Origin of the sequence: Janthinobacterium sp. TND4EL3 (assembly GCF_900156175.1) — a bacterium.
GTDB lineage: Bacteria > Pseudomonadota > Gammaproteobacteria > Burkholderiales > Burkholderiaceae_D > Janthinobacterium.
In genome coordinates this window covers 1-56,805 of the sequence record NZ_FTMV01000004.1, presented here as the reverse complement: position 1 = coordinate 56,805, position 56,805 = coordinate 1, and the positions used below count along the sequence as shown (strand labels likewise).

Annotated in this window: 56 protein-coding genes and 2 pseudogenes (1 of these 58 only partly in view); 32 read left to right on the top strand and 26 right to left on the bottom strand. The window is 60.0% G+C overall.

The window, feature by feature from the left end; translation table 11 throughout:
- On the top strand, positions 1-387 hold the final stretch of the coding sequence (locus tag BXA07_RS08400; RefSeq protein WP_076567261.1) for a GGDEF domain-containing protein. It extends 579 nt beyond the left edge of the window; only the last 387 of its 966 coding nucleotides appear in the window; the start codon falls outside the window, past its left edge; its stop codon occupies positions 385-387.
- A 30-nt stretch (positions 388-417) separates the two neighbouring features.
- Here BXA07_RS08400 and BXA07_RS08395 read toward each other — a convergent pair whose 3' ends face one another.
- A complete protein-coding gene (locus BXA07_RS08395) occupies positions 418-1,026 on the bottom strand; it encodes a DUF5610 domain-containing protein (RefSeq protein WP_244556224.1) in 609 nt (202 codons plus the stop codon).
- A gap of 143 nt (positions 1,027-1,169) precedes the next feature.
- Between BXA07_RS08395 and sbcB the strand changes: the two genes are divergently transcribed.
- Positions 1,170-2,618 carry an exodeoxyribonuclease I gene (gene sbcB, locus BXA07_RS08390; protein ID WP_076567258.1) on the top strand — a complete coding sequence of 483 codons (1,449 nt, stop codon included), beginning with the start codon at positions 1,170-1,172 and terminating at the stop codon, positions 2,616-2,618.
- A gap of 43 nt (positions 2,619-2,661) precedes the next feature.
- Here the strand turns inward: sbcB and pyrF are convergent, their stop codons facing one another.
- On the bottom strand, positions 2,662-3,486 hold the full coding sequence (pyrF, locus tag BXA07_RS08385) for an orotidine-5'-phosphate decarboxylase (RefSeq protein ID WP_076567257.1): 825 nt from the start codon (positions 3,484-3,486) through the stop codon (positions 2,662-2,664).
- Between the two features lie 157 nt (positions 3,487-3,643).
- On the opposite strand from pyrF, the gene BXA07_RS08380 reads away from it, so the two are divergent.
- From BXA07_RS08380 to BXA07_RS08360, 5 genes are all read left to right on the top strand, one after another.
- Positions 3,644-4,258, top strand: a complete 615-nt coding sequence (locus BXA07_RS08380) for a LemA family protein (protein WP_076567255.1) — start codon at positions 3,644-3,646, stop codon at positions 4,256-4,258.
- Between the two features lies 1 nt (position 4,259).
- Positions 4,260-5,090 (top strand): TPM domain-containing protein, encoded by an 831-nt coding sequence (locus BXA07_RS08375; protein WP_076567254.1) that lies wholly within the window; start codon positions 4,260-4,262, stop codon positions 5,088-5,090.
- The gene (locus BXA07_RS08370; protein ID WP_076567252.1) at positions 5,090-5,611 is read left to right on the top strand and encodes a TPM domain-containing protein; all 522 of its coding nucleotides are present in this window, start codon (positions 5,090-5,092) and stop codon (positions 5,609-5,611) included. The genes BXA07_RS08375 and BXA07_RS08370 overlap by 1 nt, the downstream gene beginning before the upstream one ends.
- A gap of 71 nt (positions 5,612-5,682) precedes the next feature.
- Complete coding sequence (locus BXA07_RS08365; protein WP_076567251.1) at positions 5,683-6,447, top strand: SDR family NAD(P)-dependent oxidoreductase; 765 nt, start codon at positions 5,683-5,685, stop codon at positions 6,445-6,447.
- A 544-nt stretch (positions 6,448-6,991) separates the two neighbouring features.
- Positions 6,992-7,417 carry a VanZ family protein gene (locus BXA07_RS08360; protein ID WP_076567249.1) on the top strand — a complete coding sequence of 142 codons (426 nt, stop codon included), beginning with the start codon at positions 6,992-6,994 and terminating at the stop codon, positions 7,415-7,417.
- A gap of 21 nt (positions 7,418-7,438) precedes the next feature.
- Here the strand turns inward: BXA07_RS08360 and BXA07_RS08355 are convergent, their stop codons facing one another.
- Positions 7,439-7,714, bottom strand: coding sequence for a hypothetical protein (locus BXA07_RS08355; RefSeq protein ID WP_076567247.1), 276 nt, complete (start codon positions 7,712-7,714; stop codon positions 7,439-7,441).
- A 221-nt stretch (positions 7,715-7,935) separates the two neighbouring features.
- Here BXA07_RS08355 and BXA07_RS08350 point away from each other — a divergent pair, with 221 nt between their 5' ends.
- On the top strand, positions 7,936-8,403 hold the full coding sequence (locus tag BXA07_RS08350) for a hypothetical protein (RefSeq protein ID WP_076567246.1): 468 nt from the start codon (positions 7,936-7,938) through the stop codon (positions 8,401-8,403).
- Between the two features lie 41 nt (positions 8,404-8,444).
- Here the strand turns inward: BXA07_RS08350 and BXA07_RS08345 are convergent, their stop codons facing one another.
- Positions 8,445-9,572, bottom strand: a complete 1,128-nt coding sequence (locus BXA07_RS08345; RefSeq protein ID WP_076567244.1) for a M24 family metallopeptidase — start codon at positions 9,570-9,572, stop codon at positions 8,445-8,447.
- 194 nt (positions 9,573-9,766) lie between these two features.
- On the bottom strand, positions 9,767-11,278 hold the full coding sequence (locus BXA07_RS08340) for a dipeptidase (protein WP_076567242.1): 1,512 nt from the start codon (positions 11,276-11,278) through the stop codon (positions 9,767-9,769).
- Between the two features lie 216 nt (positions 11,279-11,494).
- On the opposite strand from BXA07_RS08340, the gene BXA07_RS08335 reads away from it, so the two are divergent.
- Both BXA07_RS08335 and BXA07_RS08330 read left to right on the top strand, forming a co-directional pair.
- Complete coding sequence (locus BXA07_RS08335; RefSeq protein WP_076567240.1) at positions 11,495-12,493, top strand: LLM class flavin-dependent oxidoreductase; 999 nt, start codon at positions 11,495-11,497, stop codon at positions 12,491-12,493.
- 171 nt (positions 12,494-12,664) lie between these two features.
- Complete coding sequence (locus BXA07_RS08330; RefSeq protein WP_083708107.1) at positions 12,665-13,891, top strand: MFS transporter; 1,227 nt, start codon at positions 12,665-12,667, stop codon at positions 13,889-13,891.
- Positions 13,892-13,940: 49 nt separating this feature from the next.
- Here the strand turns inward: BXA07_RS08330 and BXA07_RS08325 are convergent, their stop codons facing one another.
- The 6 genes from BXA07_RS08325 to BXA07_RS08300 all read right to left on the bottom strand — a co-directional run bounded on the left by BXA07_RS08325 (position 13,941) and on the right by BXA07_RS08300 (position 21,263).
- Positions 13,941-15,563, bottom strand: coding sequence for a M28 family peptidase (locus tag BXA07_RS08325; protein WP_076567238.1), 1,623 nt, complete (start codon positions 15,561-15,563; stop codon positions 13,941-13,943).
- A 137-nt stretch (positions 15,564-15,700) separates the two neighbouring features.
- The gene (locus BXA07_RS08320; RefSeq protein ID WP_076567236.1) at positions 15,701-16,537 is read right to left on the bottom strand and encodes an HDOD domain-containing protein; all 837 of its coding nucleotides are present in this window, start codon (positions 16,535-16,537) and stop codon (positions 15,701-15,703) included.
- 113 nt (positions 16,538-16,650) lie between these two features.
- Positions 16,651-17,736, bottom strand: a complete 1,086-nt coding sequence (locus BXA07_RS08315; RefSeq protein WP_076567234.1) for a BMP family ABC transporter substrate-binding protein — start codon at positions 17,734-17,736, stop codon at positions 16,651-16,653.
- Between the two features lie 21 nt (positions 17,737-17,757).
- Positions 17,758-18,687, bottom strand: a complete 930-nt coding sequence (locus tag BXA07_RS08310; RefSeq protein WP_076567232.1) for an ABC transporter permease — start codon at positions 18,685-18,687, stop codon at positions 17,758-17,760.
- Entirely contained in the window at positions 18,680-19,756 is a 1,077-nt protein-coding gene (locus tag BXA07_RS08305) for an ABC transporter permease (protein WP_076567230.1), read from the bottom strand. Before BXA07_RS08305 ends, BXA07_RS08310 begins: the two co-directional genes overlap by 8 nt.
- A complete protein-coding gene (locus tag BXA07_RS08300) occupies positions 19,749-21,263 on the bottom strand; it encodes an ABC transporter ATP-binding protein (protein WP_076567228.1) in 1,515 nt (504 codons plus the stop codon). Before BXA07_RS08300 ends, BXA07_RS08305 begins: the two co-directional genes overlap by 8 nt.
- A 34-nt stretch (positions 21,264-21,297) precedes the next feature.
- Between BXA07_RS08300 and BXA07_RS30065 the strand changes: the two genes are divergently transcribed.
- From BXA07_RS30065 to gluQRS, 13 genes and pseudogenes are all read left to right on the top strand, one after another.
- Positions 21,298-21,480, top strand: coding sequence for a hypothetical protein (locus BXA07_RS30065; protein ID WP_139335497.1), 183 nt, complete (start codon positions 21,298-21,300; stop codon positions 21,478-21,480).
- Between the two features lie 237 nt (positions 21,481-21,717).
- Complete coding sequence (locus tag BXA07_RS08295; RefSeq protein WP_083708131.1) at positions 21,718-22,530, top strand: outer envelope protein; 813 nt, start codon at positions 21,718-21,720, stop codon at positions 22,528-22,530.
- 78 nt (positions 22,531-22,608) lie between these two features.
- Positions 22,609-23,598: pseudogene (gene tssF / locus BXA07_RS08290) on the top strand (type VI secretion system baseplate subunit TssF); the annotation flags it as partial.
- Between the two features lie 46 nt (positions 23,599-23,644).
- Complete coding sequence (locus BXA07_RS08285; protein ID WP_244556223.1) at positions 23,645-25,453, top strand: RHS repeat-associated core domain-containing protein; 1,809 nt, start codon at positions 23,645-23,647, stop codon at positions 25,451-25,453.
- On the top strand, positions 25,454-25,909 hold the full coding sequence (locus BXA07_RS30060) for a hypothetical protein (RefSeq protein ID WP_139335496.1): 456 nt from the start codon (positions 25,454-25,456) through the stop codon (positions 25,907-25,909).
- A gap of 477 nt (positions 25,910-26,386) precedes the next feature.
- On the top strand, positions 26,387-26,902 hold the full coding sequence (locus tag BXA07_RS08275; RefSeq protein WP_139335495.1) for a hypothetical protein: 516 nt from the start codon (positions 26,387-26,389) through the stop codon (positions 26,900-26,902).
- A gap of 77 nt (positions 26,903-26,979) precedes the next feature.
- On the top strand, positions 26,980-27,456 hold the full coding sequence (locus tag BXA07_RS30055; RefSeq protein ID WP_139335494.1) for a hypothetical protein: 477 nt from the start codon (positions 26,980-26,982) through the stop codon (positions 27,454-27,456).
- Positions 27,457-27,470: 14 nt separating this feature from the next.
- On the top strand, positions 27,471-27,791 hold the full coding sequence (locus tag BXA07_RS30050; protein WP_139335493.1) for a hypothetical protein: 321 nt from the start codon (positions 27,471-27,473) through the stop codon (positions 27,789-27,791).
- On the top strand, positions 27,775-28,197 hold the full coding sequence (locus BXA07_RS30045; protein ID WP_139335492.1) for a hypothetical protein: 423 nt from the start codon (positions 27,775-27,777) through the stop codon (positions 28,195-28,197). Before BXA07_RS30050 ends, BXA07_RS30045 begins: the two co-directional genes overlap by 17 nt.
- Before the next feature lie 305 nt (positions 28,198-28,502).
- Positions 28,503-28,913, top strand: coding sequence for a VOC family protein (locus tag BXA07_RS30035; RefSeq protein ID WP_139335490.1), 411 nt, complete (start codon positions 28,503-28,505; stop codon positions 28,911-28,913).
- A gap of 52 nt (positions 28,914-28,965) precedes the next feature.
- Positions 28,966-29,313 (top strand): hypothetical protein, encoded by a 348-nt coding sequence (locus tag BXA07_RS30030; RefSeq protein WP_139335489.1) that lies wholly within the window; start codon positions 28,966-28,968, stop codon positions 29,311-29,313.
- A 191-nt stretch (positions 29,314-29,504) separates the two neighbouring features.
- Positions 29,505-29,816 (top strand): hypothetical protein, encoded by a 312-nt coding sequence (locus tag BXA07_RS30025; RefSeq protein WP_139335488.1) that lies wholly within the window; start codon positions 29,505-29,507, stop codon positions 29,814-29,816.
- A 126-nt stretch (positions 29,817-29,942) separates the two neighbouring features.
- A complete protein-coding gene (gluQRS, locus tag BXA07_RS08270) occupies positions 29,943-30,872 on the top strand; it encodes a tRNA glutamyl-Q(34) synthetase GluQRS (RefSeq protein ID WP_076567221.1) in 930 nt (309 codons plus the stop codon).
- Between the two features lie 137 nt (positions 30,873-31,009).
- Here the strand turns inward: gluQRS and BXA07_RS08265 are convergent, their stop codons facing one another.
- Positions 31,010-33,241 (bottom strand): TonB-dependent receptor, encoded by a 2,232-nt coding sequence (locus BXA07_RS08265; protein ID WP_076567219.1) that lies wholly within the window; start codon positions 33,239-33,241, stop codon positions 31,010-31,012.
- Positions 33,242-33,757: 516 nt separating this feature from the next.
- Here BXA07_RS08265 and BXA07_RS08260 point away from each other — a divergent pair.
- Together BXA07_RS08260 and bla are read left to right on the top strand one after the other, a co-directional pair.
- A complete protein-coding gene (locus BXA07_RS08260; RefSeq protein ID WP_083708105.1) occupies positions 33,758-36,430 on the top strand; it encodes a hybrid sensor histidine kinase/response regulator in 2,673 nt (890 codons plus the stop codon).
- On the top strand, positions 36,423-37,316 hold the full coding sequence (gene bla, locus BXA07_RS08255) for a class A beta-lactamase (protein WP_076567216.1): 894 nt from the start codon (positions 36,423-36,425) through the stop codon (positions 37,314-37,316). Before BXA07_RS08260 ends, bla begins: the two co-directional genes overlap by 8 nt.
- Here the strand turns inward: bla and BXA07_RS08250 are convergent, their stop codons facing one another.
- The 10 genes from BXA07_RS08250 to BXA07_RS08205 all read right to left on the bottom strand — a co-directional run bounded on the left by BXA07_RS08250 (position 37,317) and on the right by BXA07_RS08205 (position 47,140).
- Complete coding sequence (locus BXA07_RS08250) at positions 37,317-37,751, bottom strand: DUF695 domain-containing protein (RefSeq protein WP_076567214.1); 435 nt, start codon at positions 37,749-37,751, stop codon at positions 37,317-37,319.
- Between the two features lie 44 nt (positions 37,752-37,795).
- A complete protein-coding gene (locus BXA07_RS08245) occupies positions 37,796-38,431 on the bottom strand; it encodes a hypothetical protein (protein ID WP_139335487.1) in 636 nt (211 codons plus the stop codon).
- Positions 38,432-38,574: 143 nt separating this feature from the next.
- Positions 38,575-39,435 carry a hypothetical protein gene (locus tag BXA07_RS08240; protein WP_139335486.1) on the bottom strand — a complete coding sequence of 287 codons (861 nt, stop codon included), beginning with the start codon at positions 39,433-39,435 and terminating at the stop codon, positions 38,575-38,577.
- Between the two features lie 75 nt (positions 39,436-39,510).
- Complete coding sequence (locus BXA07_RS08235; RefSeq protein ID WP_076567209.1) at positions 39,511-40,506, bottom strand: extracellular catalytic domain type 1 short-chain-length polyhydroxyalkanoate depolymerase; 996 nt, start codon at positions 40,504-40,506, stop codon at positions 39,511-39,513.
- A gap of 84 nt (positions 40,507-40,590) precedes the next feature.
- The gene (locus BXA07_RS08230; protein WP_139335485.1) at positions 40,591-42,804 is read right to left on the bottom strand and encodes a TonB-dependent receptor; all 2,214 of its coding nucleotides are present in this window, start codon (positions 42,802-42,804) and stop codon (positions 40,591-40,593) included.
- 147 nt (positions 42,805-42,951) lie between these two features.
- Positions 42,952-43,761, bottom strand: a complete 810-nt coding sequence (locus BXA07_RS08225) for an alpha/beta fold hydrolase (RefSeq protein ID WP_083708104.1) — start codon at positions 43,759-43,761, stop codon at positions 42,952-42,954.
- Between the two features lie 116 nt (positions 43,762-43,877).
- A complete protein-coding gene (locus BXA07_RS08220; RefSeq protein ID WP_076567206.1) occupies positions 43,878-44,516 on the bottom strand; it encodes a TetR/AcrR family transcriptional regulator in 639 nt (212 codons plus the stop codon).
- A 107-nt stretch (positions 44,517-44,623) separates the two neighbouring features.
- The gene (locus BXA07_RS08215; protein ID WP_076567204.1) at positions 44,624-45,580 is read right to left on the bottom strand and encodes a bifunctional helix-turn-helix transcriptional regulator/GNAT family N-acetyltransferase; all 957 of its coding nucleotides are present in this window, start codon (positions 45,578-45,580) and stop codon (positions 44,624-44,626) included.
- A gap of 222 nt (positions 45,581-45,802) precedes the next feature.
- The gene (locus BXA07_RS08210) at positions 45,803-46,573 is read right to left on the bottom strand and encodes an HNH endonuclease (protein WP_076567203.1); all 771 of its coding nucleotides are present in this window, start codon (positions 46,571-46,573) and stop codon (positions 45,803-45,805) included.
- 138 nt (positions 46,574-46,711) lie between these two features.
- A complete protein-coding gene (locus BXA07_RS08205; RefSeq protein ID WP_076567201.1) occupies positions 46,712-47,140 on the bottom strand; it encodes a hypothetical protein in 429 nt (142 codons plus the stop codon).
- A 128-nt stretch (positions 47,141-47,268) separates the two neighbouring features.
- On the opposite strand from BXA07_RS08205, the gene BXA07_RS08200 reads away from it, so the two are divergent.
- Both BXA07_RS08200 and BXA07_RS08195 read left to right on the top strand, forming a co-directional pair.
- Positions 47,269-47,763, top strand: coding sequence for a hypothetical protein (locus BXA07_RS08200; RefSeq protein ID WP_139335484.1), 495 nt, complete (start codon positions 47,269-47,271; stop codon positions 47,761-47,763).
- A 62-nt stretch (positions 47,764-47,825) separates the two neighbouring features.
- On the top strand, positions 47,826-48,344 hold the full coding sequence (locus BXA07_RS08195) for a hypothetical protein (RefSeq protein WP_076567198.1): 519 nt from the start codon (positions 47,826-47,828) through the stop codon (positions 48,342-48,344).
- Positions 48,345-48,347: 3 nt separating this feature from the next.
- On the opposite strand, the gene BXA07_RS08190 is transcribed toward BXA07_RS08195, so the two are convergent.
- Positions 48,348-49,064: an SDR family NAD(P)-dependent oxidoreductase gene (locus tag BXA07_RS08190; RefSeq protein WP_076567197.1), complete on the bottom strand. Its 717-nt coding sequence runs from the start codon at positions 49,062-49,064 to the stop codon at positions 48,348-48,350.
- A 152-nt stretch (positions 49,065-49,216) separates the two neighbouring features.
- Between BXA07_RS08190 and BXA07_RS08185 the strand changes: the two genes are divergently transcribed.
- Both BXA07_RS08185 and BXA07_RS08180 read left to right on the top strand, forming a co-directional pair.
- On the top strand, positions 49,217-50,521 hold the full coding sequence (locus BXA07_RS08185) for an MFS transporter (RefSeq protein ID WP_076567195.1): 1,305 nt from the start codon (positions 49,217-49,219) through the stop codon (positions 50,519-50,521).
- A gap of 337 nt (positions 50,522-50,858) precedes the next feature.
- Entirely contained in the window at positions 50,859-52,439 is a 1,581-nt protein-coding gene (locus BXA07_RS08180) for an isocitrate lyase (RefSeq protein WP_076567194.1), read from the top strand.
- Positions 52,440-52,588: 149 nt separating this feature from the next.
- Here the strand turns inward: BXA07_RS08180 and BXA07_RS08175 are convergent, their stop codons facing one another.
- From BXA07_RS08175 to BXA07_RS08165, 3 genes are all read right to left on the bottom strand, one after another.
- Positions 52,589-53,644 carry a hypothetical protein gene (locus tag BXA07_RS08175; RefSeq protein WP_139335483.1) on the bottom strand — a complete coding sequence of 352 codons (1,056 nt, stop codon included), beginning with the start codon at positions 53,642-53,644 and terminating at the stop codon, positions 52,589-52,591.
- A 254-nt stretch (positions 53,645-53,898) separates the two neighbouring features.
- The gene (locus BXA07_RS08170) at positions 53,899-54,333 is read right to left on the bottom strand and encodes an STY0301 family protein (RefSeq protein WP_139335482.1); all 435 of its coding nucleotides are present in this window, start codon (positions 54,331-54,333) and stop codon (positions 53,899-53,901) included.
- Positions 54,334-54,343: 10 nt separating this feature from the next.
- Positions 54,344-54,730 carry a BPSL0067 family protein gene (locus BXA07_RS08165; RefSeq protein WP_076567189.1) on the bottom strand — a complete coding sequence of 129 codons (387 nt, stop codon included), beginning with the start codon at positions 54,728-54,730 and terminating at the stop codon, positions 54,344-54,346.
- Positions 54,731-54,832: 102 nt separating this feature from the next.
- Here BXA07_RS08165 and BXA07_RS08160 point away from each other — a divergent pair, with 102 nt between their 5' ends.
- From BXA07_RS08160 to BXA07_RS08150, 3 genes and pseudogenes are all read left to right on the top strand, one after another.
- The gene (locus BXA07_RS08160; protein WP_244556222.1) at positions 54,833-55,204 is read left to right on the top strand and encodes a type II toxin-antitoxin system RelE/ParE family toxin; all 372 of its coding nucleotides are present in this window, start codon (positions 54,833-54,835) and stop codon (positions 55,202-55,204) included.
- A 28-nt stretch (positions 55,205-55,232) separates the two neighbouring features.
- Positions 55,233-55,652, top strand: a complete 420-nt coding sequence (locus BXA07_RS08155) for an addiction module antidote protein (RefSeq protein ID WP_076567187.1) — start codon at positions 55,233-55,235, stop codon at positions 55,650-55,652.
- A 553-nt stretch (positions 55,653-56,205) separates the two neighbouring features.
- Positions 56,206-56,709: pseudogene (locus BXA07_RS08150) on the top strand (IS3 family transposase); the annotation flags it as partial.
- Positions 56,710-56,805 lie beyond the last annotated feature (96 nt).

The following is a 56,805-nucleotide window of genomic DNA, read 5'->3' as shown; positions in this document are numbered from 1 at the left end:
CTGGTGATGATAGACCTCGACCACTTCAAGCGCTTCAACGACACGCACGGCCACCAGGCCGGCGACCAGGCCCTGCGCATCGCGGCGCAAGTGCTGGGCGCGGCCCTGCGGCCCACGGATTTTGCCGTGCGCTATGGGGGCGAGGAAATGATGGTGATCTTGCCCGATACCAACGAACACGTGGCCTTGCTGGTCGCCGAGCGCCTGTGCGCGCGCATGCAGCAAGCCGTCATCTTCAACGACATGCGCAGCGCGCTGCCGCACATCACGGGCTCCTTCGGCGTGGCCAGCCTGGCGGCGGAACAGGACGACGAAGCGCTGATCGCGGCGGCTGATGCGGCGCTGTACCGCGCCAAGGCAGGCGGGCGCAACCGCGTAAGCACCTGATATTCTCAGGCGCTTTCGGCGTAATAATGATCAGGCAGCCTTGCTGTCGGCCGGCTTGGCGGCGTCATTGTTCTTGCTGCTGTGGGCGGCGATGAAATCCGCATAGCCCTTCTGCACCAGTTCATAGGTCTTGTCGATATTGCTGGCGATACCGCCGTTGAGCACTTTCAAGCCGCCCAGGATGTCGCGCGCTTCCTTGAAGCCCTTCTCCATGCCGCCGCTGATGGTGTCCATGAACTTGCTCAGGGCCGTATCGTCGTCCAGGCCGGGATTCTGCTTCTTGTAGGCGTCAAAGAAACCCGTCGACAGCGAGACGATGCGGCTCGCCGTCGCTTCGGCGCTGTTGTCCTGCGAGGCCGCGTTCTGGATCGCATCTTCGCCGTACTGGCCCTTCAGCGCTTCGTTGATGTTGGTGATGGCCGTCTTGTACAGCAGCGCCAGCGGCTCGTTTTCCGAACCGATGGACACGTTCAGCGACGCCTGCATGATGGAAGCGTTCAATTGCAGCTTGGTGCGGTCGTTTACGCTCATTTCAGCATTGACGCCATGCTGGACTTTATCGTCCTTGCCGGCAACGCCCGTACTGACGGAAGTCACGGAAGGGGTGGAATTGCCGCTAACGGCGATGGGAATTGACACGATAGGCCTCCTTGAACGGGGAATATATGCCACCATGCGGGAAACGCGATAATGGCCATCCTCTCGTGTAGTATCGGCAGGTTTTCAGAAAACTGAAGCGGCCCGGACAATTAAGATAACAATCAAGCAAGCAACGACCATCAATGACTAACCAGACCTTTCTTTGGCACGACTACGAAACCTTTGGCGCCCAGCCGCGCCGCGACCGCCCGGCCCAGTTCGCCGCCATCCGCACGGATGCCGAACTCAACGAAATCGGCGAACCGATCATGCTGTATTGCCAGCCTGCCAATGATTTCCTGCCCGACCCGCAGTCGTGCCTGATCACGGGCATCACGCCGCAGCAGTGTCTGCAGCTGGGCGTGCCAGAACACCAGTTCGCCGCCACCATCGAAGCGGCCTTCTCGGAGCCGGGCACCATCGGCGTGGGCTACAACACCATCCGTTTCGACGATGAAGTCACGCGCTTCCTGTTCTGGCGCAATCTAATCGACCCGTATGCGCGCGAATGGAAAAACCATTGCGGCCGCTGGGACATCCTCGACGTCGTGCGCATGACGCACGCGCTGCGCCCGGAAGGCATACATTGGCCGAAGCGCGACGACGGCCAGACCAGCTTTAAATTGGAACACTTAAGCAAGGCCAATGGCCTCGTCCACGAAGCGGCGCATGATGCCTTGTCCGACGTGCGCGCCACCATCGCCCTGGCGCGATTGATCCGCGAAAAGCAGCCGAAACTGTTCGAGTTCTGCCTGGCCCTGCACAAGAAGGACCGGGTCGCCAGCGAAATGGGCATGCACCTGGCCGCCAGCGAGCGCCAACCTTTCCTGCACGTGTCGGGCATGTTCCCGGCCGAACGGGGCTGCCTGGGCGTCGTCTGGCCGCTGGCCACGCACCCGGGCAACAAAAACGAGATCCTCGTCTGGGATTGCGCCTACGATCCGCGCGAACTGTTCTCGCTGGACGCCGACACCATCCGCACGCGCTTGTTCACGCGCAATGACGCCATGCCCGAAGGCATGACGCGCCTGCCCGTGAAGAGCGTGCATTTGAACAAGTCGCCCATGCTGGTCGGCAATTTAAAGACCTTGTCGCCGGCCACGGCCGCGCAATGGGGCATCGACGTCGATGCGGCAAAGGTCAACGCGCAATTCGCCGCCGCGGCGCCGAACATGGACGCCATCTGGGCCGAAGTGTTCCAGCGCCCGGGCGCGAACACCGCGCTGGACGTGGATGAGGATTTGTACAACGGTTTCGTCAGCAACGACGACCGCCGCCTGCTCGAATCGCTGCGCCGCGACACGCCGGCCAAACTGGCCACGGCCCGTCCCTCGTTTGCCGACGAGCGCCTGCAGGAATTGCTGTTCCGCTACCGCGCCCGCAATTTCCCGCAAACCCTGAGCGAAGCGGAAAGCCTGCGCTGGGAACAGCACCGTGCCGCCCGCCTGTTCGACGGCGACGGCGGCGCCCGCACCATCGAAATGCTGTTCACGGAAATCGACGTGCTGTCGGAATCGGTCGATGAGCGGGGAGAGGAAATTCTGGGAGCACTGTACGACTATGCGGAGATTGTCGCCCCGCAAAGAGACTGAATGCAAAATGCCGGGCTAGCCCGGCATTTTTTATGCATGCAACTTAAACCGAACGATGTTGATTGATCGCATCGCGCGTTTCGATCGCCACGCGGCGCGCCGCGTCGGCCCAGTCTTCGCCATCCTGCGGCGTGGCGTAGATGATGGCGCGCGAGGAGCTGATCATCATGCCCATGCCATTGGCCGTCTGGCCCGCGCCGACGGTGGCGGCGATATCGCCGCCCTGGGCGCCGATGCCGGGCACCAGCAGCGGCATGTCGCCCACGATGGCGCGCACTTGCGCCAGTTCTTCAGGGAAGGTGGCGCCGACGACGAGCGCGCACTGGCCATTCTTGTTCCATTTTTCGGCCACCAGGCGCGCCACGCGCTGGTACAGGGGCACGCCGTCCGTGTCGAGAAATTGCAGGTCCGAGCCGCCCGGGTTCGAGGTGCGGCACAGGATGATCACGCCGCGGTCCGCCCACGCCAGGTAGGGGTCGAGCGAATCCTCGCCCATGTAGGGGTTCACGGTGACGGCGTCGGCGCCGTAGCGCTCGAACGCTTCGCGCGCGTATTGCGTGGCCGTGGCGCCGATGTCGCCCCGTTTCGCGTCGAGGATCAGGGGGATGTGCGGATAGTTCTCGCGCACGTAGCGGCAGATGTCTTCCAGCTGCTTTTCCGCGCCCAGCGCGGCAAAATAGGCGATCTGCGGCTTGAAGGCGCAGGCCAGGTCGGCCGTGGCATCGATGATGCGCGTGCAAAAGGTGGTGATTCCATCAGGCAAGTCGCGCAGTTCGGCCGGCAGTTTCGCCAGGTCCGGGTCCAGGCCCACGCACAGCAGGGAATTATTGGCCGTCCATGCGGCGGATAATTTATTGATGAAATTCACGGCACACCTTCTCTATATTCAGTTGCAAACCCCGTATTGTAACGCGGCGCGGACCTGTCAAGTCAGCCTGTGGTGGCCACCCGCGCTTATTAAACCGACATGGCGGGCCGTTTCAGGTATATTTGCCCCACCTCCTTTACTCTGCACGGAACCCATCATGCAAATCACCAAACAATTCACCAAATGGCTGCGCCTGGCCCTGAGCGTCACCGTCCTGGCCGGCATCCTGACGGGCTGCGGCTACAACGACTTCCAGAGCAAGGACGAAGCCACCAAGGCCGCCTGGGGCGAAGTGGTCAACCAGTACCAGCGCCGCGCCGACCTGATCCCCAACCTGGTCAATACCGTCAAGGGCTATGCCACGCACGAGCGCGAAACGCTGGAAGCGGTGACCAAGGCGCGCGCCGCCGCCACCAGTTTCCAGATCACGCCGGAAGTGCTGAACGACCCGGCAGCCTTTGAAAAGTTCCAGCAGGTGCAGGGCCAGCTGTCGTCGGCCCTGTCGCGCTTGATGGTAGTGTCCGAGAAATATCCTGACCTGAAGGCCGATACCAGCTTCCGCGACCTGCAGTCGCAGCTGGAAGGCACGGAAAACCGCATCACCGTGGCGCGCCAGCGCTACATCGCCGCCGTGCAGGACTACAACGTGCATGCGCGCAGCTTCCCGAACAACCTGACGGCCATGGTCTTCGGCTACAAGGTCAAGCCATCGTTCACGGTGGAAAACGAAAAAGCCATCTCGACCGCGCCTACCGTCAACTTCGGCAAATAAGATGAAAACCTGGTCTTATCTGGCGGCGCTGGCGACGGCGCTGCTGCTGTGGACAGCCTTGCCCGCCAGCGCGCAGGGCTTGCAGCCCGTGCCGCCGCTGGCGGCGCGCGTGACGGACAACGCCGGCATGCTCGACGACAAGCAGAAAGCGGCGCTGGAAGGCGTGCTGGCCGACTACGAAGCCAAGACGGGCAGCCAGATCGCCGTGCTGCTGGTCAAGAGCACGGAACCGGAAGCCATCGAGCAATACAGCATCCGCGTGACGGATGCCTGGAAGCTGGGCCGCAAGGGCGTCGATGACGGCGTGCTGCTGATGGTGGCGAAGGACAACCCATCGTCCTTGCGCCGCCTGCGCATCGAGGCGGGCCGCGGCGTGCAGGGCGTGCTGACGGATGCGCAGTCGAAACGCATCCTGCAGGACGTGATCGCCCCACATTTCAAGCAAAACGACTATTACGGCGGCCTGGTGGCCGGCATAGGCGCCATCGCCACCCTGCTCAACCAGGAACAGTTCCCCGCTCCGGCGCAGAAACAGGCGCCGGCGACCGTGGACGCGGGCGGCCTGACCTTCTGGCTGCCGCTGCTGTTCTTCGGCTTCCTCGTCGTGCTGACCCTGTTCCGCTCGCGCGGCGGCCCCACGCGGCTGCAGCGCGGCAGCAACTGGTCCAGCGGCGCCACGGGGGTCGTGCTGGGCAGCATCTTGAACCAAGCGCTGAACAACCGTGGTGGCGGCTTCGGCGGCGGGGGAGGCTTTGGCGGTGGCGGTGGCGGCGGTGGTTTCGGTGGCGGCGGCGGCGGTTTTGACGGCGGCGGCGCCTCGGGAGATTGGTAATGACGAAACAACTGACATTCGGACAACGCTGCGGGCGCGCTTTAAAACATTTGCGGGGCACGCCGGCGACGGCGCGCCAGGCCTTTCCCGAACGTACCCTGAAAGCCATCGAAACGGCGATTGCCGACGGTGAAGCGATGCACCGGGCGGAAGTGCGCCTGATCGTCGAGGCGGCACTGACGCCGGGCATGGCCTACCAGGGCGTGAGCAACCGCGAACGGGCGCGCGAACTGTTCGCCCAGTATGGCGTGTGGGATACGGAAGACAACGTTGGCATACTGATCTATATCAACCTGGCCGAGCACCAGGTCGATATCGTGGCCGACCGCAACGTGGGCCGGCGCGTGACGCCGGAACAGTGGCATGCCGTGTGCCGCACCATGACCAAAGGGTTCAAGGATGGCAATTACCACGACAGCACGCTCGCGGCCTTGCAGCAGCTCAATACCCTGCTGCAAAGCCATTTCCCCGCCGATGGCACGCGCGGCAACCAGTTGCCGAACGAACCCATCCTCCTCTGATCCCGCGCGGGGATTACAATCGGCCATGGCTCCGCAGCATGGCGGCGCCCCCACCCCGCCGAGGAGAACACATGAGACTGACCGATAAAACCGCCATCGTCACGGGCGCCACGCAAGGCATCGGCCTGGCCTGCGCCAGCCGCCTGATCGCCGAGGGCGCACAGGTGATGCTGGTCGACATCAAGGAAGAAGGTGCGCAGGCAGCGGCCGCCCTGGGTCCGCAGGCGCACTTCTTTTGCGCCGACGTCAGCCAGAAGGCGGACGTGGACGCCATGCTGAAGGAAACCCTGGCCCGCTTCGGCCACATCGATATCCTCGTCAACAATGCGGGCGTGACGCACGCGGCCGATTTCCTCGACGTGTGCGAAGACGATTTCGACCGGGTCATGCGCATCAACCTGAAATCGATGTTCCTGTGCGGCCAGGCCGTGGCGCGCGAAATGGTCAAGCGCAACAGCGGCTGCATCATCAATATGTCCAGCGTGAATGCGGAGCTGGCCATTCCGAACCAGGTACCGTACGTGGTGTCGAAAGGCGCCATCAACCAGCTGACCAAGGTCATGGCCCTGAACCTGGCGCAGTACGGCGTGCGCGTGAACGGCATCGGGCCGGGCACCATCCTGACGGAACTGGCCAGGCAGGCAGTGCTGTCGAGCCCGCAGGCGCGCCACACGATTCTGTCGCGCACGCCGCTGGGCCGCTGCGGCGAACCGGAAGAAGTGGCCGGCATCGCCGCCTTCCTGGCCAGCGATGACGCCAGCTACATGACAGGCCAGACCATCTATGTCGATGGCGGACGCATGGCGCTCAACTACACGGTGGCCGTGAAAGAGTGAAACAGGCGAGTTATATCAAAAAAGAATAATGCATATCTAAAAAGATCATTAGACACATATCGTGCGACGCAGCATAATGCACCTGTCTCCACTATTCTCCTCCAAGAAAATAGTTTTAAGCCCGCTTTCACCAGCGGGCTTTTTTTTTTGCTGCCACGACTGAAACATGGTCGTTCTTGCCATTACGTCCGATTTTTCCAATCAATATGCCTGCGCCGCAAAAAATGTTGCGGCGTGTCATAGGCCCGTCATTTTCGCCCCCTATACTTGCTTCATCTGCTGTACAGGCAACCGATATGCCTGACTGCAGGCAGGTGTGCCGCGATGGCACACCACTCCCCTTTCATGACCGTGGCGGGCGCCGGCAAGGCGCGCGGCATGGTGAGTACCGAGCAACTGTCAACTCTTGACCCTTTCATTTGGGTTTTTGGCCCGCGCCCCCGCGGGCCTTTTTTTTGCCTGTCCAGCAAGCGCTTGCGCAAAAACACGGTGGCCCGCCATGCGCATGATATTGTGACTGCCTTTCCATTTGTCCTGACGCCTCATGTCCGCACTCTTGCTCGAACTCTGTTTTTCCGATCGCCACGAACGCCTGCGCTACCGCACGGCCCTGGTGTTGTATGTGCTGGTGATTTTGATCGGCGACATCCCCGGCGTGCGCGCCGACGTGGGCCAGTACGCATCGGGCGGCGTGCTGCATTCCTTCGGCTATGGCGTGCTGGCCCTGATCCTGTTCAGCGGCACGGGCGGCGGCATGGCGCGCCGCGCGCTGCTGTCGGTGCTGATGGTGGCGGCCATGGGGGCGCTGGACGAATTCATCCAGAGCTTCCTGCCTTACCGCCATGGCGCCGTGAGCGACTGGGTGGTCGATGTCACGGCTGCCGTGGCGGTCTGCCTGCCGCTGTGCTTCCTGTGGCCCAGGATGGTCGCCGCCGCCCTCGGCAAGCCTGCGCCGCTACCGGAAGCCTGAACGGACGCACGCCACGGCCCATCAGCTGCGGTCCAGCAATTCCAGCGGCAACTGCTCCTGCTTCCGTGCACCGCGCGCGCCCACGCGCCGCATCAGGGCGCGCATTTCGCGCCGGCTGCCGGCACCCAGGGCGCGTGCCGCGTCGCGCTGCATGTCCAGCAACTGTTCCGAGCGGGCCAGCCGCACCAGGCCATGCAGGGCCTGGGCCAGCACATGGCGCGCGCGGGCATCGTGCGCGCTGCCGGCGACGGCCAGCACCAACTCGTCGATCAGTTTTGCGGTAGGGCCAGATGACATTTTTTCTCCCGATTGAACAGTGAGGAAACGTGCGAGTGCACGAAATGTTGATTGCCAACATCTCTTATACCAAGCGCGACAATTAGCCGCTTGATCTAGCTCAATCAGCACTGATGGCCGCCGAACATCCCCGCCCCGCCATGCTCTTACATGCAGCAATCGCCGCTATCCGCAGTCACTGCGGATGCCGATCCTGAGTGTGCGACCATGAGGAGACCAAGATGAGATCGAAAACAACCCTGCTGCTGACCGGCATGACATGCGCCTTGCTGGCGGCCTGCCATTCCTCGGACAATGCGAGCCTGGCCCGCAGCAATAGCGGCGAAACCTATGCCGCGCCGGCCGGCACGACGCCGCAAAGCAGCACGCCGGCCAGCACCACGGCCAGCACCGCCACCGATACCGGCATGAGCGGCGATATGGCGGGCCAGTCCGGCATGAACATCAGCTCGGCCACGGTGCAATCGATAGAAACCGTACCGCGCAGCATGGATCAAAGCAGTGCCGACATGCAGTCGGGTACGTCCGGCACCGCCGGCAGCACCTCTGGCGCGACGGGCAATATGCTGTACCGGGTCACCTTGCGCCTGGACGACGGCACGACGCGCACCTTCATGCAAAACACCCAGCCCGCCTTCCAGATCGGCGACCGGGTCAGCGTGCAAAAAGGCGTGATGCAGCGCTATTGACTGTTGCCGATGCTGGCCGATGTCTTTCGTACAGGGCCGCATCAGGCCAGCGCCAGGGTCAGCGGCCGGCTGCGCCCCTGCACCACGGCCGAGGGCCAGGCCGGGTCGTGCGTCAGATTGTGCAACTGGCCGCCGTCGAGCAAAAACGTGTCTTCCACCGTGCTGCCGGGCAGGCTGGGGTGGAAGGCCAGCGCCATGCCGCGCTTGAGGATGATTTCCGTGTGCGCCCCGGCCGCCACTTCGGGCGCCAGGTAGCCATGGATGCCACCCTGCCGGCTGGTACGCACCGTGTCGGGCTGGCCCGCATAGGCATAGGCGCTGTCGAGCGCGTGGTACACCATGCTCAGCGCATGGCCCGTCTCGCAGGCGTCGAGGGCGACCGCTTCCAGCGCCAGCATGGCGGCATCGGCATCGTCCATGACCACGGCCGCGCCATCGGACCGATGCTGCGCCGGGCCGAAGCGGCGTTGACGGCTGAGGCTGGCGCACAGGCCGAAGCGCCGCGCACACAGGGCCAGCACGGCTTGCGCACCGAGCATCACCTGGGCCGGCGGCGCGCGCCGGTAACGCTGCCGGCGGTCTTCGCCGCTGACCAGCACGTGCACGGCTTGCAAGCCCCGCAGCCACAGCGCGCGCACGCAGACGGCGGCCAACTCCAGCTCGCTCCAGTCGGGGCGGGCCTGGCGCAGCGCATCCGCGGCCGCGCTGGCGGCCAGCTGTCCCACCTGCCGGTAACGCTGCTGCTCCGATTCCAGCAGCACCAGCCGCTCTTCGCGCAGGGCCACGGGCAGGCTGCGTTCGTGCAAGCCTGGCCGGTCGGACAAGACAGGCAAGCCGCCGGCCACATGCTGCACGAAATGCTCGCGCAATTCATACAGCTGCGGCTGCATCCACGGCGACACTTGCCATGTCCATGGCCCGCGCACCTCTTCCTCGCGCATGCGCATGGCTTCGGCTTCGTCCGTCAGGATATAGGCCGCGTCCCGCGTGACGAGCACTTCCGCACAGCCGCACTCGGCTGTATGACAATGGCTGTTCGACGCGCCCGCCGTGGCCCAGGCAAACCAGTCCACGCCCCGCAGGCGCACGGCGCCCGCATGCTGGTCTTCCAGCCAGCCCCGCATCTGCGCCAGCTTGTGCGCCACTTCCAGTTCCAGCGGCCAGTTCATGACCGCTCCTTGCCCGGCACCGGGCGTGACGCCCCCCTGCCTGCCCTGCCTGGCGCCAGCCGGGCGTCCTGTCGACTATGCATAGCTGCTCCCTTCCCAGATGGAAACGTAAGACCCGCGCGCAAACAAAAAGTTCGCCGCCCGGACTTGTCCCAGGTTTGCAGTCTATGACTTCCTTTTATTTTTTCAAGCGGCTATTTCGCCAGTTCGACCAGCACGGCCGCGTACATCTGCAAGTTCAGCAGCAGTTGCTTTTCCGTGATGAACTCGTGCTCGGAATGGCCCGTGTACACCGTGTGCGGCATGGCGGGGCCGAAACTGACGGCGTTCGGGAACAGGCGCGAATTGGTGCCGCCGCCGATGGCTACCGGCTGCGGATTGGCGATCCCCGTGTAATGCTCGAAGACCGATAGCAGGGTGGGAATCTGCGGCGCGCCCGTCTGCAGCCACGGCTCGCCGATCTGCACCTGCAGGGTGGCCGGCACCTGGCGCCGCGCCTTCCAGCCATCGAAGGCGGCCGTCACCTGCTGCTGCAGCACGGCCGCCGTCTTGCCCTGCGGACGGCGCAGGTTGATATTCAGTTCCAGTTCTCCGCCTTGCTGCCTGAGCACGGTAGGCGCCACCGTCATCGGTCCCATGAAGCCGTCGCGGTAGGCGATCTGGCCGAAACGCTCGCCGTAAATGCCCGTGCCCACCAGTTCATTCAGGAACGACAGCATGTCGGCCGCCTGCGTTCCCTGCCACGGCTGCACGGCCAGGGCGTCGGCCAGCATGCCGATGGCGTTGACGCCGTCTTCCGGCTTCGACGAGTGGGCCGACACGCCCAGCGCCGTCACCGTCAAGGTCTCGCCATCGCGCGCATACGTGTAGCGCATGCCCTTCTGCTGCTGCGCGCGGGCGCGGATGGCCGCTTCCAGCGCGGCCGGCGCGCGTTCGATGACGGCGGTGGCGTCTTCCGGGATCTGGCTGCCGAAAAAGCCGCCCGTCAGGCTCGTCAGCACGGCGCCGCCGTCGGCCGGCAGTGCCGTGCGCGGCGGCAAGGTCAGCTTGATGGAACCGTAGCCCTTCTCGGCCGTCACCACCGGGTATTCCGCATCGATGGTGATGTTCAACTGCGGCGGCGTGTGGGTTTTCAGGAACTGTTTCAGCGGTTCCCAGTCCGATTCCTCGGCCATGTAGACGTACAGCTCGATGCGCTTGCTCAACGGCACTTGCTTGTCCTGGATGGCTTTCATCGCATACAGGGCCGTGGCAATCGGTCCCTTGTCGTCTTCCGTGCCCCGTCCCAGCAGTTTGCCCGGTTCGCTGGTGCGGTCCAGCTCGAACGGCGAGCGGGCCCACTTGGCGGGATTGACGGGCTGCACGTCGCCGTGCGTGATCACGCCCACGCGCTCGCTGCCCTTGCCCATGCCGACGATCACCACGTGGCCATGATCGTGGAAATCGAAACCGAGGCGCTGCGCCTCAGCCGCCAGATAGCGTTTAAAACCCGTGTGCTGGGCATTGTCGGCAAACGGCACGGCCGGGTCGGCCACCGTGTTGAAACTAATCATCCGCGCCAGGCTGGCGATCAGCGCTTCGGGATAAGTGGCCAGCGCGTAGCGGGCCGTGTCCTGCGCCTGCGGGCTGACGGGGGCGGCGTGAACGGAGAAAGCGGCGGGGATCAATAAGCTGAGCAGGGACAGGCGGGCAAGTTTCTTGAACATGGGGCGGCACATGAAATAGGGAAAGCCACTCTAGCATTCCCCTGCCCGCTTTCCAATCAACATGAGTTTTTTACCGATCAGTACGCAAATTCCCGATTCGCATTATCATGTGCCCAGCCTGTCTTCCCCGCCACGCCGTCATGGGTGACCCTGCCCGCGTCAGGGGATAGACAAATCGTCCATTGTGATTTTCCACCACGTCCCGATATCGCTACCATGATTCCATTTTCCATACTCGACCTCGCCCCCATCGCCGAAGGCAGCAACGCCAGCCAGTCGTTCAAGAACACGCTGGACCTGGCGCAGCACGGCGAACGCTGGGGCTACAACCGCTACTGGCTGGCCGAACACCACGGCATGCCCGGCATCGCCAGCGCCGCCACGGCTGTCGTGATCGCCCATGTGGCGGCCGGCACCAAGACCATCCGCGTGGGCGCGGGCGGCGTCATGCTGCCGAACCACTCGCCGCTGGTCATCGCGGAACAGTTCGGCACCCTGGAAGCGCTGCATCCGGGCCGCATCGACCTGGGCCTGGGCCGCGCACCCGGCTCAGACCAGACGACGGCGCGCGCCCTGCGCCGCGACCTGCAATCCGACGCGGAACAGTTTCCGCAGGACGTGCTGGAATTGATCGACTACATGTCCGACGAGCCGCGCCAGCGCGTGCTGGCCGTGCCCGGCAAGGGTGCGAAAGTGCCCGTGTGGATACTGGGGTCCAGCCTGTTCGGCGCCCAGCTGGCCGCCCACCTGGGCTTGCCATATGCGTTCGCCTCGCACTTCGCGCCGCAGATGATGATGCAAGCCGTGGCGTATTACCGCGAGCACTTCAAGCCGTCGAAGCAATTGGCGAAACCGTACGTGATGCTGGGTTTTAATGTCTTCGCCGCCGACACAGATGCCGAGGCGCACCTGCGCGCCACGTCGATGCAGCAAGCCTTCGTCAACCTGCGCACGGGCCGACCGTCGCGCTTGCAGCCGCCCGTGCCCGGCTACCTGGAGCAACTGGGCCCGCAGGAACGCGCCATGCTCGACTCCGTGCTGTCGTGCACGGCCATCGGCGCACCGGACACGGTGAAGGCGAAGATGGCTTCCTTCATCGCCGAAACGGGCGCCGACGAACTGATGATCACCTCGCAGATCTTCGAGCACCAGCACCGGCTGCGCTCGTATGAAATCACGGCGCAGGTGCATGCGGAGCTGGCGCGCGCGCAGTAACTTCACTGTCTCTCCCGGTATTTCCCCAAATACCCTTTTCCCGGCCGTCGGCAACGATCGCCGGGATTTTTTTGCTCACGCCCAATAGCAAAAACGGCCGCGCCCGGCAAGAACGACGCAGCCCCGCTATCATGCTCATCCAAAAGCATCATTCCAAGAAAGTTGTATCGCATGAAACCAGCTGTTCCCGCCGCCCCCTCTTCCCTCGATGCCAGCGCCCTGCTGAGCTCCACCCGCATCCTGTTGTTCGCCCTGTCCGCCGGCGTGCTCGTCGCCAGCCTGTATTACGTGCAGCCGCTCACGTCCATGCTGGCCGCCTCGTTTGGCGTGAGCGTGCCGCAAGCGGGCTACCTGGTCACGGCCACGCAGATCGGCTATGTGCTGGGCATCGTCTTCCTCGTGCCCCTCAGTGACGTGCTGAACCGCCGCCACCTGCTGACGTGGATGCTCGTCGCCAAGATCGGCGCCCTGCTGCTGGCCGCTACCAGCCAGAATATTATCGTCTTTGCCATCGCCAGCGTCTTGATGGGGATCACGGCCAGCGCCTTGATGGTCGTCACGGCCATGGTGGCGTCCTATGCCCCCGACCACAGCCGGGGCCGCATGGTAGGCACCGTCATGACGGGTTTATTATTGGGCATCTTGCTGGCGCGTACCGTGTCCGGCACCGTGTCGCAGATCAGCGGCGGCTGGCGCACCGTCTACGTGCTGGCCGCCATCGTCGTGGCCGCCCTGCTCGTCATGCTGCGCCGCATCCTGCCCAACGAGGCGCCACGCGGCAAGCTGCAATACGGCAAGCTGATGGCTTCGCTGGCCGACATCATCCGCCAGGAACCCTTGCTGCGCCAGCGCGCCCTGTTCTCGGGCCTGGGCCTGGGCACCTTCAGCGTGTTCTGGACGGGCCTGACCTTCCTGCTCAGCGGCGCGCCGTATCACTATTCGGAAATGCAGATCGGCCTGTTCGGCCTGGCGGGCGCCACGGGCGCCTTTGCCGCGAACACGGCGGGCCGCATGGCCGACCGCGGCTATGCGCGCCAGGCGACCTGGCTGCTGGCCGTCGCCTCGATCGCGGGCTGGGCCTTGATCGGCTTTGGCGCCCATTCGCTGGTACTGCTGTTGATCGGCATCGTCCTGCTGGACATGGGCGTGATGGGCCTGCAAGTAACGCACCAATCCATCATCTATAAACTGGCGCCGCATGCGCGGGCAAGGGTCACCACCGTCTTCATCGCGGGTGGCTTCATCGGCGCCTCGGCCGGTTCGGCCCTGGCCAGCGCCAGCTTTGCCGCCGGCGGCTGGCCCGCCCTGTGCATGGTGGGCGGCGCCATGCCCCTGCTGATGCTGCTGGTGTGGAGCAAGTACCGGCACGCGCAGCGCCGGCTGGAACGGGCGAGCTGAGACGAAAAAGACCGCTCAAGATTGAGCGGTTTTTTTTATGCCGGGACAGTTACTTCGCCTGCCCGCGTGCCTTGCCGAATGCATCGCCCGCCTTCCAGGCCGGCATCTTCGCCGCATTCGCCACGACCTGCCCCAGGTTCAAGGTAAATTGCGCCTGCTGCGTCATGCCGGACAGATCCCAGCTGGCGTCGTACTCATCGGTCACCTGATGGTAGCGGGGGCCGTAGGCGGCCGCCTTGGCTTTCGATGCGGCCACGTCCTTGATGTACTCGCGTCCGCCATTGATGGAAAACGCGGGCACGCCCGCCTTGGCAAAGCTGAAATGGTCGCTGCGGAAATAACCGCCGGCCAGGTCGGGACGCGCGGCAGCAATGTGCATGCCCATGGCTTTGGCCGTTGCCGCCGCCATCGCTCCCAGCTCCGTACGCTCGCTGCCCTGCGCGCCGATGTCATGCGTGGCGCCCACGAAGTTCAGGCTGTCCAGATTCAGGGCGGCAGCCGTCTTGTCCAAAGGCCACAGCGGATCGGCCGCGTAGGCGGCGCTGCCCAATAGCCCCTGCTCTTCGGCGGCCACCCACAGGAAGATCTGCGTGCGTTTTGCCGGCTTTTTCACGGCTTCCTGCGCCATGGCCAGCAAGCCGGCCGTGCCCGAGGCGTTGTCGACGGCGCCGTTGTAGATGGTGTCGCCAGCTTTTTCGTCATCCTTACCCTGCTTGCCCAGGTGGTCCCAGTGGCCGCTGTAGATGACGGCTTCATCTTTCAATGCCGGGTCGGTACCCTGCACCATGCCGGCGATATTGAACTGCTCCACCTTGCGCACGGCCGATTTCATGTCTCCCGACAACTTGGCGTTCAAGGCGACGGCCTGGAAATCCTTGCTTTCGGCCTTGGCGCGCAAGGCGTCCAGGTCCTGTCCGCCGGCAGCAAACAGGCGCCGCGCCGCGTCTTCCGCGATCCAGCCCTGCAGGGGCGTGCCGGCCGTGCGGTCTGCCAGTTGAAAACGTTCGCTGCCGCTCCAGCTGTTCTGCACGACGCTCCAGTCGTACGAGGCCGACGGTTTCGTGTGGATCAGCAAGACGCCCGCCGCGCCCTGGCGTTTGGCTTCCTCGAATTTATACGTCCAGCGGCCGTAATAAGTGAGCGCCTTGCCAGCAAAGCGGTTCGGCTCGGCGGTAGTGGGCTGCGGGTCGTTGACCATCATGACGACGATCTTGTTTTTGACATCGGCGCCCTTGAAATCGTTCCAGCCCTCTTCCGGCGCCGTGATGCCGTAGCCGACGAACACGAGCGGTGCGTCGAAGGTGTGCGCGGCAACGGAGTCGCCCGTGGCCCACACCCAGTCGGGGCCGAACGCCAGCGGCACGGCCTTGCCGCCCGCCACCGCCTGCAGGCTGCTCTCGGCAGGCAGCGACTTCACGCCGGCGATCTGCACGCTCTGGCGGTAGCTGTTGCCGCGCACGGGTTTCAATCCGGCCATCTGCGCCTGGGTTTCCAGGTAGGCCACCGTCAGGTCGGCGCCCCGCTGGCCCGTGCCCCGGCCTTCCAATAAATCGTTGGACAGGAAGGCCAGGTGGGCGCGCAAGGGCGCTTCCTGCACCACGGGCAAACTGGTAGCGGCTTGGGCGGAAAACGCCAGCGCCGTCAGGGCGAGGGAAGAAAACAGCTTCTGCATAAGATCCTTTGGGTAAGAGGAGACATTCAGTCCGGCGGATGGCCGGGCCGGCGATTGTATGCCATGGGGAAAGATGCATCAAAATGCGGACGAAAAAAATCCCCGCGGCCAGGGCGGGGATGTCATCGCGGAGTAATTTACACGAGCAGGGCGGCCGCCAGGGATTCGATCTCCTCGGCCGATTCCTCGAGTATCGTGTGCAAGGTGCTGCCACCGATGCCGAAATCGATCTTCGCGGCGGCCTGGCGCCGCGCGGCGCTTTCCGGCGGGTGCAGGGGCGAGCCGACGGGCGACAGGTCGTTGGCCAGCACCAGGGTCGCGCCCAGGGTGCGGGGCGGGAACGGGCTGCCGCCGTGCCACATGCCTTCCACGGCCTGCAAGACCATGTCGGGCACTTGCAGCTGGCGCAGCACGCCGCGGCCGATCAGTTTTTCGCCGTATTCGATCCAGTCTTCGGTGTTGTCGTCGAGCAAACCAGGATACTCCTCGGCGCGCGACAGCAAATAGAAACCGCCCACTTCATGCACGATGGCGGCGAACATCGCCGTTTCCACGTCCACATGCGTGACTTTCCGGGCGATGACCTGGCTCAGCGCGGCCACATGGGCCGTGTGCTCCCACAGCCTGGCCGCCTTGGCGCGCAATTGCGGGTCCGTGATCTGGCTGCCCAGCTGGCGCACGATGACGGACGCCACCATCGATTTCAATGTGGCAAAGCCCAGGCGCGAGACGGCTGCGCGCACATTGGCGATTTCATTGCCGGAACGGTTATAGGCGGCCGAGTTGGCCAAGGCCACGACCCGCGCCGACAGCAGCGGCTCGGCCATGACCATGCGGGCGGCCGCTTCGATGTGGCACTCGGGATCGTCCAGCGCTTCCTGCAGCTTCAAGGTGGCCTTGACGTTGGCGGGGAAGGTCAGCTCACCCTTGCTCGCTTGCAGCGCGATAATCTTGAATACTTCCAGTCTGTCCATGGGTCATCTCCGGTACGGGCCTGTTCAGGCTCTGCTGTGTGGATGGGCCGGGAATGCGCTCCCGGCCCGGCTCCCGATTCCGGCAATATTACAGCAAGTTTATGCGCAGTCCATTACTTTCCGGAAACTTTACCCGCTACGCCTTCGACAAAATAATCCATCTTCGTCAGCGCCGCATCGTCCAGCACGCCTTTGTCCAGGCGCACCTTGCCATCGTTATCCTTGATCGGTGCGCTGAAAGGATTGAGCTTGCCGGCAACCAAGTCTTTCTCGCGCGCCAATACAAACTGTTTCACGTCGGCCGGCACGGCAGCGTTGATGCCTTCCAGCTTGACCATGCCATCCTTGATGCCGCCCCAGGTGCTGCTGGACTTCCACGTGCCGTCCAGCACGGCCTGCGCCTGCTTCGTGTAGTACTCGCCCCAATGGTGGGTGACGGCGGCCAGTTGCGCCTTCGGCCCGTACTTTTTCATGTCCGAGTGGTAGGCGATCGCATACTTGCCCTTCTCTTCCGCCGCCTGCACCACGGCCGTCGAGTCCGTGTGGTGGGTGACCACGTCGGCGCCCTGGCCGATCAGGGTGATGGCCGCGTCGCGTTCCTTGCCCGGGTCAAACCAGCTATTGACCCATACCACTTTGACTTCCGCCTTGGGATCGACGCTGCGCATGCCGCGCGTGAAGGCGTTGACTCCCTGCAACACTTCCGGGATGGGAAACGCCGCCACGTAGCCGGCCACATGGGTCTTGCTCATCTTGCCTGCCAGCACGCCGGCCAGGTAGCGGCCCTCGTAGAAACGGGCATTCGTGTTGGCCACGTTGGGCGCCGTCTTGTAGCCCGTCAAATGAATGAACTTCACGTTAGGAAACTGCTTCGCCACTTTCAAGGTGGGATTCATGTAGCCGAACGAGGTCGTGATCACCAGCTTGCTGCCCGTTTGCGCCAGGTCGCGGATCACGCGCTCGGCATCGGCGCTCTCCGGCACGTTTTCCACAAACTTGGTGGTGATCTTGTTGCCCAGCGCCTTTTCCATTTCCTTGCGCGCCTGATCGTGCTGGGTGGTCCAGCCTGCGTCGCCGATGGGGCTGATATACACGAAGCCGACGTTCAGCGGAACGGTGGCCGGTGCGGCGGCCATGGCAGGCATGACGGGCATCAAAACAACACTGCAGACGGCGGCGCACAATAGTTTCTTGGACATGGTTTTCCTTGTGGTGAGTGATTAATTTCCGGGATTGAAATTTTTCCCCAGCGAAGCGGGCATGTTGAGCTTGATGTAATTGGCATTGCTGGAGATCAGCACCAGCACGACGATGGCTGCCACGTAGGGCAGCATCGACAGCAGTTGCGAGGCGATGGGCACGCCCAGCGCCTGCGCGTGGAAAGTCAAAATCGTGATGCCACCGAACAGATAGGCGCCACCCACCACGCGCGCCGGGCGCCAGGTGGCAAACGTGGTCAGCGCCAGCGCAATCCATCCGCGCCCCGCCACCATGCCCTCGACCCACAGCGGCGTGTACACGAGCGATAAAAAGGCGCCGGCCAGGCCGCAGCAGGCGCCGCCGAACAGCACGGCCGCCAGGCGGATGCGCCGCACGGGATAACCGAGCGCATGCGCGGACGCCGGCGACTCGCCCACGGCGCGCAGCACCAGGCCTGCCCGCGTGCGGTACAGGAACCAGGCGATGGCCACGCACAGCAAGAGCGACAGATACACCATCGGATGCTGGCGGAACAGGGCCGGCCCCAGCACGGGAATGTCTTCCAATACTGGGATGCCGAAACGGCCGTTGTGCAGGCTGTTGCCCACGTACTTCAGGCCGATGTACGTGGACGCGCCCGCGCCGAACAGCGATAAAGCCAGGCCCGTCGCATACTGGTTCGTGCCCAGCCACACGGTCAGCCAGGCAAAGAAGCCGGACAGCACCATGCTGGCGCCCGCCCCCGCCAGGAAGCCCAAGGTGGGGCTGCCCGTGTTGACGGCCACGGCAAAGCCCGTGATGGCCGAGACCAGCATCATGCCTTCCGCGCCCAGGTTCACCACGCCCGCTTTTTCATTCACCAATAAACCGAGGGCGGCGAGCATCAGCGGCGTGCCCGCGTTGATGCTGGCGGCGATCAAGGGCGCGATCGTCAGGGCCAGGTTATCCATGTTTCCTCCAGCGCAGTTTGTATTGGATCAACACATCGCAAGCGAGCAAGGCAAACAGCAGGATGCCCTGGAACACGCCGGTGATGGCGCTGGGCAAGCCGAGGCGCGATTGCGCCAGTTCGCCGCCGATATAGAACAGGGCCATGACGAAGCTGGAAAAAATCACGCCGACCGGATGCAGCCGCCCCACGAAGGCGACGATGATGGCGGCAAAGCCGTAGCCGGGCGAGACCGTGGGCGTCAGCTGCCCCATCGGCCCCAGCACTTCGCACACGCCGGCCAGGCCGGACAGGGCGCCGCAGATCAGCATCGACGACCATAAGGTCTTGCGCGAGGAAAAGCCCGCATAGCGGGCGGCGGCGGGCGCCATGCCGCCCACGCGCAGGCGGAAGCCGGAAATGCTGCGCGACAGATACAGCCAGCCGCCCAGCGAGGCCAGCAAGGCAAAGACGATGCCGACGTGCAAGCGCGTATCGCTGATCACCATCGGCAGCAGCAAGCCGTCCGACAGCAGTTTCGACTGAGGGAAGTTGAAGCCTTCCGGGTCGCGCAGCACGCCGTACACGAGATAGCTGAGCAGCAATTGGGCGATGTAGACGAGCATCAGCGAGACGAGGATTTCGCTGGCATTGTAGCGGTCGCGCAGCCACGCCACCAGGCCCGCCCACGCCATGCCGCCCGCCATGCCGGCCAGCAGGGATATGCCGATGACGGCAGTACTCCCCACGCCATCGTCCAGGTACAGGGCCGCCGCGCCGCCGCAGATGGCGCCCAGGGTCAGCTGCCCTTCCGCGCCGATGTTGTAGATGTTGGCGCGGAAACAAATAGCCAGGCCGACGGCGATCAAGAGCAGGGGCGCGACTTTAATGCCCAGCTCGGACCAGCCGTGCGCGTCGCGCAACGGTTCGACGAAGAACACGGCCAGTCCCGCCAACGGATCGTGTCCCAGCGCAACAAACAGCAGCGCGCCGCACAGCACGGTCAGCAGCACGGCCAGCACGGGCGACAGCCACGACATCAGGCGGGACGGCGTCGGACGGGCTTCCAGGCGCAAGGCAAGCTTAGCCATGGGCAACCTCCTGCGGCCACAGCCCGCTCATCCATTGCCCCACAAGATCCACGCTGGCCTCGCCCACGTCGACGGACGGTGAAATTTTTCCTTTCGCCATCACCAGCAGGCGGTCGCTGATCTCGAACAATTCATCGAGTTCTTCCGACACGACCAGCAGCGCGCAACCCGCGTCGCGCAGCGCCAGCAGTTCGGCGCGGATTTGCGCGGCCGCGCCCACGTCCACGCCCCAGGTCGGCTGCGCCACCACCAGCACCGTCGGTTCGCGCATGACTTCGCGTCCGACTATGTATTTCTGCAAGTTGCCGCCCGACAGGCTGCGGGCCAGCGCCTGCGGCCCGCCCGCCTTCACCTGGAAGCGGGCGATGATGGCGGCCGCCCGCTGCGCGATGACCTTGTGGCGCACGAAGCCGTGGCGGATGGTGGCCGGCGTCTGCAAGCTCAGCAGCACGTTGTCGGCCAGTCCCATGTCGGGCACGGCACCGCGTCCCAGCCGCTCCTCCGGCACGAAGCCGAAGCCGAGGGCGCGCCGGCGGCCCGGCGGCAGGCGGCCGGCAGGCGTGCCGTTGAGCACGATGCTGGCCGGGGCCGCGCGCAAGTCCTCGCCCGACAGGGCCGCCAGCAATTCCTGCTGGCCATTGCCGGACACGCCCGCGATGCCGACGATCTCTCCCGCACGCACGTCGAAATGGATGTCCGTCAACTGCGTGGCGAACGGATGGCTCTTCGGCAAATCCAGATTGCGCACGCTCAACATGGCTGCACCGGGCGTGCGCGCCACGCGCGTGATGGCGGGCGGCTCGGCGCCTATCATCATGCGCGACAGGCTGGCCGCCGATTCCCGGGTGGGGTCGCACACGCCCGCGTTCTTGCCGGCACGCACCACCGTGCACGTGTGGCACAGGGCGCGGATTTCGTCGAGCTTGTGGCTGATGTACAGGATGCTGCAACCTTCAGCCGCCAGCTGGCGCAAGGTCATAAACAGTTTTTCCACGGCGCCCGGCGTCAGCACGGACGTCGGTTCATCGAGGATCAGCAGTTGCGGCTTGGCCAGCAGGGCGCGCACGATCTCCACGCGCTGGCATTCGCCCACGGACAGCGTATGCACGTGGCGCTGCGGTTCCAGGTCCAGGCCGTACTGGCGCGCTGTGTCTTCGATGCGCTGCGCCAGCTCCGCCATGTTGGTGCCTGCGGGCAAACCGAGGGCGATGTTTTCCGTGACCGTCAAAGTGTCGAACAGGGAAAAGTGCTGGAACACCATGGCGATGCCGAGCGCGCGCGCAGCCGACGGGGTGGCGATCTCGACCTCGCGGCCATTCCACACGATGCGGCCGCCGTCGGGCTGCACGGCGCCATAGATGATTTTCATCAAGGTCGATTTGCCGGCGCCGTTTTCGCCGAGCACGGCGTGGATCTGCCCCGGCTCGACGGTGAGGCCGATGCCGTCATTGGCTACCACGGACGGATAGCGTTTGCTGATGTCGTGTAATTCCAGGCGTGCCGTCATTGTTTTTTTGTGCCTCGCTGCGGGGGTCGCCGGCATGGTCGCCGGTATAAAAATCAAGCTCTTGTCTCTATCGTATCGGCATCCGCGGCGCTTGGGGGATGGCGTGGCGGCGCGCATTTCTATTTCCGCAAAAAAACAACACCTGTATACAATTTTGAAAAAAATTATCAGCTTTACAGCGGCCGCCTTGCCCCGCAAGGGCGAGAAGGTGCGATGATTATATGCAAGAACTGATAGTAAGTATGCAGACAATACATATCGCCCGAGGCGGCGATTCTCGCATCATGGATTGAACGGCGCGCAACTTGCACCATTGCAGAGCCACATGCGCTCAAGTGGGCTACCCCTCTGCGCCCTGCCATTCCCCGTTCCCGTTTTCCAACACCGCCATCAGGAGCCGAAAGTGCCAAAAACCATACCGTGTCTGTTGCTCTGCCTCACTACCACCCTCGGCGTGGGCGCGACTGCCCAAGCCGCCGAATGGAGCGATACCGCGCTGAGCTGGCGCGCAGGCAATGACTACCGCGAGCCGTTCAACCCGGACGACATCAAGAAAAACATCTTTGCCATCACGCACGCCAGCGGCTACAAATACGGCAGCAACTTCGTCAACCTCGATTTCCTCATCTCCGACAGCAAGGACCCCGGCGCGCTCGGCAAGACGTCCGGCGCGCAAGAGGCCTACCTGGTGTACCGCAACACCATCGATATCGGCAAGGTGCGCGGCAGCGACATCAAGTTCGGCCCCGTGCGCGGCGTCGGCGTCACCCTGGGCTTCGACGTCAACACGAAAAATGACGTCGGCTACAACTCGCGCAAGCGCATGCTGGTGGCCGGCCCCACGCTGATGTGGGACGTGCCCGGCTTCTTCAACACCAGCCTGCTGTTGCTGCGCGAAAGCAACGCCCCCAGCGGTGCCTTCCCGCCGATTTCGCAAGTGACGGGCCGCTACACGTACAAAACGCACGCCATGCTGACAGGCGCCTGGGCCATCCCCCTGTCGCCGCTGTTCTCGTTCGAAGGTTTCTTCAACCTCATCGACTCGAAAGGCAAGGATGAAGTGGGGCGCGACACGGCGGTGGAAACGAATATCGACATGCAAGTGATGTACGACGTGGGCGCGGCCCTGGGCAGCGCCAAGAACACCTTCCGCGTAGGCATCGAGTACCAGTACTGGAAGAACAAGTTCGGCAATTCGGCCGCCACCACGGGCAATGTGGGACAAACGGCGAAGACGCCGATGATACGCGCCGAGTACCATTTCTAAGAATCATTGTCCCGTATCAACACCCACCTTCGCGCCTGATGCCAGCATGAAGCTTTCCAGCTGGCGGAGAGCGCGAACGTGGAACAACTGCTGCCGTATTACGAGCGTGAGCTGGGCCTGTTCCGCCAGTACACGCGCGCGTTTTCCAGCCGCTACCCGAAAGCGGCCGGGCGCCTGCTGATCGCCGGCGAGACGTGCGAAGACCCGCACATCGAGCGGCTGATCCAGTCCGTCGCCCTGCTCACGGCCCGCATTGCCAAGCGCCTCGACGACGCCTATCCGCAATTCACCAATTCCCTGCTCGAAACCCTTTATCCGCACTACCTGCGGCCGTTTCCCTCGTGTTCCATCGTGCGCATGGCCCTGGAAGAAGCGCCCGGTGGCGGCCAGCTGACGCACGTAGCGCGCGGCACCGTGCTGCGCTCGCAGCCAGTGCGGGGCGTGGCCTGCAAGTTCACCAGCGCATATGACGTGACCCTGGCGCCGCTGGCCATTTCTCGCCTGCATTTCTCGCCCCTCCTGGACGCGCCGCCCGGCCTGCGCCTGCCCGCCGGTGCCAGCGCCCTGCTCAGCATCGAGTTCAGCAGCAGCAGCGACCTTTACCATCTGGACCAGGCGGGGTTCGCCAATCTGCGCGTGTTTGCCGATGGTGAACCATCCGTGCGCGCGGCCCTGCTCGACGCCCTGTTCCTGCGCGGCGCGGGGGCGTACGTGGCGCTGGACGAACACAGCCCGTGGCTGGCCGTCGATGGCATGCCGCTGGCGCCGGCCGGCTACGCGCAAGACGATGCGCTGATCCCGTTTTGCGCCCGTTCGCATCCGGCCCTGCGCCTGCTGACCGAGTACTTCGCCTTTCCCGAAAAATTCCATTTCATCGATATCGACTGGTCCAGGCTGGCCGCCCTGCTGCCGAAGCAATGCCGCCAGTTCACCCTGCACCTGGCCCTCAAGGGCGTGCGCAGCGACAGCCACGAGGCGCGGCTCCTGTCCGGCATCAGCCGCGACAATCTGCTGCTGGGCTGCACGCCCGTCGTCAACCTGTTCGCCAAGTCCGGCGTGCCGATCCGCCTTGCGCATACGCAGCCCGACCATGCGCTGGTGGCCGACGCCACGCATGCGTTCGCCTACGACAGTCTTGCCGAACGGCCGCCGCGTCGACACGCTGCGCTACGGTTCCGGCCACTGGCATGGCGTGCTGTGGCAAGGCCAGACCGTGGTCGATGTCGAGCGCGACAAACTGCACCGCGAAAAACAGCGCACTCTGGGCAACTGCGGCCTGCTCGCCACGCGCCAGTACGATCCGCAATCGCGGCTCACCCAGCTGACCCTGGCACGCGGCGCCGACGCACCCGCCCCCGTGCGCGAACGCCGCTTCGCATACGATGCGCAAGGCAACCTGACCACCATCTTTCAAACAGGCGCCACCACTGCCGGCCCGCTCGGCAAACTCAGCTATACCTACGACCCCGTCGGCCAGTTGCTGGCGGCCGTGCAGCCGGGCCTGGCCGAACGCTTCGCCTTCGACCCCGCAGGCAATCTGATCGACAAGGTTCCCGCGCCCGGCAACGTCCTGAACAACTACGGCGATACCGACTACGCTTACGACGAGCAAGGCAACGCCACCGGCAAGCGCTTCCATCCGCCCGGCAGGGAATCGACCTGGAGCGACCTGGAGCTTGAATACGACGCCGAGAACCGCCTCAGCCACGCCACCAGGACGGAACACCCGTCGCGCCACCGCGCCCACTACTTTTATGACGCCTTCAGCCGCCGCATCGCCAAACGCGTCGAGGAAGCACGCTGGAGCAAGCAACAAGACATCAACAAAGACCAGCCCACCCGCACGAGCGCCACCAACACCTTCTTCGTATGGGACGGCGACACGCTGGCGCAGGAACTTGGACACGAAGAGACGGTCACATACCTGTACGAGCCGGACAGCTTCGTGCCGCTGGCCAGAATCGCTTCGCCAGCCTGCCACCAGGCAAGCGCCGTACATCTGCCACGCGTGGCGCAGTGGGATTTACCCGCCATCCGGCAGGACGCCGAACTGCAAGCGGCGATTGCTCAAGAACAAGCGGACACCGAAGCGCTGCATGTATCGGCATGGCAAGGTACCCAAACAGCAGCCGATGGTGCAGCAGCACGCGACCGCATCACCCACTACCACTGCGACCACCTGGGCACGCCGCGCGAGCTGACGGATGCGCAAGGGAACGTGGTCTGGAGCGGGCGCTACAAAGCTTGGGGGCGCTTGCTGCACGTCGAGGGAGAAATCAAGCAGCCGCTGCGGTTTCAGGGGCAGTATGAGGATGGGGAAACGGGGCTGTTTTATAACCGTTACCGCTACTATGATCCGGATGTAGCCAGGTACGTGACGCAAGATCCAGTTGGATTGCTTGGTGGATTAAATACATATACATATGCACCAAATCCCACTGGCTGGAGTGACCCATTAGGGTTAGCAAAGAAATGTGCAAAAAACACACCATGCAATCCTTGTATTGGTAAAAATCCATCAGCTTCAGCAACAAAATGGCAAGGTAAGCCGCCCTACCCAGGAGTCGATGCATATACAAATATTGTTTTAAAAAAAGGGACTATCTTATATTCCCTTTATCCGTACGGTCCAAAACCCGGAAATTATTACAGCGACAGAATGACACTTATTTCCGCAAATGGAAGCGCATTGGCATACAATAATTTAACGCAAATCTCACATTCCGGAAACACTCCAGGGGCGCGACCGATGAGAGATCAGGTTCAAGCATTCAAACTATCGGAAGATATCTGTGCAGGCACGGGAAAAGCATTGGCAAATACATTACTAGGCGCAGGAGGAGGAAATCAATACTTTATTGATGATTCAGATATATCAAAACTCAAAGCTAACGCAAAAATGTTTAAATTTCCGAGGCCGTAAATGAATATAAATAAGAATACTGGAGATATTGAAATAAATGAGAATTTTCACGTAAACAAAAACACATCAACCAAAGAAATAAAAAACATAAATTTTCTTGAAAGTTTTGGAGAAATAAATGAATCTGAAACATATAGTATGCAAAATATCAAATTTCTCAATCTGGAAACAAGAGTAAATTTCAGATTTAAAAATGGAATCCTTTACATTATTGAAATAATCTGGACAGATGGAATCACAAACAGACTTGGATATGACTCCAGTCACTCGGACATGATCAATGAAAAAAAATATCTAAGTAAGTTAATTTCAAAGTCACTAGGTCAATCAGCTGAAACATCGACTAAGTATGAGGATTTTTTTTCTTTCTCGTGGGGATACATAATAGTCAAAGCAGATCAAAAATCATCACTTTGTTCGACAATGATAATATATGGTAAAAACACAAATATATAATAAATAAAATAAATATTAATTAGCAGAGTACTCCAACAAACCTTTCCTATTCCGATAGAGATATGGAAAAATACACACCCGACATAGAAAACTTAGAAGAAAAAATTTCCGGAAAAAATCTTGAGAACTTGCTCATGGTTTTGGATGAATTCAAGAAAGAGCAAAGAAATATTTCAGATTTTAAAATATACATTCAAGACAACATCGAAGATATTAAAATACCTTCGTACCAAATTTTGCACCCGGCGAAAAAATACTAGGTGGAAAAACATTATTAGGTAGATCCATCACTTATACTATTTCAAAAAAAACGAGAAAAATCATCAATTCAAACTATCATAGATAAAAGGAGACTATCAATGAATTAGAGTTCATTCCAATTAACTATGAAAAAATTGCGTCTGGAACAAAAATATCTTAAAAGTTTGCGAAGAAAAATTATCGCAAAGAAAACTGCACCACTTACAAGCAACGAGCTTGATTTTTTTTGCTCGCTCGCTCGAAAACCAATTTTATAGCCCGGAACTACATCGGATTATCTGGGATATAGCATGGCAAAGTCCGCCAAACGCAGCCATGTTGAAAATTGCAAAAAACATCATCACCATCAATGTATCTGCCGACGACGACAACGTTTTCAATGGCCATATTGAACCTGTATTTAGTTACTACCTACACAACTCACCAAGCCACGAACAAGAGAAAATTCTCGATAGCTTCGAAAAAAGCAAATCCCTGAGATTGCGCATGATTGTGGCCGAATTCCATATGTTAAAAAATCATATTTTGAAAGGTTTGCACATGATGGCAAAAATACTTGATGAAGCCAATACAGATCATGCTATCTCTGATTCAATCTGCATGTGGGTCACGCAAAATGGAGCTTTGGAACTAAAGAACTCTTTTCTTCATGATGCGACTCAAGAACGAAAAAAAGGAAATATTTCCTATGCAAAAACTCTAGAGTGGATATGCGAAAATCTAATCCGCTAGCGCTCATGGTGTAGTGTCAGGTTGGGAATTATCATATTATCACTCCTTAACCAGGGCATCCGGCAAGGTTTTAAAAAATGAAAAAAGTATCCTTTGATACAAGAAATGGTTATCTCCTATTAGACGGTATCATGATGGCGCCACTTAACGAATCTGATTTTATTAAAATTGCAAAAGAAAATGACATTGAAATAGAAGACAATAAAACAAACACTTATGTGCACAATTTATCAACGTGCGGAAGCTTGAATGAGTTTGAGTTTGGCATAAATTTTATCTTTGAAAATTATTGCATGAAGAATGTATGGCTATCGTGGGATGGAGGAAATACCAAAAAATATGGATACAACTCAACGGAAAATCAGTTGATATCCGACAAGAACAACCTGGCCAGATTACTTGCTAAAGTGTTGGAAAAAAATCCTGACGAAGTAAAAAAATCTTTCTCCGCATTCAACTTTCCATGGGGCAGCATTTCAGCTTCAGCATCTATTCAATCAGCAATGGCGTCAATTGGCGTATTTTGGAATATGCATTATTCTCATACCCAATAAATCAAAGGACAAAAATGAAAATTCTTATTTGCCCACATAAGAAATTTTTGTCAAGCATGAAGTTTGAAATCAACAAGGGAACTGATATCCACATTAAGCTATCCAATGCTTGGAATGCAAAACTAATCACACCAGAAATAATTAATCTACTGATCAATGAAAAGTCAGATCAGAAGAGTTGGAAATATGTTTTTTGCATTTTTCCAAATCCAATTTTCTTCTCCGCTTACTTTTATGCCCAATCAGAAAACTATAAGATAAGCCTAGTTGATGAAAATAAGAAACTGATAAAATTTCACAAAATTAAAATTATTGACAATGAATATAATTCGTGATGTTAAATTTGAAGATGGATATTTCTCTGCAAACGAATCAATCACTTTATTTAGAGGGATGAAAAGAAAAAATCTACACTCGATGGATCAAGACTGGGAAGCATGGGTAAAGCATGAAGAGGAGATAGTCGCCTATAAAACAAGTTTCAAACTAAAGAAATTGAGAATAATCGTTATTTGTTTTTTTGAGAAAAATGATGACACCATAAAATACTGGGATTTTGGTCCGGAAAATTGCATGGATGGTTTTCAGTCTAAACCAGAAGGAAAATATACAAGAAGAGTGAGACGCTGGTTTCTGGATGATTTTGGCATCGTTCTGCCACAAGCAGGGCCGTGGGGGAAAATAGACGCCTGCCACGATCCACATAATCAAACCACATCAGTTTTTTGCGCCTATCAATAAAACCATTATTAAATTCAAATTACCATATATATGAATATTTCCAATATAGGACACGAGATGGCAATTTTAAACATACCATCAAATGCTTTCTCGATTGGCGATCCGACTCAGGATGAGAGTCTGTGCATCAGAGAGAAAAATGGACATAGGCAGGTTTTTTACTATGAACGAGGAATAAAAACAGGGCTTCGAGTTTTCAAGGAAGAACATGAAGCCTGTGAAAATTTTTTATTCATAATAAAATCCTGGCTTATGTAATTTGAGAATAATATTTTTCGTATTTATCCTCTCCTCCAAGGATAATCATGAAATCCAGAAAAAATAACATGTTAAACACAATCAATATATGCATACTTTGCCTGAATTTTGACGAAGCAAAAGAATTTTACATTGATAATCTCGGGTTTTTTATTACAATGGATAGCATCATTCAGTGGGATTCAGGCACCAGTCGCCGCCTGACAATGGCGCACGAGTCCAACAAAAAATTCTCAATAGAATTAATGCATCCTTCAAACATTGAACAAGCACATCGCGTAGGTAGCAAAGGTGGCACGATCAATCTATTCACTTTACCAACGAAAAATATTGACACGCTCAAGAAGCGACTGGAAAAAACTGCTTTTTTCGTCAATTACGTAGAGGCTCCCTACGCAAGTTTTCTGAACGTCGAAGATCCGATGGGGAACAATATTTGCCCCTACCAACCGTGCTGAATCAATGTAATAATTCATACGAGATGCCTCATTCAAAATTCCGCATAACAGAATGAAAAAATTTGAAATCCCAGGCTATATTTTTGATTTCATTGATGGATTACTGCTCGTCAATGGAGAGATTGCATTATCGAAAAAAACTCCAGCAAACGATTTCATAAATAGCATTATCAATACATTCCACACCAAACCCACAACAACAGGGGCTGGAATGTATATTTTTGATATCAATGGATGGGTAGGCGATTACGTTGTCGAGTTGATTATTGTAAAAGAAAATTTGCCCGAAATAGATTACGTAATAATGCATTACTTTGAAAATAATTCTGTAGGCAACGGTGTGAGTGAATCATCGTTAGTCAAAAAAATTCAAAGAAAGTCTGGCATTCCCGGAAAATGAAAGGGTTATCAGAAATAATATTTCAATTTCCGTGGGGAAGCGTTATCGTACAACATGACATAAAAACATCCTCATCATGCATAATCTTGAAGTACAAAATAACCAGAAAATCACCCATCCGATTGAAAATGAATGATAACTGTGAATCACATATCAATATAGATAAATCGATAAAAGTGCAGCAACGAATAATGGAATCCATAAAAAATAGTGATACTTTTTTCCCAAAAACAAGTGAGATTCAATGGCTGAATTTATTGAAGAAGCTACCTCGAAGATTAAAAATCTGTCTTCTCAATGAAATTTCTTTTGAAAATTCATTGATAGCAATATATTCTTCAAACTGGCCAGATGAGGGGAGCGTTGTAGCACTGCTGAGTAACAAGTTCAGAACGAAGAAATTCGACAAGGATTTACATTTCCGAGAGCTGAATGACCCGCATTACTGCAATGAAGAAATTTCATATGTTGAAGATAACGTTACACACTTGATTATCAATTAGGCAGCACCTGGAACAACCCAGGATTTGACTTGCCCATCGCCCTGCACGATACTTGCCGCTGTCGCCAAGCTACCGATCCTACGCAATAAACCATCAGTGCCTGTCACCACCGCCTACACTCACAGCATGCCGTCTCCGAACTCCCCCACCGCTCCCTACATCGGCCGCTTCGCCCCCTCCCCCTCCGGTCCCCTGCACATGGGCTCGCTTGTTGCCGCCATGGCCAGTTATCTTGATGCCAAGGTGCATCAGGGCACATGGTTGCTGCGTATCGAGGACCTGGACTACGACCGCAACGTCGAGGGTGCCGATATGGCGATCCTGGCCACCTTGCAGCGCTGCGGCATGGCGTGGGATGGCGAGGCGACGTGGCAGAGCCGGCGGCTGCCGCTGTACGAGGCGGCGCTGAAGCAGTTGCAGGACGATGGCCTCGTGTATGCGTGCGGCTGTTCGCGCAAGGAGATCCAGGATTCGGTGCTGCAGGCGGGCGGACCAAAGATTGGCGCCGCCGTGTATCCGGGCACCTGCCGCCATGGCTTGGCGCCGGGCAAGGCGGCGCGGGCCTGGCGGCTGCGCGTGCCGCAGGGGCCGCAAGCCGTGTACAGCTTTACGGACCGCTGGGCGGGTCCGCAGCAACAGGACCTGGCCAGCGAGGTGGGCGACTTCATCGTGCTGCGTGGCGACGGCTTTTGGGCGTATCAGCTGGCCGTGGTGGTCGATGATGGCGCGCAGGGCATCACGCAGGTGGTGCGCGGCGCGGACTTGCTCGACTCCACGCCGCGCCAGCTGTACCTGCAGGATGTGCTGCGCTTGCCCCATCCGGGCTTCTTGCACGTGCCCGTCGTCGTCAATGACAGCGGCGAGAAACTGTCAAAGCAGACGGGCGCCCTCGCCTTCGATACGGGCACCGATGCGGCCGCACTGCTGGCGTCGGCACTGCTGCCGGCGGCCCGCTTCCTCGGCCTCGACGTGCGCGCCGACAACGTGGAAGACTTCTGGCGGCAAGCCGTGCCCGCCTGGGCGCAGCGGCTGGCGCGCCTTCCCGGGCACGCATAAAAAAACCCGCCGCGGCGCGAGCCGGGCGGGTAGCAATGCAGGCGCCAGCACATGGCCGGCGCCTGGAACCGAACACTTAAGAAAACCGTAGCGAGCGGCCGCCAATCACGACGCGCAGTAGGTTTGCTTATGTGTTCTTAGAAGTTGCCTTTAAATTGCACGCCAAATTGACGTGGCTCATTGATGAAGCCCGTGCGGTTGTTGAAGTCGATGGCGCCCGTGATACGCTGGGTGTCGGTGATGTTGCGGCCGAACGCGGCCACTTCATACTTGCCGGCATCCCAGGTGTAACCCACGCGCAAGCCGCCTTCGACCATCGGTTTGCCGGTGAACTCGGTGGATTCATACAGGAAGAAATTGATCTTGCTGCGGTAAGCCCAGTCCGTGAAGACGAAGAATTCGCCGTTTTCCATCGGGATCGAATAGCGGCCCGTGGCGGTGATCGTCCACTTTGGCGCTTGCGGCAATGGATTGCCGTTGATGATGGCGTTGCCGGCGGCGTTGACCGGATCGGTGACGGTGCAGCGCTTCGGACTACAGGTAGCGATCGACAGGCTCGGATCCTTGATTTCCGTGAAGTTGTAGCTGCCGCCCAGCGACATCTTCAGGCTCGGCGTGACAAAGCCTTCCAGTTCCAGTTCCGCACCGCGGCCGTTCGTCTTCGCGGCATTGATCAGGCGCGTGATGTTCGACGTGCCACCGACCACCGTCAGTTGCTGGTTTTTCACCTGGTAGTCATACACGCTGAACGCGACGCGGGCGCGGCGGTTGAACAGGTCGGCTTTGACGCCCGCTTCGTACGAGGTGATGGTTTCCGCATCGGCCACCGTCACGGATACCTTGTCGCTGGCCGGGGCGATACTTGGCGCGCGGAAACCAGTAGCGATACGGGCGTAGAAGTTCACGTCCTTGTTGTATTTATAGGTGCCGCTCAAGTCCCAGTTGACCTTGGCTTTGCTGACATCGGCGCTGGTCGGGTTGACCTGTACGATGTTGGTCGCTTCCACCGTGTTGAAATCCTTTTTGTCCTTGGTGTAGCGCAAGCCGGCACGCAGCATGAAATCGTCGTTGACGGCGTAGTTCACCGAACCGAAGGTGGCCCAGGCACTGTTTTTCTGGCGGCTGGCCAGGTGCGAGAACAGTTGGTGCGTGTCGGTATTGAAGTTGTCGGTAAAACCGTTGGCATCTTCGTTGAAGTAGTACACGCCAGCCTGCCAGTTCAGCGGGCCGGCATTCTTCGATTCGGCACGGAATTCCTGCGAATATTGTTTCACGCTGGTGATGCCGCCAGCCGTTTCAACCTGGAAGGGAACGTCGCCCGGACCCGTCGGAGTGCCGCCGTCGATGTCGCCGTGCGACACATAATTGCCGACCTGTTCAAAACCGGTGATCGAGTACAGTTTAATACCGTCCAGGTCCCAGCTCAGGCGGGCGCTGGCGCCATTGGTGCGCAGGCGCTGGAAATTCGGCGCATTCGTGAACGACTTGTTCGGGTCGAAACCGTCGACGATGTCGTTCGTGCCTTGCTTGATCATGTTGGCGTAGAACACGCGCGCGCTGCCCGTGGTGTTGCGCTGGTGCACATTGAACAGGGCATTGAAGGTGGTGTTCGGCGCGTACAGCAGTTGCACGCGTTCCGCGTGTTCGTTGTAGCCGTCCAGCGCGTTTTGCTGGCCCGTAAACGTGTTGTCGACGTAATCGTCGCGGTGCTGGCGCAGGGTCGAGAAGCGCAGCGCCCATTCTTTGCTCAGCGGCACGTTGACGGCGCCGTCAAAGTTGGTCGTGTTGTGCGTGGCAGCGGAAACGTTGTAATAGCCTTCAACCTTGTCCAGCTTCGGCTTGACGGATTCGAACTTGACCACGCCGGCAGGCGTATTGCGGCCGAACAAGGTGCCTTGCGGGCCGCGCAGCACTTCCACGCCGGCCACGTCGAAAATCGGGTAGCCCTTGAGGATAGGATTTTCCTGCACGACATCGTCGTAAATCAGGGAAACAGGTTGCGATGCAAAGATGTTGAAGTCGGTATTGCCATAGCCGCGGATGTAGAAGCGGGGGAAGGTGCGGCCGTTCGACGATTCCACGTTCAGGCTCGGCACCTTGCCGGCCAGCACGCGGATGTCTTGTCCGCTGGAGACCAGCACGTCGAGCTTCTCGTCGCGCAGCAGCGACACGGAGACGGGCACGTCGCGGATATTTTCCTTGCGGCGCTGCGCCGTGACGGTCACGGTTTCCAGCTGGCTGGCGGCAGGGGCCGTATCAGCAGCGACTTCATCAGCATAGGCCGAGCCGATAGGCAAGGCAGCGGACAGTGCCAGCATTGCGGCGCTTTTGGCGCACAAACGCTGGTGCATCTTGGACATCTTGATCATGTGGTTTCCCAGAAGTTTAAAAAAAGAATTGCGAAATCTGTCTTTCTTGCAACCTGTCTCCGGGTTATCTACGGCGCTGGACGATCGTTTGCACCTTCACGGTGCAGCAGCGCGAGCGGATGTTCCCCCGCTCTCGGCGTCACTGGCTCTGCCCTGGCTGCCGCACAAGCGGACAGCGGTAGCGGCCGCATCTCTGGGATGTCTGATGAGCGCCAACTTTTTAGTAAGGCGCCAATTTAATTCAAGCAGCTTATGCGCGGCAAGAATATTGTTATGTAAAATATTTATTCACCAACATTCAAGGCTGGCTAGTGGTTATTCAGCCACAATACGCTCAGGAGCTTGCTGTTTTGCCCATTTTCCAGCCTTGGCGCCGCCGTTGCGCCGCGGCGGCGAAATGCTGCCTGCAAGACAGGCTCCGGCCGGGATTTGACTGTAATATCGCCATACTTGACCTTGCCGTGCTGCCCCATCCCAGTGCAGCGGCGGCGCGCCGCACCATTACGTATCCTATCCATGCCAGAACCCAGCCTGCATAGCCACGACTTGCCCACTTCCCCCGCCGCCGCCCGGGCCGCACATCTATTGCTGGGCGCCCATTGCGACATCGTCTGGAGCACGAAAACGTTCGGCCAGTTCGATGCCGACCAGCCCTCGTGGCGTGCCTTCACGGGCCAGACGGAGGCCGAACTGCTGGGCCGCGGCTGGCTCAATGCCCTGCACCCGGACGACCGCAACCTGCCTTACGTCATGCCATCGCATCTGACGACCGTGTTCGAAGCGGAATACCGGCTGCGCCACGTCAGCGGCGCCTACCGCAACGTCATCGTGCGCATGCTGCCCGTGCTGGCGCCCGACGGCAGCATCGTTGAATGGATGGGCTCGCATTGCGACGTGACGCAGCAGCGGCAGACGGAACAGCGGCTGCGCCTGGCCATGCAGGGCGGACGTATGGGCACGTGGGAGATCGACCTGGGCAGCGGCAGTATGGCGTGCTCCGACGCCTTCAAGGCCAATCTGGGCCTGCCGCCTGCCAGCAACATTGATTACGCACAACTGACGGCAGCCATGCTCGACGGCGACCTGCAGCACTGGCAAGCCGTCGTGCATGAAGCCATCGCCAGCGCCAGCGATTTCGAGGTCGAGATCCGCGTGCGCTGGCCCGACGGCTCGCTGCACTGGGCGCACATGCGCGGCACCTGCGCCAGCGATGGCGCCGGCAACGTGATCGCCCTGTCCGGCATCTCGCTCGACTTGACGGCCAGCAAGCAGAACGAGGAAACCCTGCGCCTGACCCTGGCAGCCGGTGAAGTGGCCACCTGGAACTGGGACATCGTCGCCGACCGCGTCACGGCCGACAGCAACATGGCGCGCTTGTTCCCCCTCAATGCCGGCGCTGTCGCGGCGGCGCCGCTGGCGCACTATCTGGACTTCATTCACCCCGATGAGCGTGAGCAAGTCAGCGCGCAGATTGCCCAGGCCGTGCGCGCGCATGCACCGTTCGAGGCCAGCTACCGCATCGCTGCCGGCGACGGCCGGTACCGCTCGGTCATCGCGCGGGGGCGCGTGGAATATGCGCCCGATGGCACGCCCTTGCAATTGCCGGGCGTCCTGCTCGACATCACGCGCCAGAAACAGGTGGAAGAAGCACTGCGCAGCAGCGAGGAACGCTACAGCACGCTGATCGAACTGATGGACCAGGCCTTTTGTGTCATTGAAATGCTGTACGACGCGCATGGCCGTCCCGTGGATTTCCGCTACCTGGAAGGCAATCCCGCCTTCGTCAAGCAGTCGGGCCTGGACAATGCCATCGGCAAGACCATCCGCAGCTTCGTGCCCGATCACGACCAGCACTGGTTCGACCTGTACGACCAGGTCGTCAAGACGGGCGAGCCCGTGCGCTACGAAAACGAGGCCGTGGCCATGGAGCGCTGGTTCGAAGTCTTCGCCGCGCGCCTTGGCGGCCCCGGCAGCCGCCTGCTGACGGTGCTGTTCAGCGACATCAGCGAGCGCAAGCGCTCGGAACAGCAGCTGCGCCAGCTGGCCGACAACCTGTCCGAAATGGACCGGCGCAAGACGGAATTCCTCGCCACCCTGGCGCACGAACTGCGCAATCCGCTCGCGCCCATCCGCAACGGCTTGCAGATCATGCGCCTGGCCGCCGACAAGCCCGCCACGGTGTCGCGCGTGCGCGACGTGATGGAGCGGCAAGTCAACCAGATGGTGCACCTGGTTAACGACTTGCTGGACGTGGCCCGCATCACGCGGGGGCAGATCGAACTGCGGCTGGAACGCACGGACTTGAAGACCATCATCGCCGGTGCCGTGGAAACGAGCATGCCGCTGATCGAGGCGAGCCGCCACCAGTTGCAGGTACAGCTTGCTGAAGAGCCGCTGCCGCTCGACGCCGATCCCACGCGCCTGGCGCAGGTGCTGGGCAATTTGCTCAACAATGCCGCCAAATACACGCCGGCCGGCGGCCATATCAGCTTGCGCGCCCGACGCGACGGCAACGAGGCCTTGATCGAGGTCAAGGACAGCGGCGTGGGCATTCCCGCCGAGTCGATCGCCACCGTCTTCGACATGTTCACCCAGGTGGGCCAGAACATGGGCCGCGCCCAGGGCGGACTTGGCATCGGCCTGTCGCTGGTGCGGCGCCTGGCCGAATTGCATGGCGGCAGCGCTACGGCGGCCAGCCCCGGTGCCGGCCTGGGCAGCACCTTCAGCGTGCGCCTGCCGCTGCTGGCAGAGGAGGCCCAGGCGCCCGCCGCGACGGCCGCGCCCGCCAGCGCCGCCGGCCCCCATTTCCGCGTGCTGGTGGTCGATGACAACGTCGATGCGGCCGAGACCCTGGCCGCCGTGCTCGACATGATGGGCCATGCCACGCAAGTGGCCCACGACGGCGCGCAGGCGCTGGCCGTGGCGCCGCAATTTTTGCCTGACGTCATATTCCTCGACATCGGCTTGCCCGGCATGAACGGCTACGAAGTGGCGCGCGCGCTGCGTCGGACAGCGGCCGGCGCAGCCGCCGTGCTCGTCGCATTGACGGGCTGGGGCGCCGAAAACGACCGCAGCCAATCGAGCGCGGCCGGCTTCGACCACCATCTGACCAAGCCGGCCAACCTGCTCGCCATCGGCGAACTGCTGGCCACCCTTTCCACTCCAGACATAGCTACCGACCATGACTGACTCCCCGAACCACGTCCGCCGCACCCTCCTGCTGGCCGGCGGCGCCGCCCTGCTGTGCCCGGCACCGCTGCTGTTTGCCGCGCCCGCCACCGGCCTCGCTGCCGCGCAGACGCAACTGGCCGCGCTGGAACAGGCTGCCGGCGGACGCCTCGGCGTTGCCGCCTGGCGCCAGGGCAGCGAGCAGCGCCTTGCCTACCGCGCCGACGAACGCTTTCCCCTGGCCAGCACCTTCAAGGCGATGCTGGCGGCCGCCGTGCTGGCCCGCAGCGCCAGCCAGCCGGGCTTGCTGGAACAGCAGGTGCGTTACGAGAAAAAGGAACTGGTCACCTATTCGCCCATCACGGAAAAGCATCTGGCCGACGGCATGAGCGTGGCGGACCTGTGCGCCGCCACCTTGCAGTACAGCGACAATAGCGCGGCCAATTTCCTGATGACAATACTAGGCGGGCCGCAAGCCGTGACGGCGTTTGCGCGCAGCATCGGCAACACGGTATTCCGGCTGGAGCGCTGGGAAACGGAATTGAATAGCGCCATCCCCGGCGACGTGCGCGACACGGCCAGCCCCGCGTCGATGGCGCACAGCTTGCAGCAATTGCTGTTGGGAAACAGTCTGCCGGCCCCGCAGCGCCAGCAGCTTGATAGCTGGATGCGCGGCAACACGACGGGCGACAAGCGCATCCGCGCCGGCGTGCCGGCCGGCTGGCAGGTGGCGGACAAGACGGGCTCGGGCGCGTATGGCAGCGTCAACGACATCGGCGTGGCCTACCCGCCCGGCGGCGCGCCGCTGCTGATCGCCGTGTACTACACGCGCGAACAGAAAAACGCGGACACCAACCAGGACATCATCACGGCCGCCACGCGCATCGTGACGGCTGCGCTGGCGTAATTACTTCGGCAGGGCCGCCATGAAGCCTGCATACGTGGACCAGGCGGGATCGGCCGCGCTGCGGATTTCAATCGGGAACTTTGGACGCGGCGCCAGCGCCGTGTTCAGGCGGTTGAAGAATTCTTCGCCCGACTGCGTGTAATAAATCCATTCGCGCAAGTTTTCGCCCGTCGATACCAGTGCCAGGGTGGCGAAGCCCTCTTCTTCCACCACGGGCGCCAGCGCCGCTTCCAGCTCTTCCATGTGCTCGCGCTCGTTCGGCGCGGGCATGCCCGTTTCATCCTCATAACGCCAGGCGATGATGATGCGGTCCGGCTGCGACGACAAATCCCAGTCGTCATGGAAGGCGTCGACGTAGCGGTAAATAATGGCCATCTCGTCGCTATGCGTGACGATGGTGCCCCAGCTGCGGGCGGAAGTGGAATTTTCGTTCATGGTTGCAACAGTCAAAAAGTAAAATCGGGCAAAGGGCGAGCAGTTTACAGCACTGGAGGGCAAGTCACATTCCAGGCGTCATACTGGGCGCCGCTCTTGCGCAGCCAGATGCGGGCGTAGCTGTCGCGGTCGCTCTTGAACACGAGCGCATAGCGCTCCTCGGCACGCGGGGCGGCGGCGCCCACGTCGACGGCCGCCAGCGTAAACTTCAGCGCCCGCAGCGGCGCGCAGGCCGTGTTACCCGCCATCAATAATCGCGCGCGTTCCAGCAGCGGCTTCTGGTACAGCAAGACGCCTTCCAGTTCCACATCGGGTATCCGTTGCAACATGCGCACGGGTTCGGCCACGGGGCGGCACGCGCCACGGTCGAGCCAGGCGAAGTATTCCATGCCCGCCTCTTGCCAGCCAGTGCCATGCAGCACGAACTTGGTGCGCTGCGTACGGCACAGCGCGCCATGACCGCGATACGGCGGCGTTTCCACGCTGCCCACCACTTCGCTGCCGCGGCCCCCCACGATGGGCACGCTCTCGAACACGGTGCGCGCCGCCGGTTCGCCCGGATACTGCTGCGCATAAAATGCCAGCAAGGACGCGCGCTGCTGCGCATCCACCCCCACGGCCTCGGCGGCGCTGGCGGAGATGCACACGACCGATACGGTAAAAAGCGCGACAGAGCGCATGAAATATCCTGGCATGGCATTCCTTCAATCGACGTTCAGGGGCGGGTATCGCCCAAGCGCCGATTATATAGTTACCAGGAAATGCCGGGCGGACGGCCTGTCAGGACGTGCGCAAGGTGGCCAAGGCGAAACAGACTTGATATTTAGTAAGAATCTGTCTTGCTGCGCAATACATCCATCAACAATTGCCGCTTCGCCAGCAAGGCCGGATCAAATGCCGTCCACTGCTGCAGCCGCAACGCATACGCGGGCGTCATCATCCAGCCGAACACTTCCGCCTTGTCTTCCTCGGGGCCGTAGGCGGCGTACAGGCTCACCAGGGCGGGCTGCGGGTGCCCCAGGTTCTGGAAACCCTTGCCGTAGGCCGTGGCGCCACCCTGGCCGTAGGCCGTGCCGGGCGGGTTCAGGGCCAGCCAGGCGGGGTCGCGGTAATAAAAATCGTTGAACAGCCGGTATTCGATGAAGTGGTAGTACTCGTGGTGCACGCGCAATTCCATGCCGGCGGGACATAGGGCGGCCAGCAGGTTGTCGGCATACACGACGCTGTCGATTTCCGGCGCCGGCATGGCCAGGCGGCGCTGGCCGTCCACGCTCAAGTCTTTCACCAGCACGACGTGGCGCAAGCCCGTGCGCGCGAAGACGCCGGCCGGGTAGCGCTCCATGGCCGGCAGGACGATGCTGAGCAGCAATTGCAGCCCGGCACGGTCTTGCGCCGAATCAACGAAGGCGTGCGCCTCGCTGCCGGGCATGGACAAGGTCCAGACAGGCGTCAGCTGCAAAGCCGCCAGGCGCGCCGTGGCGATGGCCTGCAGTTGCGCCACGCTGGCGTCCTTGGGGGCGACGGGGGCATAGCGCACGTTCCAGTCGCACTCGCTGCGCATGCTGTCTTGCTGGGCGGCACGCTCGAACGCTTGCGTGTAGGCAGCCGATGGCGCGGACGGGCCGCCGGCGCAGGCGGACAGCAATACAAGGGCAAGACAGGACGGCAAACGGCAAGCAGGCATGGGATCTTTCACAGGCATAAAAAATGGGGCGCAATCGCTGCGCCCCATTGTACAAGCTGCAATTTCCTCGCGGCATCAGCGCTGGTAATTCTTGAAGAAATTCCAGCTGATGACGGTGGCGTCCGGCCCCAGTTCATCGCTGAAGGGCCAGCCCGGTGGACCGCCGCTCCACGCGTGGTTCATGCCCTCGACCGTGTACTTTTGCGCGATGACGGCGCCGTTGTGCAGGTAGGTGTCAATGACGTAGCTGCGGCCGTATGGCACCGTCTGGCGCACGATGCTGTCGGCACGGTAGCGCACGCTGTCATTGTCGAGGCCATCGTCGCCAACATCGCTGGTCTGCAGGAATTGTTCGATGGTCTGTTCGCCGTTGACGGGGTTGACGACGATGTCGGAAGTACCGTGGAACACCATCGTCGGCATCAGCCGACGCGGCGAACCGGAGCAGCGCCACGCATCCTTGCCCCGCACTTTCGGGTCGAAGGAGCTGCCGTTGAACAGCGAATCGGCGGCCGTGACCATGCCGATGGCCCCCTTGTACATGCCGCCCGAATGCACCATCACGGCGGCGAACACGTCGGAGTAGCAGGCGGCCATGATGGACGCCATGGCGCCGCCGGCCGAGATGCCCGTCACGTACACGCGGCTGTCCTGCACCGCATATTTGCTCTTGACCTTGTTCAAGATGCCCATCAGCACGGCCGGCTCGCCCGTGCCCCGCTCCTGGTTCAGCGGTAACATGAAATTCCAGCAGCGCATGGGGTTGGCCGTGACGTTCTGGCGCGGGTAGACGACGATGAAGTTTTCACTGTCGGCCAGCTCGTTATAGCGGCTGACGGCGGCCATGCTGTTCGGCTCGGAACCGCAGCCATGCAGCATCAGCACGACGGGCAGCGGGGTATTCGGATTGTAATTGCTCGGCAGCCAGACCTGGTATTCGCGCGAGCCCCACAGGCTCGCGTACAGGCCGAAGTCCCATTGCCCGGCGGCAGCCGGCAGCGCGGCCAGCAAGCCGCAGGCGGCGATGAATGCGAAAAACAAATGACGCAGTTGCTGATGCAGATGTGCCATGCCAGTCTCCTGATTATTATTCACGACGAAAACAGCGACAAGGAACCGGCTTGATACACGTCAAGCCGGTACTTCTACAAGCCCTTAAAATTTGTAGCCTGCCTTGGCGATGATCTGGCGCGGCGGACCATAGAAACCGTCGAGGATGAACACGGCGGGAATGTTGTAGCCATCCGTGCGGTAGCGCTTGTTGCCCAGGTTGCTGCCATGCAGGCTGAAGGTCCAGTTCTTCGGCGCTTCCCACACGACGCCGGCCGTCCAGATGCTGTAGCCGCCCTGCGCCAGGGTTTCGCTCAAGTCCGTCGTCGGATACACCTTGCTGCGGTAGCCATAGCCGACCATGCTGCGCAAGGCGCCGCCGAACACATCGCGGTCCGTGCGCGTCACGTTCAAGCCCACTTGCCGGGCCGGCGTATTGCTGAACTTTTGCGTATCCGCAATGTTCTTGCCGCCGCTCATGAACTCGTCATAGCCGGCATCGAGCAGGGCGAGGAAACCGTTGACTTCCCACTGGCGGTTGGGCCGCCACGAGAACTCGAACTCCGCGCCTTTCACGGTCCCCTTGCCCGCATTCGTGAAGTCGCCATAGAAGCCCGGCACGCCGCCCGGCTGCACATAGCTGGTGAAGACGGACAATTGAATATCCTTGTAGCGGTTGTAGAACAGGGCCACGTTGGCGTCGAAGGTGTCGTCCGGCGCCGCGTATTTCATGCCCACTTCCAGCGCATCGAGTTTTTCATCCTTGTAGGGCCGCGCGGAATCGGGCACCACCAGGTTGTTGGCGCGCACGTTGTAGCCGCCGGACTTGAAGCCACGCGACAGGTTGCTGTAGAAATTCGTCGTCTTCGATGCTTCATAGCGCACGGAAATTTTCGGCGAGGTATTGCTCACCGACAAGGACTTGTCGAAGTCGGCCGCCGTCTGGATGGGCCGCGTAAAGCCCACGTCGGCAAAAGCGCGGTTGAGCACGATGGCGCGCTTTTCCTCGCGCGTGTGGCGCAAGCCCGCATTGATGCTCCACACCTTGCCCAGCGGCCAGGTCCAGTCCGTGTACAGCGCCGTGCTGTCCGTCTCCACCGTGCTGACGGCGGCCGTGAACTGGCGCCCCAGGAAGTTGTTGTAGATGCCGCCTCCGGCCGTGCCTTCGAAGCGGTACAGGCCGATCACGCCGGCGCCATAGTCGCCGCTGTACGAGGCCTGCAATTCCAGGCTTTTCTGCTCGTCGCGCGAGTCGCCGAAGACGTCGGCGATCGGCTGCGGCAAGCCGTCGAAGTCGATGGTTTGCTCGGAGGAACTACGCCGCTTGGCGCCGATCACTTTCACGGACCAGTCGTTCGACAAGGTGTAGTTGGCCACCAGCGAGCCACCCCGGTTATGCGTAAAGTTGTTGCCCGGCATGCCGCTCTGGATATCGTAGGCGCTGGTGCTGGCGGGACGCTTGAGCGGGTCAAACGCGCTCACACCCATGCGCTGGAAACCGCGCACGCCCGATTCGTCATCGGTGGCGTCCACGCTCAGCACGACGGTGAGCGGGATGTCCTGCGGAAAGTAGCCGACGGACAGGCGCGCGGCCGTGCTGTCCTGGTCGCTGACCTGTTCGCCGTTAAACGTGTTGCGGCCGAAGCCATCGCGGTCCAGCTTGGCAGCGGCCAGGCGCGCGCGCCAGGTGCCGCTCTCGTTGGCCACGTTGAAGGCGGCCTTGAAGTTGCGCTGATTGTAATTGCCGAGGCCCACTTCCGCCGAGGCGCCGTTTTCCTTCGCCAGCGGACGCGAAATGTACTTGATGGCGCCGCCGATGGTGTTCTTGCCATATAAAGTGCCTTGCGGGCCGCGCAGCACTTCGATGCGCTGCACGTCGAACACGTCGAGCAGCGCGCCTTGCGGGCGGGCCATGTAGACGTCGTCGAAATAAATGCCCACGCCCGGGTCCACGCCCCAGACGGGGTCGGCCTGGCCCACGCCGCGGATGAAGGCCGTCAAGGTGGTGTTGGTGCCGCGCGAGGCGTACACGGTCAGGTTCGGCACGCGCTCCTGCAGGTCGGCCAGGTTCTGGATATTCGCCCGTTCCAGGGCCTTGGCGGAAAACGCCGTGACGGCCAGCGGCACGTCCTGCAGCCGTTCTTCGCGGCGGCGGGCAGAGACCGTCACGGTTTCCATGCGTTCTTTTGCGTCGCTGGCTTCGCTGGCTTCCTGGGCGCTGACAGCAGTGGCCGGACTGGCCTCCTGCGCCTGGGCCTGGGTGGCAAACGCGCCGGCAACGGCGAGGGCGGCGGGCATCAATTTCAAAGCAAGTTTCATAGCGTCTCCAATGTCAGGCTTGCTTACCACCAGGGAAGACGGCCGGTTTGCAGAATCACAGGACGTAACGGTACCCGCGCGCAAAAAGCGTGCACCCGTCCTGCGATGACTGTTTTCCGGCCCCGGCCCGTGCGGCAAGTGGCCTGTTTATTTTGAATGTATGGCGAGGAAGGACTGCAACAAGGTATTCACACGCTGCGCCTGGTCCAGGGGCGTGGCGTGGCGCGAGTTCGCGATGATTTCAAACTCGCAATGCTGAATCTGTGCGGCAAAAGCCCGCTTGCTGGCGACGGGCGTGTAATCCTGGTCGGCCGCCATGATGAGGACGGGCATGGCCAGGGCCTGGAAATGGATGTCGATATCCCAGTGAAAGATGGCGTCGAGCGCGGCCAGGTAGGCGCGCTTGTCCATGCCCGCCATCTGCGTGGCGAAGCGCTCGACGAGGGACTGCTGGGCCGGCTCGGGAAACAGTTTCTTGCCGATGATCTTGCCCATGGCTTTCAGGCCGAAGGTGGCGATCACCGTGCGGCGCAGCCAGTAGGCAAACAGCAAGGATGCGGGCTTGCTGCCCTGGAACGGTTGCGAGTTGATCAGGCACAAACTGGCCACCCTGCCCGGGGCGCGGTTGGCCATTTCCAGGCCCACCATGCCGCCCAGCGAAAAGCCGACGACGTGCGCACGCGGCACGTCGAGCTGGTCCATCAAATTGAAAAGGTCGTTGGCGAAGTCGCCGATCTGCCAATCGCCGTTTGGCGCGGGACTGGCGCCATGGCCGCGCAGGTCGGGCACGATCAGCCGATAGCTGCTGCCAAGGGCATCGATCTGCGGACGCCAGTCTTCGGCGCAGGAACCGAGGCCGTGCAACAGAAAAATAGGCTCTGACTGCGCGGGATCTCCCTGCTCCCTGCCCAGGTCGAGGTAATGCAATGGAACATCGGATGTCGTGTGACGCCGCATTCTGTCTCCTTGCTGTTGAACATGCTTTGTGTTCAGGTGCAGGAATATGTTTTCCTGCTGTTGGAAAACATAATACGGAATCCGAATTCCGATTTCAAGTTAAATCGCTAAATATCTCAAGTCAGGTAATTTAAAGCAACACGCACCAGTTCATCCTCGAGTGCCGCGCCCGACAAAAAGGACAGCGAACCCGTCAAGGTATGCTGGTTCAGGATGCCCAGCAGCACGGGCGGTACGACCATCATCGCCTGCGTGGGGTTCGGGTGGCGGATGCTGGACGATTTGCTGGCCAGCACGGCGACCGTGCGCTGCGAGATCAGATGATTGATCTGGTGCACCTTGTCGCGGAATTGCGCATCCTGCGAACAGCGCGTGATCAGGGCGCGCAGCACGCCGCGCCGGCCCGTGTTGACGGCCACGAACATGGTCACCATGGCGCGGATGAAGTCTTCCAGGCTGCGCCCTTCCCACTGGCGCAGCTCCGTCAGGGTTTCGACCTTTTCCACCATGTCGGAAAAAAAGCGCTGCAGCAGCAAGCGGCTCAGGGTGTCCTTGTCGCCCAATAAACGGTAAAACGTGCCCACCGAGGTTTCCGCCAGTTTGGCCAGGTCGGCCACGCCGATTTCATCGAAACGGTTTTCCGCCAGCAACTGCTCCCCCACCAGCAGCAGGCGCTCGAAGGCCTGCTTGCTGCGCGCCTGGGTGGGCTCGGGTGGAACGATCATCTGCGGGAAGGGCATCGGGAAGGAAGGCATGCGGCGTCGGCGTCTCTCGATAGTGGAACCTAAGTTCCGTTATGGGAGCACGTATTGTAACGCGGGAGACGGCCGATGGGGAGCGCCGCGTGGCGCCCTGGCGTGTGCTACCTGCCCTGCCATTCCATGTAGACGTCGGCGCGCTGGTAATGGGCGTCGCCGGCCGGCCGCGCCACGTGGGTAAAACCGCTGCTTTCGTACAGGCGGATGGCGGGCGCCAGCTTGCTGTTCGACTCCAGGAACAGCAGTTGTGCGCCGCTGGCCTCGAAGGCGTCGAAAGCCCGTTCGATCAGCCGGCGCGCAATGCCCAGGCCCTGGCATGCGGGCGTGACGGCCATCTTCGACAGCTCGATGCTGGCGTCGCCAGCGCGGATCAGGGCGCAGGTGCCGACGATCTTGCCGTCCAGGCGCGCGAGGAAAATCTGCCCGCCATCGTCGAGGATCGAGCGTTGCGGATCGGACAGCACCTTGTCATCGAGCGCCTCGACATAAAAGTAGCGCTCCAGCCAGGCGATATTGAGGCGCTTGAAGTCGGCAGCGTACTGGGCGTCGTACGCGATGATCTCCACGGCGGCCCGCTCGCGCTGGCGCCGGCAAGCGGCGATGGTCTCGCCAAAGCCTTGCGCCTGCAAGCGCGCTTCGGCCCGGTCCAGGCTGGCCATCAGCTGCGGCGTGCCCTGCTCGAACACCGTATCGACGGCGGCGCGCACGTCGTCCCACAGGGGCGCCATGTTGCGCAGCAAGGCCTGCCCGGCGTCGGACAGCGCCAGCAGGCGGCGCCGCTCGTCCTTGGCATCCGGCAGCTCCGCCACGACGCCCGCGTCGAGCAGCTTGCGCCCCAGCTGCACCACCACCGGATGCGTCTGCCCGATCTGCGCGGCCAGGGCCGTAATCGCCGTGGGGCCATTGTCGCGCAGCAGCAATAACAAGGGAAAACAACGCGACGTCAGCTCGACGCCGGCCGCCAGATAGCTGGTATCGACACCGCCATACAGTTGATCGGAAAGACGGCGCAGGCGGCTGGCCAGCATCAGCGAGCCATAGGTTTGCAAATTGGAAGACATGTTGAAAGGATGTATGTAAGTAGTTACGTATACCCTAACGTAAACCATCATCCTGGGTCAAGAGGCTGAGGATGCTGCGTGAGTGCAAAGATGCTGATCTGCAGAAGATTGAAAGGACAGCGCTCGAAACATAGGGATATGTTCAAGCAGATGCACGAAATGAGAAAACTGAATCGCGGTTAAACAAAAGCAAAGCCGACCATTCAGGACGTATTGATACGTTCATTCGGATTTATTCTGAAATAATTCCCACTGTTGATAAATTGCTGCAACAGACGGCTTACTATCCTCAGCATGCGGCACAAAAGGAGTCTTTCCTTGCAACACTCGATAAGTTTCATCTGCAATACTTTCGTTTACAACGATGCTATTGTCGTGCGGATGAATCGCAATCAATCCCAAATCCCATAGCGAATGGATGTCTGCACGAAGAAGGATGCCATTTTTCTTGAGATTTGTAGCTGGACCGAGATAGGGGGTGATGTGGGCCGCTTCAAGTATTGATAAAACACCACATCCTGTGATCGCACATTTGGCACCATACACTTCTATAAGTTCTTTCCGAAATTTCGGCTGCCCACGCCGCACAACGATCTCCCGAAGCACCTTGTTACGAGCATCATTCTGATCCTTAGGGGAGAATTCCGACTGTATAGTAGCTGTCACCTCTAATGCAGAAATCTGCTTCGAAAAGTGGCCGTTTGCAACTATGGTCCCCGCCAAGGTTTCGCCAAGAAAATCCGCATACTTCCGCAACGCCGCGGCGTACATACCATGGCCACGTAAATTTCGATCTTCGAACTCCGGCGTGATTACGATTTTCTCAGAAATAGATGCAAAAATATCCGTATCGGCAATTTCGTACAAAGAGTCCGCCTCAACGATTCTGTGCATTCGCGCCCAGGTTGTCAAAGGGCCAGCAATCGCACTCCTATATTTTTCTGCGGTTGATGTCGAAAGGCCTTCGGAAATCATCCACTCTTCAAATTCCATATATTCATCCACAAGTAAGTTTCATTGAGACAATAACACTTACTTGGTTGATCGACATTATTGCAATCAGAATATTCCATCGAAGATTGATAATGCAGCATATTGAGGTAGCCAATTCAGACACGCGAAGACTTTCACTTATTCCTCCTCATCGGCCAGCGCCGCCTGCAGCCTGGCCCGGAAAACGGTCCCGACCACCTCCCCCAGCCCCGGCCACACCTGCGTCAGCCAGCGCCTGCCCTCCTCGCTCACCTCCACGTACGGCGCGTCGCGCGTGGCGCAGTCCAGGCCGATGGCGATGACTTGCCCCGCATCTTCCAGGCCGCCGGCGATCATGGCATCGATGGGGAATGCGATCAGCCCGGCGCTCAGATGCGGACGCAGCACGCAAGCGTGCGCGATGATGGCGAACGATGCTTCCACGTAACTCCAGCAATTGGTGGGCCAGTGGGCGTTTTTCACGTTGTCCAGGAAGACAGCGTCAGTGATCGTTTCAGGATGGGCTTGCGCCCGCGCATAAAAAGCGGCCAGGGCGGCGAGTTGGGGCGGGGAAGTCCAGGTGGGCATCAACTTGATCCAGGTAGTGCCACGCGAGGCTGGCGGCAAAAGCGGACTGTAGCATGTTCAATCAGCACGCTGAAATACCGATGAACGGGGCATAATCATGGCCGACGCCACTCTCGCCAGCCACCGCCATGCCAACCGCCTTTGAACTCTGGAAAGCCGAATTGCTAATTGTGGGCAACATCATCCAGGATGGCGACGCCGTCACGCCGCCCGATGAAGCCCAGCGGCGCTTCCAGCGCTACTGCGCCATGCTTGACGCGCTGACGGGGAATGAAGGCGCGCACTACGCGCTGGCCATTGTTCAGTCAGTTCAAGCCGAGCACGATTACGGCGCCTACCAGACAGCCAGCCGCGCCGCCTGGCGTTTCGGCGAGACCGCGTATTGCACCGCCCTGCTGCACGAATTGCCGCGCCTGATCGCCACCTTGCCCGACTGGGCCGGCGACTTTCTCGTCGGTATCGCCAACGGCGCCGGCACGCCCCAGGCCTCGGCGATTAGCTGCTTCAACACCCTGCTGGCCGCCGCGCCGCCCGCACAGCAGGCGCTGATCACGGCATTTATTGACCAGGAAGAAGACGATGGCTGGTTCGAGCATTGCCCGGGCGTGCTGGGACAGCCGTAAGACCCAGCTGTCTGCGCATGCGCGCCAACCATCATGACATGTTTATATCAGGAAGAAAACCCATGCTGCTATCACTCGACGATCCCATCTGGCCCACCCTGGAAGGCGGCTACCGCATGCCCTACGACGCGGCCGGGGCGCTCAAGGCCATGCAGGCGGGCGAGGATGTCTGGCATGAGCTGTGGGAAGAGCTGCACCACCAGGGCGACGTGGGCGTCGCCTCGTATGCGGCCGTGCCCCAGCTCGTCCACCTGCTGGGCAACGCACAATCACGCGAGGAAGATTTCTATGCGCTCATCGCCCTGATCGAGCTGGAGCGCCACCGCCCGCACAATCCGCCGCTGCCGGACTGGCTGGCCGCCAGCTACCAGGCGGCCTGGGCGCAACTGCCCGCCATCGCCGCGCGCGACCTGCAGGGCCAGTTTGACCCCGTCATGCTCGAATCCGTGTTCGCCGTGCTGGCCCTGGCCAAGGGCCAGCTGCGACTGGGCGCGCTGCTGCTGCACATGGACTCGTCCGAAGCGGATGAGTGGCTGGAAGAGCGTCTCGGCTGGAGCGAAGTCTATGGCGCAGACGCCTAGGAGTTAAAAACGCTCGTCGCGCAGCGCCGGCAGCACCAGTTCGCGCACGAACGAAGCATTCGACAAGCTCAGCAGCATACGCACGACGGCGACGACGTCATGCACGGGAACCAGCTCGCCTTCGCCCCGCGCGGCGGCGTCCGCCAGCGGCACGGACAAGCCGTCGTAGGTATTCAGATAACCGAGCTGCAGCGCCGTCACGGCCAGCCCCTGTGCGCGGAAACCTTCACGCAAGGCATCGGCGATGCCGTTCAGGGCGAATTTCGAGGCGCTGAACGTCACTTCCGGGCGGCCGCTCTGGCGCAGCCCGGACGTCGATCCCGTGAGTATCAGCTGCGGCTTGTTGCTGCCTAGCAAGCGCGGCACCAGGCGCTTGAGCAGCAGAATGGTCGCCGTGATGTTGGTATTGACCATGTCGACGATGGTGTCGTCCGCATCACCGAGGAAAGCGTAGTCATCGCTGAAGGCCTTTTCTTCCCATATGCCCAGGTTGTAGATCACCGCGTCCAGCGCGGCGGGCGCTTCGTGGGCGATGCGTTCGACGGCCTCGGCGGGTACGGCCAGGTCCGCCGCGATCCATTGCAGCCGTGTACCTGGGCCGGCAGGCAAGTCGGCGGGTTGCTGGCGCGATACGCCGATGACGGCATGCCCGTCAGCGAGCAAACCGTCCACCAGCGCGCGTCCCAGGCCCCGGCTGGCGCCCACGATCATGATGTGCATACTGTGTCCTTTCCAATGAAGTCAACGCTGATGATAGCGACGTTGTATTAAGCACAGCTGAGGCTGATCCCCGTACGCGCCGCATTTACTCACGCGGCGGAAATGCGTATGCTAGATCGGGCAATCTCCGATAACACACAAGAACGAGACACATGCCTACTTCCAACACCGCCGCCATCCACGCCGCAAGCCGTCCCCTCACCCAGCAAGACTACAAGACCCTGTCGCTGGCCGCCCTCGGCGGCGCGCTGGAATTCTACGATTTCATCATCTTCGTCTTCTTTGCCAACGCCATCGGCCAATTGTTCTTCCCGCCGGAAATGCCGGAATGGCTGCGCTTGCTGCAAACCTTCGGCATCTTCGCCGCCGGCTACGTCGTGCGTCCGCTGGGCGGCATCGTCATGGCGCACTTCGGCGACTTGCTCGGCCGCAAGCGCATGTTTACCCTCTCCATCCTGATGATGGCCGTGCCGACCCTGCTGATCGGCCTGCTGCCCACCTACGCCAGCATCGGTCTGGCGGCACCGCTGCTGCTGCTGTTGATGCGCGTCTTCCAGGGCGCGGCCGTGGGCGGCGAAGTGCCGGGCGCCTGGGTGTTTGTGTCCGAACACGTACCGAGCCGTTTCACGGGCTTTGCCTGCGGCGTGCTGACGGCCGGCCTGACGGTGGGCATCCTGCTCGGTTCGCTCGTGGCGACGGGATTGAATACCGTCTACACGCCGGCAGAAATCACCGACGGCGCCTGGCGCTATCCGTTCTTGCTGGGCGGTATCTTCGGCTTTGGCGCCATGTATCTGCGCCGCTGGCTGCATGAAACCCCGGTCTTCGCGGAAATGCAGCAGCGCAAGGCGCTGGCCACGGAAATGCCTTTGAAATCCGTGCTGCGCAGCCACCGCGGCGCCGTCGTCGTATCGATGCTGCTGACGTGGATGCTGTCGGCCGGCATCGTCGTCGTCATTTTGATGACGCCCGCCCTGCTGCAAAAGATCCACCACATCGCCCCGCGCACCACCTTGGTCGCCAATACCGTGGCGACCCTGTGCCTGGCCTTCGGCTGCATCATCGCCGGCATGCTGGCCGACCGCCTGGGCGGCAAGCGCGTGATCTTCATCGGCTCCGTGCTGCTGGCCATCAGTACCTATATCTTCTACACGACGATAGGCAGCCGCCCCGACCTGCTGCTGCCCCTGTACGCGATGACGGGCCTGTTCGTCGGCGTCGTCGGCGCCGTGCCCTACGTGCTGGTGCAAGCATTCCCGGCCCAGGTGCGTTTCTCGGGACTGTCGTTTTCCTACAACTTGTCGTATGCGATATTCGGCGGCCTGACGCCCGTGGTCGTGACCCTGATGCTGAAGAACAACGTGCTGGGCCCCGCCTATTACGTGATCGGCGTGTGCGTGATCGGCATGCTGACGGCCCTGTTCATCAAGGATCAGCGGCAGACCGTGGGACGTTAAATCAGCCGCCAGCGGCCCAGGCCACCTTCGGGTGGCTTTTTTTACGCCCCGATTTGTCGCGCTGCACCAAATTCTGAAAAGACGTTTCACATCGCGAAATTTCGAACAGCGGACTCATCAATTAATTCTCTCACTTTTTGAAAATTCATTTCACATCATGAAAAATAATAATTAAACCGTTGAAAAACAAAGACTTAATTTAAGTTATATGTCTTATATAAGACTTGAAGATCAGCGCGAATCGGCCTACTATTTAGTCATGCAGTTTGCTTCGACAAGACGTTGTGGCGCACTCGGCGATTTTCTCAAACATAGCTTTTCTTTTTAGGAGATTCACATGTCCCAATATCAAGACGACATCAAGGCTGTTGCTGGTTTGAAAGACCAACAAGGCAGCGCATGGAACGCCATCAATCCCGAGTCCGCCGCCCGCATGCGCGCCCAGAACAAATTCAAGACGGGCCTGGACATCGCCAAGTACACGGCGAAGATCATGCGTAACGACATGGCTGCCTACGATGCGGACCCATCCAAGTACACCCAGTCGCTCGGTTGCTGGCATGGTTTCATCGGTCAACAGAAGATGATCTCGATCAAGAAGCACTTCAACAGCACCGACCGCCGCTACCTCTACCTGTCCGGCTGGATGGTCGCCGCCCTGCGCTCCGAGTTCGGCCCGCTGCCGGACCAGTCGATGCATGAAAAAACCGCCGTCTCGGCACTGATCAAAGAGCTGTACACTTTCCTGCGCCAGGCCGATGCCCGCGAACTGGGCGGCCTGTTCCGCCAGTTGGACGCGGCCCAAGGTGCTGAGAAGCAAGCCATCCAGGCCAAGATCGACGGCCACGTCACCCACGTCGTGCCCATCATCGCCGACATCGACGCCGGTTTCGGCAATGCCGAAGCAACCTATTTGCTGGCAAAACAGTTCATCGAAGCGGGCGCTTGCTGCATCCAGATCGAAAACCAGGTGTCCGACGAGAAACAATGCGGCCACCAGGACGGCAAAGTCACGGTGCCGCACGAAGACTTCCTGGCCAAGATCCGCGCCATCCGCTACGCCTTCCTGGAACTGGGCGTGGACGACGGCATCATCGTCGCCCGCACGGACTCCCTGGGCGCCGGCCTGACCAAGCAGATCGCCGTGACGAATGAACCAGGCGACCTGGGCGACCAATACAATTCCTTCCTCGACTGCGAAGAAGTGTCGGCCGACGCGCTGGGCAATGGCGACGTCATCATCAAGCGCGAAGGCAAGCTGCTGCGTCCAAAACGCCTGCCGAGCAACCTGTTCCAGTTCCGCGCCGGTTCCGGCGAAGAGCGTTGCGTCCTCGATTGCATCACCTCGCTGCAAAACGGCGCCGACCTGCTGTGGATCGAAACGGAAAAACCGCATATCGCGCAAATCGGCGGCATGGTCAGCGAAATCCGCAAGGTCATCCCGAACGCCAAGCTGGTGTACAACAACAGCCCGTCGTTCAACTGGACCCTGAACTTCCGCCAGCAGGTCTACGACGCGATGAAAGCCGCAGGCAAGGATGTGTCCGCCTACGAACGCGCCCAGCTGATGAGCGTGGAATACGACCAGACGGAACTGGCATTGGCGGCCGACGAAAAGATCCGCACCTTCCAGGCCGACTCGGCCCGCGAAGCCGGCATCTTCCACCACCTGATCACCCTGCCGACCTACCACACGGCCGCCTTGTCGACCGACAACCTGGCCAAGGAATACTTCGGCGACCAGGGCATGCTGGGCTACGTGGCCGGTGTACAGCGCAAGGAAATCCGCCAGGGCATCGCCTGCGTGAAACATCAAAACATGTCCGGCTCGGACATCGGCGACGATCACAAGGATTACTTCAGCGGCGAAGCAGCGCTCAAAGCTGCCGGTAAAGACAACACGATGAACCAGTTCTGAGCTTTTGGCTTGACTGTGGAGTGACAAAAGCCCGCTTCGGCGGGCTTTTTTGCGTTTGCGCTACGGGCGGGCGGCAGCAGCCCGGTGATGGGCCTGACAGTCATCGTTCACTGTGCGCTTGCCGCAGTCAAAAGCTCAACAATGCAATGTTAACGAGCCTTGCGAATATAATATTCTCGCACAATACCTTCGCTATCTTTCTGCTTGTTGACAACTAGCCAGCCTGCACTTTTCAGGTCTGTCAAATTGATCTTGCCGCCAAATTGACAATCAATGTCGACAGAATCTGGATCCAATTTGACCATGTAGGTACCAAACTCCAGTCGCTTGCACGAATCCTCTGAGCCACGCTTTGCCGTTGACATCTCCGCCAACAATTTTGCCTTCCGCTCGGTCTCTTTTTCAGATGCAATTCTGAATTTCTCTGCCGCAACCCGTTCAGCCTGTTCTTTCTGCTTCTGTTGCGCCAAAATCGCCTCTTCGAATTTGGCAATTTGCTGCTTTCCATCCTCTTCAGTCAGGAAGGTTACTTCAAAGCTGGACAAATCGTCCTGGCCAAGCAGCAGGGAGTCATTTCTATTTTTACCAGGATAGGTAGTCCCATTGAACTGAGTAATGGCGCGCCAATAATCAGTGGATTCATGCTCTTTAAATGGGTAGCGGCCCTGATAACTTTTATCGATGAACTGAGTATTATCGACCAGCGTGGTAAGCAATTTACCGATGCCACGTACATTTCCCGATTGCTGATAATGGAAGGAGCGGACCTGCTTCCAATCCACTGTTTTATCCTTCCCCAGCATGGCCGATGTGTGCGTAAATTTTATATCCAGTGCAGCAAGATCAAACACTTCCTGCGTCCGCTGGCCACCCAAGGTAACGCTTTCTACCAGCATCAGCTTGGGGGATTTATTATCAGAAAAATAGCTAATGTAAAGACGGCTATTCTTTTGCCGTTCCAGATCATTGAGCGCGGCGGTGACTTCAGCATCGACCGCTGGCAACTCAGACTTTGCCTTCCTGAACTCCTTGACGATGGCAGAACCCGCAGCCGGGTTACTCTTGAGACAAGCAACGGCTTCCAGCAGTTCGCTTTTAGTGCTCTTACCCTGATAACAAGCTGTAGCCGATGCTTGCGTCCAAGAAAGATTTTGCCCTATGGAAAACACAGGCACGAATAACAGAGCGATTACTATTTTTTTCAATTGGTCCACCTTAGGTATTTGAAAATATTACTTATACGGCATCTTGTGCTGTCAATATATTATAAAATTTTCTCATGGGCAATAAAATTGGCATAAAAATGGCTACCGAGGGCAGGAAATATCTAGGCCGTTTGTGAGTTCTTGCTGATTCCTCCATACAGCGCCCAAACCGCAAGCGAAGAATGCCGCTCAGTGCAGGCTGAGCGGCATTGTTTATGCTTTATTGACATACCGCAAATGCGATAGCGCCGAGGCTAACTGCAATCGATATCGATCTCGTTCTGCCCCGCCTTGCGGCCTTTCCTGTAGGTAAATTCGCACAGGCTGATGCTGTCGTCCATTCTCCTCGACAGCGTGACTTCGCCATGCACGCCATAGCTGCATTGCAGCCATTTACCGTCTGGATAGCGGCCTTCCAGCCGGTAGCTGAGCGTCGTTTGCCCTTTCTTCCTGCGCTCTCCGCTGGGTACGAGCTGTCCCCTGCGCGCCGGCGCGCCGTCGATCGGCGCCGCGGCACTCAGGTAGAGCGGGCCGCCGATATACGGCGTCCAGCCGGCCGGCACGGCGTTCAGGCTGATCGATGCCTCGGGCACGCTGTCCGGGCAAGCGTGGGCGGCGGGCATCGCCGCCTGCGCGAACACAGGCATTAGGCAGCAGGCGATGCCGTTCAAGCAACGTTGACGTTGCACGGATGCTCCCCTATTCGATGACGAAAAAAGCGTCGGCATTGTTGCTGGGATCGATATACAAGCCATTCTTGTAGCGGCCTTTGGAACGCAAGGTCCGCGACGTCACGAGAGGCGGGCGCTTGTCCTTCCACTGATCCATGACAAGGATGCCGTCCAGCGCCTGCCCCATATACAGGGCCGCGTGATTGCCATGTTGTTGATTCGCATACTTGCCGTTGACAAACGTGGCAATGGCCGTGCCCTTGCGCAGCAAACAGTTCCCCAGCACCGCCTCGCCCTGCTTCCAGGTCAGGGTAGCTGGGGCGCCCGCGTACAGACGAACCAGCGCCACGCATTGATGGTTGCCCACCATGGCGGTTTTTTCCAGGTCGGTGACTTTGGTATAGGTGTAGGACATGGGGCTTTCCGGGCTTGGTGGGAGAGGCTTACGATACATGCAGGAAACTGTGAGGGGGTTGAGATGGGATAAGGTTTGCGGGGGAGTAAGGGTTACGCAAATTTGATTGCGTATCTGTATTCGAATGAATACAATGATTCCCTGAAGACGGTCAAAAAAACCAAGCACTTCAGCGACTGGTTGTCCGATATCAAGGATGCCAAGACAAAGGCAATCATCGCTCAGCACATTGTCCGGTTGGAAAACGGGCTGGGTGACGTGAAGGCAGTTGGTGGTGGCGTGCGTGAACTGCGCATTGATGTAGGGCCAGGTTGGCGTGTCTACTTCATTGAAGTTGAAGGCTACGTGATTGTGTTGCTCGTGGGAGGCAACAAGAGCACCCAGGCTGCCGACATCAAGAAGGCCAGGCAAATGGTCAACGATTTGAAGAAGTCTGCCGCAGAGAAAACCGTCGCCAAACCGACAAAACAATAGCGACCCGAAACAATACAGGAGGTGCATCATGACTGAGCACAACATCACGCTGTCCGACCTCGAAGGGCTGGATCTGCAAGACTTCGACCCAGCGGAATACATCACCAGCGATGAGGCCGCCGCCGCCTACATCACGCAAGCGCTGGCAACCAACGACGCCGCCATATTTGCCGCCGCCATTGGCGATATCGCGCGTGCGCGCGGCATGACGGAAATCGCCAAGGCGGCTGGCCTGGGGCGCGAAAGTCTGTACAAGGCACTGCGCCCGAATAGTCAGCCGCGCATGGAAACCATGACCCGCGTACTGGGTGCGCTTGGGGTGAGGCTGGTGGCGGAGGCTGTTGGGTCTGGAAAGGGAGGTACGGTGAGTGGCGTTGCAAAAAAAGAGGCAGCGTTGAAACCGCGCTCGGGGGGCAAGCCGGCGGCAGCGAAGCCAGCAGCTGCCTAGGGCTAGGCCTGCCATTCGGATATGGACTGATGCGTTGGGCGCCGTAGAAACCTATTGGGGGCCTCGTTGGCATAATTTCATAACCTATCGAGGAAGTTGAAGGGGCGGCCATACTGGCCCGGCCTTCGTCGAATCGAGCAACTGCTGCCTGCTGCGCGAGTAGCTTCACACGCCAAGGGCGTACATTCTCGGTTTTGATCACGTTCTCGACTGTGAGGGCCTATACCGTGCACAATACCTCAGCCCGTGTATGAGAGAGGGGGATTCGAATCATGGCTGAAAATGCGCATGGATAGCCGATTTCGACGGATATTAACTTGAAGAATGCCCTCAACGAAACCCTTACCAAAAAGTTGCCTACCACACCATGAATTAATGCAACAAAAAATATCCATTCGAGTTAAGGATTCAAAATGATTGTGTCGGTGATTTAATCGTCGCCAGATACGCAAACCATCTCGTCGGGTTAGTAGCAGGTGTTCCGGCAGCGGCTGACGCGCCGCCTTGGCGCGCGCGGGCGCGGCGGCAGCAGGCAATTCCTGTTCGCTGACACCAGCCTGGCAACCATGCCTATAAGCAGGCTACGGTGGAGCGGGTCGATATTCCGAACCACCTCAATCGTGAATTCACAGTGGAGGCGCAAAATCAGGTCTGGTGCGGGGACATCACCTATGTCTGGGCGCAAGGCCGATGGTATTACTTGGCAGTGGTGTTGGATTTGTTCGCTCGCCGAGCGGTGGGTTGGGCATTCTCGCTACGCCCCGACGCCGACCTTGTTGCGCAAGCGCTAGAAATGGCTTACGAGCAACGAAGTCGACCGCAAGGGCTGCTGTTTCATTCGGATCAAGGTAGCCAGGGCGGATTCCGTCAGCGTTTGTGGCGCTATCGGATACTACAGAGTATGAGCCTGCGGCGAAATTGTTGGGATAACTCCCCGATGGAACGACTATTCCGTAGCGTCAAAACGGAATGGCTACCGTCAACTGGTTACGTGACGGTACAAGAAGCACAACGGAACATCAGCCACTATCTGATGCACCGGTATAACTGGATACGGCGTAAGCGTAAAGCCAGCGCCGTCTTTACCTCGACTACTCCTGCCAGCATGATTTGAGGTTGAGACACAAATCGATTGTGTCCACAAACTCGATTA

Coding starts and splice junctions, on each gene's coding strand:
- sbcB (WP_076567258.1), top strand. CDS start 1,170: ATGACTAACCAGACCTTTCTTTGGCACGACTACGAAACCTTTGGCGCC.
- BXA07_RS08380 (WP_076567255.1), top strand. CDS start 3,644: ATGCAAATCACCAAACAATTCACCAAATGGCTGCGCCTGGCCCTGAGC.
- BXA07_RS08375 (WP_076567254.1), top strand. CDS start 4,260: ATGAAAACCTGGTCTTATCTGGCGGCGCTGGCGACGGCGCTGCTGCTG.
- BXA07_RS08370 (WP_076567252.1), top strand. CDS start 5,090: ATGACGAAACAACTGACATTCGGACAACGCTGCGGGCGCGCTTTAAAA.
- BXA07_RS08365 (WP_076567251.1), top strand. CDS start 5,683: ATGAGACTGACCGATAAAACCGCCATCGTCACGGGCGCCACGCAAGGC.
- BXA07_RS08360 (WP_076567249.1), top strand. CDS start 6,992: ATGTCCGCACTCTTGCTCGAACTCTGTTTTTCCGATCGCCACGAACGC.
- BXA07_RS08355 (WP_076567247.1), bottom strand. CDS start 7,714: ATGTCATCTGGCCCTACCGCAAAACTGATCGACGAGTTGGTGCTGGCC.
- BXA07_RS08350 (WP_076567246.1), top strand. CDS start 7,936: ATGAGATCGAAAACAACCCTGCTGCTGACCGGCATGACATGCGCCTTG.
- BXA07_RS08345 (WP_076567244.1), bottom strand. CDS start 9,572: ATGAACTGGCCGCTGGAACTGGAAGTGGCGCACAAGCTGGCGCAGATG.
- BXA07_RS08340 (WP_076567242.1), bottom strand. CDS start 11,278: ATGTTCAAGAAACTTGCCCGCCTGTCCCTGCTCAGCTTATTGATCCCC.
- BXA07_RS08335 (WP_076567240.1), top strand. CDS start 11,495: ATGATTCCATTTTCCATACTCGACCTCGCCCCCATCGCCGAAGGCAGC.
- BXA07_RS08330 (WP_083708107.1), top strand. CDS start 12,665: ATGAAACCAGCTGTTCCCGCCGCCCCCTCTTCCCTCGATGCCAGCGCC.
- BXA07_RS08325 (WP_076567238.1), bottom strand. CDS start 15,563: ATGCAGAAGCTGTTTTCTTCCCTCGCCCTGACGGCGCTGGCGTTTTCC.
- BXA07_RS08320 (WP_076567236.1), bottom strand. CDS start 16,537: ATGGACAGACTGGAAGTATTCAAGATTATCGCGCTGCAAGCGAGCAAG.
- BXA07_RS08315 (WP_076567234.1), bottom strand. CDS start 17,736: ATGTCCAAGAAACTATTGTGCGCCGCCGTCTGCAGTGTTGTTTTGATG.
- BXA07_RS08310 (WP_076567232.1), bottom strand. CDS start 18,687: ATGGATAACCTGGCCCTGACGATCGCGCCCTTGATCGCCGCCAGCATC.
- BXA07_RS08305 (WP_076567230.1), bottom strand. CDS start 19,756: ATGGCTAAGCTTGCCTTGCGCCTGGAAGCCCGTCCGACGCCGTCCCGC.
- BXA07_RS08300 (WP_076567228.1), bottom strand. CDS start 21,263: ATGACGGCACGCCTGGAATTACACGACATCAGCAAACGCTATCCGTCC.
- BXA07_RS30065 (WP_139335497.1), top strand. CDS start 21,298: ATGGTCGCCGGTATAAAAATCAAGCTCTTGTCTCTATCGTATCGGCAT.
- BXA07_RS08285 (WP_244556223.1), top strand. CDS start 23,645: ATGCGTTCGCCTACGACAGTCTTGCCGAACGGCCGCCGCGTCGACACG.
- BXA07_RS30060 (WP_139335496.1), top strand. CDS start 25,454: ATGAATATAAATAAGAATACTGGAGATATTGAAATAAATGAGAATTTT.
- BXA07_RS30055 (WP_139335494.1), top strand. CDS start 26,980: ATGAAAAAAGTATCCTTTGATACAAGAAATGGTTATCTCCTATTAGAC.
- BXA07_RS30050 (WP_139335493.1), top strand. CDS start 27,471: ATGAAAATTCTTATTTGCCCACATAAGAAATTTTTGTCAAGCATGAAG.
- BXA07_RS30045 (WP_139335492.1), top strand. CDS start 27,775: ATGAATATAATTCGTGATGTTAAATTTGAAGATGGATATTTCTCTGCA.
- BXA07_RS30035 (WP_139335490.1), top strand. CDS start 28,503: ATGAAATCCAGAAAAAATAACATGTTAAACACAATCAATATATGCATA.
- BXA07_RS30030 (WP_139335489.1), top strand. CDS start 28,966: ATGAAAAAATTTGAAATCCCAGGCTATATTTTTGATTTCATTGATGGA.
- BXA07_RS30025 (WP_139335488.1), top strand. CDS start 29,505: ATGGAATCCATAAAAAATAGTGATACTTTTTTCCCAAAAACAAGTGAG.
- gluQRS (WP_076567221.1), top strand. CDS start 29,943: ATGCCGTCTCCGAACTCCCCCACCGCTCCCTACATCGGCCGCTTCGCC.
- BXA07_RS08265 (WP_076567219.1), bottom strand. CDS start 33,241: ATGATCAAGATGTCCAAGATGCACCAGCGTTTGTGCGCCAAAAGCGCC.
- BXA07_RS08260 (WP_083708105.1), top strand. CDS start 33,758: ATGCCAGAACCCAGCCTGCATAGCCACGACTTGCCCACTTCCCCCGCC.
- bla (WP_076567216.1), top strand. CDS start 36,423: ATGACTGACTCCCCGAACCACGTCCGCCGCACCCTCCTGCTGGCCGGC.
- BXA07_RS08250 (WP_076567214.1), bottom strand. CDS start 37,751: ATGAACGAAAATTCCACTTCCGCCCGCAGCTGGGGCACCATCGTCACG.
- BXA07_RS08245 (WP_139335487.1), bottom strand. CDS start 38,431: ATGCGCTCTGTCGCGCTTTTTACCGTATCGGTCGTGTGCATCTCCGCC.
- BXA07_RS08240 (WP_139335486.1), bottom strand. CDS start 39,435: ATGCCTGCTTGCCGTTTGCCGTCCTGTCTTGCCCTTGTATTGCTGTCC.
- BXA07_RS08235 (WP_076567209.1), bottom strand. CDS start 40,506: ATGGCACATCTGCATCAGCAACTGCGTCATTTGTTTTTCGCATTCATC.
- BXA07_RS08230 (WP_139335485.1), bottom strand. CDS start 42,804: ATGAAACTTGCTTTGAAATTGATGCCCGCCGCCCTCGCCGTTGCCGGC.
- BXA07_RS08225 (WP_083708104.1), bottom strand. CDS start 43,761: ATGCGGCGTCACACGACATCCGATGTTCCATTGCATTACCTCGACCTG.
- BXA07_RS08220 (WP_076567206.1), bottom strand. CDS start 44,516: ATGCCTTCCTTCCCGATGCCCTTCCCGCAGATGATCGTTCCACCCGAG.
- BXA07_RS08215 (WP_076567204.1), bottom strand. CDS start 45,580: ATGTCTTCCAATTTGCAAACCTATGGCTCGCTGATGCTGGCCAGCCGC.
- BXA07_RS08210 (WP_076567203.1), bottom strand. CDS start 46,573: ATGGAATTTGAAGAGTGGATGATTTCCGAAGGCCTTTCGACATCAACC.
- BXA07_RS08205 (WP_076567201.1), bottom strand. CDS start 47,140: ATGCCCACCTGGACTTCCCCGCCCCAACTCGCCGCCCTGGCCGCTTTT.
- BXA07_RS08200 (WP_139335484.1), top strand. CDS start 47,269: ATGCCAACCGCCTTTGAACTCTGGAAAGCCGAATTGCTAATTGTGGGC.
- BXA07_RS08195 (WP_076567198.1), top strand. CDS start 47,826: ATGCTGCTATCACTCGACGATCCCATCTGGCCCACCCTGGAAGGCGGC.
- BXA07_RS08190 (WP_076567197.1), bottom strand. CDS start 49,064: ATGCACATCATGATCGTGGGCGCCAGCCGGGGCCTGGGACGCGCGCTG.
- BXA07_RS08185 (WP_076567195.1), top strand. CDS start 49,217: ATGCCTACTTCCAACACCGCCGCCATCCACGCCGCAAGCCGTCCCCTC.
- BXA07_RS08180 (WP_076567194.1), top strand. CDS start 50,859: ATGTCCCAATATCAAGACGACATCAAGGCTGTTGCTGGTTTGAAAGAC.
- BXA07_RS08165 (WP_076567189.1), bottom strand. CDS start 54,730: ATGTCCTACACCTATACCAAAGTCACCGACCTGGAAAAAACCGCCATG.
- BXA07_RS08155 (WP_076567187.1), top strand. CDS start 55,233: ATGACTGAGCACAACATCACGCTGTCCGACCTCGAAGGGCTGGATCTG.